Annotated in this window: 49 protein-coding genes (1 of these 49 running past the window's edge); 25 read left to right on the forward strand and 24 right to left on the reverse strand. The window is 63.7% G+C overall.

Going from position 1 to position 57,671, the window contains the following annotated elements; translation table 11 throughout:
• The 6 genes from R3217_01360 to R3217_01385 form a co-directional block, all read right to left on the reverse strand.
• Positions 1–221 (reverse strand): hypothetical protein (locus R3217_01360; GenBank protein ID MDX1454079.1); only part of this gene is annotated, 221 nt, incomplete at its 3' end.
• A 71-nt stretch (positions 222–292) separates the two neighbouring features.
• On the reverse strand, positions 293–2,155 hold the full coding sequence (locus R3217_01365) for a DegV family protein (GenBank protein ID MDX1454080.1): 1,863 nt from the start codon (positions 2,153–2,155) through the stop codon (positions 293–295).
• A 43-nt stretch (positions 2,156–2,198) separates the two neighbouring features.
• Positions 2,199–2,795, reverse strand: coding sequence for a general secretion pathway protein GspB (locus R3217_01370; protein ID MDX1454081.1), 597 nt, complete (start codon positions 2,793–2,795; stop codon positions 2,199–2,201).
• Complete coding sequence (locus tag R3217_01375) at positions 2,796–4,391, reverse strand: AAA family ATPase (protein MDX1454082.1); 1,596 nt, start codon at positions 4,389–4,391, stop codon at positions 2,796–2,798. It lies immediately after the preceding gene.
• 67 nt (positions 4,392–4,458) lie between these two features.
• Entirely contained in the window at positions 4,459–5,622 is a 1,164-nt protein-coding gene (locus R3217_01380) for a DNA polymerase IV (protein MDX1454083.1), read from the reverse strand.
• A 13-nt stretch (positions 5,623–5,635) separates the two neighbouring features.
• Positions 5,636–6,181, reverse strand: coding sequence for a DUF4136 domain-containing protein (locus R3217_01385; GenBank protein MDX1454084.1), 546 nt, complete (start codon positions 6,179–6,181; stop codon positions 5,636–5,638).
• Between the two features lie 136 nt (positions 6,182–6,317).
• Here R3217_01385 and R3217_01390 point away from each other — a divergent pair, with 136 nt between their 5' ends.
• Together R3217_01390 and R3217_01395 are read left to right on the forward strand one after the other, a co-directional pair.
• A complete protein-coding gene (locus tag R3217_01390) occupies positions 6,318–8,174 on the forward strand; it encodes a diguanylate cyclase (protein ID MDX1454085.1) in 1,857 nt (618 codons plus the stop codon).
• Between the two features lie 69 nt (positions 8,175–8,243).
• Positions 8,244–9,503 carry an MFS transporter gene (locus R3217_01395; GenBank protein MDX1454086.1) on the forward strand — a complete coding sequence of 420 codons (1,260 nt, stop codon included), beginning with the start codon at positions 8,244–8,246 and terminating at the stop codon, positions 9,501–9,503.
• Positions 9,504–9,552: 49 nt separating this feature from the next.
• Here R3217_01395 and R3217_01400 read toward each other — a convergent pair whose 3' ends face one another.
• The gene (locus tag R3217_01400) at positions 9,553–9,906 is read right to left on the reverse strand and encodes a DUF4399 domain-containing protein (GenBank protein MDX1454087.1); all 354 of its coding nucleotides are present in this window, start codon (positions 9,904–9,906) and stop codon (positions 9,553–9,555) included.
• Positions 9,907–10,007: 101 nt separating this feature from the next.
• Entirely contained in the window at positions 10,008–11,501 is a 1,494-nt protein-coding gene (locus R3217_01405; GenBank protein MDX1454088.1) for a DUF4286 family protein, read from the reverse strand.
• 124 nt (positions 11,502–11,625) lie between these two features.
• Here R3217_01405 and R3217_01410 point away from each other — a divergent pair, with 124 nt between their 5' ends.
• Together R3217_01410 and R3217_01415 are read left to right on the forward strand one after the other, a co-directional pair.
• The gene (locus tag R3217_01410) at positions 11,626–12,810 is read left to right on the forward strand and encodes an FIST N-terminal domain-containing protein (protein ID MDX1454089.1); all 1,185 of its coding nucleotides are present in this window, start codon (positions 11,626–11,628) and stop codon (positions 12,808–12,810) included.
• Positions 12,807–14,708, forward strand: a complete 1,902-nt coding sequence (locus R3217_01415; protein ID MDX1454090.1) for an EAL domain-containing protein — start codon at positions 12,807–12,809, stop codon at positions 14,706–14,708. Before R3217_01410 ends, R3217_01415 begins: the two co-directional genes overlap by 4 nt.
• Positions 14,709–14,778: 70 nt before the next feature.
• Here the strand turns inward: R3217_01415 and R3217_01420 are convergent, their stop codons facing one another.
• From R3217_01420 to R3217_01455, 8 genes are all read right to left on the reverse strand, one after another.
• Positions 14,779–17,259, reverse strand: coding sequence for an acyl-CoA dehydrogenase (locus tag R3217_01420; GenBank protein ID MDX1454091.1), 2,481 nt, complete (start codon positions 17,257–17,259; stop codon positions 14,779–14,781).
• Between the two features lie 101 nt (positions 17,260–17,360).
• A complete protein-coding gene (locus R3217_01425) occupies positions 17,361–18,677 on the reverse strand; it encodes an ATP-binding protein (protein ID MDX1454092.1) in 1,317 nt (438 codons plus the stop codon).
• Entirely contained in the window at positions 18,674–20,032 is a 1,359-nt protein-coding gene (locus tag R3217_01430) for a sigma-54 dependent transcriptional regulator (GenBank protein MDX1454093.1), read from the reverse strand. The genes R3217_01425 and R3217_01430 overlap by 4 nt, the downstream gene beginning before the upstream one ends.
• A gap of 78 nt (positions 20,033–20,110) precedes the next feature.
• Positions 20,111–21,325, reverse strand: coding sequence for an FtsX-like permease family protein (locus R3217_01435; GenBank protein ID MDX1454094.1), 1,215 nt, complete (start codon positions 21,323–21,325; stop codon positions 20,111–20,113).
• A gap of 11 nt (positions 21,326–21,336) precedes the next feature.
• Positions 21,337–22,650: an ABC transporter permease gene (locus R3217_01440; GenBank protein MDX1454095.1), complete on the reverse strand. Its 1,314-nt coding sequence runs from the start codon at positions 22,648–22,650 to the stop codon at positions 21,337–21,339.
• Between the two features lie 9 nt (positions 22,651–22,659).
• Positions 22,660–23,391 (reverse strand): ABC transporter ATP-binding protein, encoded by a 732-nt coding sequence (locus R3217_01445; GenBank protein ID MDX1454096.1) that lies wholly within the window; start codon positions 23,389–23,391, stop codon positions 22,660–22,662.
• Positions 23,392–23,430: 39 nt separating this feature from the next.
• Positions 23,431–24,705, reverse strand: coding sequence for an efflux RND transporter periplasmic adaptor subunit (locus R3217_01450; protein ID MDX1454097.1), 1,275 nt, complete (start codon positions 24,703–24,705; stop codon positions 23,431–23,433).
• Between the two features lie 216 nt (positions 24,706–24,921).
• Positions 24,922–25,896, reverse strand: coding sequence for a malate dehydrogenase (locus tag R3217_01455; GenBank protein MDX1454098.1), 975 nt, complete (start codon positions 25,894–25,896; stop codon positions 24,922–24,924).
• 228 nt (positions 25,897–26,124) lie between these two features.
• Here R3217_01455 and R3217_01460 point away from each other — a divergent pair, with 228 nt between their 5' ends.
• Positions 26,125–26,907: an isoprenylcysteine carboxylmethyltransferase family protein gene (locus tag R3217_01460; protein ID MDX1454099.1), complete on the forward strand. Its 783-nt coding sequence runs from the start codon at positions 26,125–26,127 to the stop codon at positions 26,905–26,907.
• Between the two features lie 62 nt (positions 26,908–26,969).
• On the opposite strand, the gene R3217_01465 is transcribed toward R3217_01460, so the two are convergent.
• From R3217_01465 to R3217_01480, 4 genes are read right to left on the reverse strand one after another with little or no spacing between them, the layout of a single operon-like run.
• Complete coding sequence (locus tag R3217_01465; GenBank protein MDX1454100.1) at positions 26,970–28,028, reverse strand: saccharopine dehydrogenase NADP-binding domain-containing protein; 1,059 nt, start codon at positions 28,026–28,028, stop codon at positions 26,970–26,972.
• A 29-nt stretch (positions 28,029–28,057) separates the two neighbouring features.
• A complete protein-coding gene (locus R3217_01470) occupies positions 28,058–28,792 on the reverse strand; it encodes a hypothetical protein (protein MDX1454101.1) in 735 nt (244 codons plus the stop codon).
• A complete protein-coding gene (locus R3217_01475; protein MDX1454102.1) occupies positions 28,785–29,477 on the reverse strand; it encodes a sigma-70 family RNA polymerase sigma factor in 693 nt (230 codons plus the stop codon). The genes R3217_01470 and R3217_01475 overlap by 8 nt, the downstream gene beginning before the upstream one ends.
• Positions 29,455–31,221: a VWA domain-containing protein gene (locus R3217_01480; protein ID MDX1454103.1), complete on the reverse strand. Its 1,767-nt coding sequence runs from the start codon at positions 31,219–31,221 to the stop codon at positions 29,455–29,457. The genes R3217_01475 and R3217_01480 overlap by 23 nt, the downstream gene beginning before the upstream one ends.
• A 341-nt stretch (positions 31,222–31,562) precedes the next feature.
• Here R3217_01480 and R3217_01485 point away from each other — a divergent pair, with 341 nt between their 5' ends.
• The 6 genes from R3217_01485 (at position 31,563) to R3217_01510 (ending at position 36,543) form a co-directional block, all read left to right on the forward strand.
• Positions 31,563–32,021 (forward strand): hypothetical protein, encoded by a 459-nt coding sequence (locus R3217_01485; GenBank protein MDX1454104.1) that lies wholly within the window; start codon positions 31,563–31,565, stop codon positions 32,019–32,021.
• A 27-nt stretch (positions 32,022–32,048) separates the two neighbouring features.
• Complete coding sequence (locus tag R3217_01490) at positions 32,049–32,420, forward strand: GntR family transcriptional regulator (GenBank protein ID MDX1454105.1); 372 nt, start codon at positions 32,049–32,051, stop codon at positions 32,418–32,420.
• Positions 32,417–33,274, forward strand: a complete 858-nt coding sequence (locus R3217_01495; protein ID MDX1454106.1) for an ABC transporter ATP-binding protein — start codon at positions 32,417–32,419, stop codon at positions 33,272–33,274. The genes R3217_01490 and R3217_01495 overlap by 4 nt, the downstream gene beginning before the upstream one ends.
• Positions 33,271–34,185 carry an ABC-2 transporter permease gene (locus R3217_01500; GenBank protein MDX1454107.1) on the forward strand — a complete coding sequence of 305 codons (915 nt, stop codon included), beginning with the start codon at positions 33,271–33,273 and terminating at the stop codon, positions 34,183–34,185. The genes R3217_01495 and R3217_01500 overlap by 4 nt, the downstream gene beginning before the upstream one ends.
• 49 nt (positions 34,186–34,234) lie before the next feature.
• A complete protein-coding gene (locus R3217_01505) occupies positions 34,235–34,597 on the forward strand; it encodes a BON domain-containing protein (protein MDX1454108.1) in 363 nt (120 codons plus the stop codon).
• 68 nt (positions 34,598–34,665) lie between these two features.
• Complete coding sequence (locus R3217_01510; protein MDX1454109.1) at positions 34,666–36,543, forward strand: serine hydrolase domain-containing protein; 1,878 nt, start codon at positions 34,666–34,668, stop codon at positions 36,541–36,543.
• 9 nt (positions 36,544–36,552) lie between these two features.
• Here R3217_01510 and purT read toward each other — a convergent pair whose 3' ends face one another.
• Positions 36,553–37,734 carry a formate-dependent phosphoribosylglycinamide formyltransferase gene (gene purT, locus R3217_01515; protein MDX1454110.1) on the reverse strand — a complete coding sequence of 394 codons (1,182 nt, stop codon included), beginning with the start codon at positions 37,732–37,734 and terminating at the stop codon, positions 36,553–36,555.
• Between the two features lie 122 nt (positions 37,735–37,856).
• Here purT and R3217_01520 point away from each other — a divergent pair, with 122 nt between their 5' ends.
• Positions 37,857–38,408, forward strand: a complete 552-nt coding sequence (locus R3217_01520) for a DUF4136 domain-containing protein (GenBank protein ID MDX1454111.1) — start codon at positions 37,857–37,859, stop codon at positions 38,406–38,408.
• Positions 38,409–38,410: 2 nt separating this feature from the next.
• On the opposite strand, the gene R3217_01525 is transcribed toward R3217_01520, so the two are convergent.
• Positions 38,411–40,390, reverse strand: a complete 1,980-nt coding sequence (locus tag R3217_01525; GenBank protein MDX1454112.1) for a monovalent cation:proton antiporter-2 (CPA2) family protein — start codon at positions 40,388–40,390, stop codon at positions 38,411–38,413.
• A 194-nt stretch (positions 40,391–40,584) separates the two neighbouring features.
• Here R3217_01525 and R3217_01530 point away from each other — a divergent pair, with 194 nt between their 5' ends.
• The 6 genes from R3217_01530 to R3217_01555 all read left to right on the forward strand — a co-directional run bounded on the left by R3217_01530 (position 40,585) and on the right by R3217_01555 (position 45,350).
• A complete protein-coding gene (locus tag R3217_01530; GenBank protein ID MDX1454113.1) occupies positions 40,585–41,967 on the forward strand; it encodes an amidohydrolase in 1,383 nt (460 codons plus the stop codon).
• Entirely contained in the window at positions 41,964–43,265 is a 1,302-nt protein-coding gene (locus R3217_01535; GenBank protein MDX1454114.1) for an amidohydrolase family protein, read from the forward strand. The genes R3217_01530 and R3217_01535 overlap by 4 nt, the downstream gene beginning before the upstream one ends.
• A gap of 114 nt (positions 43,266–43,379) precedes the next feature.
• Positions 43,380–43,874, forward strand: coding sequence for a GNAT family N-acetyltransferase (locus R3217_01540; protein MDX1454115.1), 495 nt, complete (start codon positions 43,380–43,382; stop codon positions 43,872–43,874).
• A complete protein-coding gene (locus R3217_01545) occupies positions 43,871–44,059 on the forward strand; it encodes a PLD nuclease N-terminal domain-containing protein (protein ID MDX1454116.1) in 189 nt (62 codons plus the stop codon). Before R3217_01540 ends, R3217_01545 begins: the two co-directional genes overlap by 4 nt.
• 13 nt (positions 44,060–44,072) lie before the next feature.
• Complete coding sequence (rlmJ, locus tag R3217_01550) at positions 44,073–44,903, forward strand: 23S rRNA (adenine(2030)-N(6))-methyltransferase RlmJ (protein ID MDX1454117.1); 831 nt, start codon at positions 44,073–44,075, stop codon at positions 44,901–44,903.
• A gap of 153 nt (positions 44,904–45,056) precedes the next feature.
• The gene (locus R3217_01555) at positions 45,057–45,350 is read left to right on the forward strand and encodes a hypothetical protein (GenBank protein ID MDX1454118.1); all 294 of its coding nucleotides are present in this window, start codon (positions 45,057–45,059) and stop codon (positions 45,348–45,350) included.
• Positions 45,351–45,413: 63 nt separating this feature from the next.
• Here the strand turns inward: R3217_01555 and pepQ are convergent, their stop codons facing one another.
• Positions 45,414–46,757, reverse strand: coding sequence for a Xaa-Pro dipeptidase (gene pepQ / locus R3217_01560; GenBank protein MDX1454119.1), 1,344 nt, complete (start codon positions 46,755–46,757; stop codon positions 45,414–45,416).
• 259 nt (positions 46,758–47,016) lie between these two features.
• Here pepQ and R3217_01565 point away from each other — a divergent pair, with 259 nt between their 5' ends.
• Genes R3217_01565 through R3217_01590 form a run of 6 tightly spaced genes read left to right on the forward strand, consistent with a single transcriptional unit; the run spans position 47,017 to position 55,914 of the window.
• The gene (locus R3217_01565; GenBank protein MDX1454120.1) at positions 47,017–49,440 is read left to right on the forward strand and encodes a protein kinase; all 2,424 of its coding nucleotides are present in this window, start codon (positions 47,017–47,019) and stop codon (positions 49,438–49,440) included.
• Entirely contained in the window at positions 49,437–50,255 is an 819-nt protein-coding gene (gene murI / locus R3217_01570; protein ID MDX1454121.1) for a glutamate racemase, read from the forward strand. The genes R3217_01565 and murI overlap by 4 nt, the downstream gene beginning before the upstream one ends.
• 36 nt (positions 50,256–50,291) lie before the next feature.
• Positions 50,292–51,296, forward strand: a complete 1,005-nt coding sequence (gene ltaE, locus R3217_01575; protein ID MDX1454122.1) for a low-specificity L-threonine aldolase — start codon at positions 50,292–50,294, stop codon at positions 51,294–51,296.
• 38 nt (positions 51,297–51,334) lie between these two features.
• On the forward strand, positions 51,335–52,657 hold the full coding sequence (locus R3217_01580; protein ID MDX1454123.1) for a TlpA disulfide reductase family protein: 1,323 nt from the start codon (positions 51,335–51,337) through the stop codon (positions 52,655–52,657).
• 4 nt (positions 52,658–52,661) lie between these two features.
• Positions 52,662–55,373, forward strand: coding sequence for a phosphoenolpyruvate carboxylase (gene ppc, locus R3217_01585; protein MDX1454124.1), 2,712 nt, complete (start codon positions 52,662–52,664; stop codon positions 55,371–55,373).
• Between the two features lie 7 nt (positions 55,374–55,380).
• Positions 55,381–55,914, forward strand: coding sequence for a GNAT family N-acetyltransferase (locus R3217_01590; protein MDX1454125.1), 534 nt, complete (start codon positions 55,381–55,383; stop codon positions 55,912–55,914).
• A 7-nt stretch (positions 55,915–55,921) separates the two neighbouring features.
• Here the strand turns inward: R3217_01590 and R3217_01595 are convergent, their stop codons facing one another.
• Complete coding sequence (locus tag R3217_01595) at positions 55,922–57,160, reverse strand: amidohydrolase (protein ID MDX1454126.1); 1,239 nt, start codon at positions 57,158–57,160, stop codon at positions 55,922–55,924.
• 104 nt (positions 57,161–57,264) lie between these two features.
• Between R3217_01595 and R3217_01600 the strand changes: the two genes are divergently transcribed.
• Positions 57,265–57,671, forward strand: the 5' portion of a protein-coding gene (locus R3217_01600) for a D-2-hydroxyacid dehydrogenase (protein MDX1454127.1). Its footprint extends 547 nt past the window's final position; only the first 407 of its 954 coding nucleotides appear in the window; the start codon lies at positions 57,265–57,267; the stop codon falls past the right edge of the window.

Genomic DNA, 57,671 nt, shown 5'->3' on the forward strand with positions numbered 1-57,671 from the left:
CCATCCAGCAGGATGCTGCCGTGCAGGAAGGCCTCGACGGCCAGCGGGTCGTCGCTGACGAAATGGTGGGGCAGGCTGTCGGCGAAGCAGGCCTCGACGTCGAGTCGGGTCAGCGATTCATTCACGGTGACCCGGTAGAGATGCACGGACGGATCTGCGGCCTGCGCTGCCGGCGAAAGCAGGATTGCTGCCAGCAGGCAGGCGAGCCAGCAATTTCGCAACGAGCGCCTGTGTTCCGGACATGTCATGCGGTATTGGACGGCGCGGCGACAGGCGGGGTTCCCGCCCGCGCTCAATCCTCGCCGGAATAATCCTTCGGTGCCGGCGCCTCGTATTCCTGCACACCGACCACCAGCGAGCCGGGCCCGGCATGCACGCCAAGCGCGGAACCGGTGTCCATCAACCAGCTGCTTTCCACCTTCGGAATCGACTTGCACAGCAGGTCCAGCATCTGCTGGCCTTCCTTCGGCGTGTTGCAGTGGCTGACGAACACCCGCCAGGTCTTGCTGCGGTCGATGCGCTTGGAAATGAAGCGATGGAATTTCTCGACAAAGGGTTCGCGCCCGAAGAACACGCCGCCGGATTTCACCGCGCCATCCGGCTTGGCGGTCAGCACGGGGGTGATGTTCAGCAGGTCGGCGACTTTCTTCTTGCCGGCCGACACGCGGCCACCGCGCACGGCATAACTGAGGTCGCGCAAGGCGCCCCAGGTATGCGTCTTGCCGCGCATGAGCAGCGTCGCGTCGACGATGTCCTGGGCGGAGTAGCCCGCTTTCGCGCATTCGGCCGCATAGGCAACGAGCAGGCCCTGGCCGACCGAGACATTGTAGGAATCAAGCACCTCGACTGCCGCGCCATCGGCGCGTTGCGAGGCGGTTTCGGCGGCCTGCCAGGTGCCCGAGGCCTTGGCCGTCAGGTTGATCGACACGACGGCATCGTAATGGCTGCCGAGGAACTGGAACTGGCGGCGGAAATCGCCCGGTGGCGGTTGCGATGTCTTGGGATGGACCGGGTTGGATTCCAGCTCGGCGTAAAGTTCCTCGGCGGTCATGGAGACCTTGTCGAGGTAGCTCTTTTCACCGAAGTGGATGCGTACCGGCACCATGTGGATGTTCAGTTCGTCCATCAGCTGCTCGGGAATGTCGGCACCCGAGTCGGTGATGATGGCAACGCCACGCTCGCCTACCTTCGAGGCCTCTCGTGATTGCTGCAGCATGTCGTCGGCCTTCTGGCCGGAGACATTGCCGTAGCTCTCGGCCAGCTTGAAGACTTCGCGAGGCTCGTTGACGTGGATGTGGACCTTGGCCTTGCGCTTGCTGCCGGCCAGCACCAGGCTGGAGCCAAGTGCCGCCAGTTCTTCGCGCAGCTTGCGGCGATCGATGTCCTCGCCGGTGATCATGCACTCGGTGCAGTAGCGGTGGGTCAGGTCTTCGCCGTCATGGCTGAAGTCGTCTTCCTCTTCTTCGCTCGGCGCGATGGTTTCGAGCATTTCTTCCAGCTGCTTCATCGAGCCGTCACTGACGAACTCGTGGATGCCACGCAGCATGTCGACAAAACCCTCGGCGCCCGCGTCGACCACGCCGGCCTTCTTCAGCACCGGCAGCAGGTTCGGCGTATTGGCCAGCGATGCCTCGGCTGCCAGCAGGCCATGGTCGAGCATGTCCATCAGGTCGATGTTGTCGTGATCGTCGGAGTATTCCTCCAGCGCATTCGCGAAGTCGGTCAGCACGGTGATCATGGTGCCTTCGCGCGGTTCCGAGAGTGCCTCGCGGGCATACAGGGCGCCTTCCTTGACGGCCCCGATGAACTGCCGCGGGGTCATCATGCGATAGCTGGCGGCGGCATCGGAAAAACCCTGGAAGAATTGCGCAAAGATGGCGCCGGAGTTGCCGCGCGCGCCATCCAGTGCGGAATCGGCCACCACGGCCAGCAGCCGGCCGACGTGGCGCTCCATGGTATTCGACAGGCCATGCAGGATGGCAGTCAGGGTGAAGGCGATATTGGTGCCGGTATCACCGTCCGGGACCGGGAAGACATTGATCTTGTTCAGGTGTTCCTGGCGCGAAATGACACGATGGATGCCGGCCTGCAGCGCGCGCCGCAAGCGCGCGCCATCCAGGTAGGTAACGCTGGCTGACAAGCTCGCATTCGACATTGTTGTGCTCCTGCTTGTTGTGTCCGCCCTGCCTGTTGTTCCTTCAGGGCGACGCAATGGCAAATCGCTGACCGCGATACTCGAGGACGATCGAGCCCTGCTCGATACGCAACAAGGTGGGACCTTCTCGCAGTTGCTCACCCTCGGCGTAACGACGGAAATTGACCAGGACGAAGCGGTCCTCGGGTGCGGGCGCCCAGGCCAGCGCATTGATATCCAGTGCCGGCAGCGCCTCGCGGAATTCAGAGGATAGGCTATCAAGCCACGGCGCTGCCAGCGAGTCGCGTACCACGACGGCGGGCGGCGCGGGACTGGCTGTTGCCTGGTTGCGGCCGTCGGCAGCCTGGCGGGCGGCAGCGGGTGGCGGTTCGGGGCGTGTTTCGCGGGCGATGTCCGCGAGTGGCCGGACAGTTGCCGCGGCAGCGGGCTCGATCGGCGTGGTGGCCTCCTGCGGCAGCGCTTTTGCATCCAACAGGCCGCGGATGGCGAGCAGCATGACGGCCAAGGTGGCAAGCGCCAGCAGCGCCCACAGCCAGGCTGGCGGCCCAGGGCGCGCCACCGGCCCGGGCGCGAGGCGCTCTTCGGAACGTCCCGGTCGGGCTGCATCGGATTTTCGCAGGGCGTCGAGAATGATGGACATTCAGGGTCTCCGGTCGGCCAGGGTGTTGCTGGCGGCGGCCGCGTCGAGACGCGGGATCGGGCCGGTCGCCGTCGCTGACAGGCTGTTCAGGCGAATGATGCTGCGCGCCCCGGCAATGCCGTCAACCACCAGTCGCTGGTCGCGCTGGAATCGACGCAGTGCATCGCCCAGCTCCGCGTCGAAACGTTGCGGCTCGCTGTTGCTGTCGACCGGCAGGTAGCCAAGTTGCTCCAGCCGGGTCCTGAGCCAGCGCACTTCCTCGCCCTGGGCGCCCTCGCTGACAATGCGCCCGGCGGCCATGCCAGGTGGCGGACGCCACAGCGCGAGCATTTCGCCCAGCCACACCGACGCCAGTGCCTGCTGGCTGACGCGGTGTTCGGTTCCGCCAGCAGCAATTCGCCAGTTGCTCGAATCCTCGCCACCGCTGCGGCCGAGCAGCACGACCTGGTAGTCATTGCCGTCGGCATCACGCAACGCCAGGATGCTTGGCCGGTCGAGGCTGACCAGGTCGGCCCAGCCGGTGCGCTCGAACAGGCAGGCAAGGCCGGCATCCTGCGCCTGGGGGCAGGCGGGCTCGGTGCCATCGAAGTCCAGCTGCCAGCGTGCGAACAGCACGTCCAGCGCCTGCTCGCTGCCGGTCAGGTGGCGATGCTCTGCCAGCCATTGTTCGATGCCGGGTGCGGCCGGTGTTGCCGGGAACCAGTGCGCCTTGCCCAGCCACAACGCGCTCGTGGCCAGGCCGGCGGCGAGTGCCCCGGCCAGCAACCAGCGGCCGAGGCCGCTGGCGGGTGCGTGCCCGAGTGCTTCGCGGGCCGCGATGCGGACCATGCGCGCGTCGACCTGGCGCCGGTCGCGGCTGTAGGCGGCCAGCAGTGCGCGATCACAGAGGATGTTCACCAGCCGGGGAATGCCACGGCTGGCTTGCCACAGATTGCGCAGCGCGCCGTTGGTAAAGATGCGTCCCGTTGCGCCGGCGACGTCGAGGCGATGCACGATGTATTTTTCCAGCTCCTGGCGGTCCAGTGGTTCGAGGTGGTAGCGCGCGGTGATTCGTTGTGCCAGCTGCCGGAGGTCCGAGCGGGCGAGGGTGGCGCGCAGCTCCGGCTGGCCGATCAGCAGGATCTGCAGCAGCTTGTCCCGCGTGGTCTCGAGGTTGGTCAGCAGCCGTACCTGCTCCAGCAGGTCGCGTGGCAGGTTCTGGGCTTCGTCGATGATCAGCACGGTGCGGCGCCCCGCCGCATGGCTGGCCAGCAAGTGCTGGTTGAGGGCATCGATCATCGCCTGGTTGCCGGCATCGGCCGCCACCTCGACATCCAGTTCGCGACAGATGTTGCGCAGGAATTCGTCGACCGCCTGCACCGGGTTGAGCACCAGGGCGACGTCGATGTGCTCGGGAAGTTCTTCCAGCAGGCTGCGAGTCAGCGTGGTCTTGCCGGTGCCGACTTCGCCGGTCAGCTGGATGAAGCCATTGCCTTCACGAATCCCGAACAACAGGTGCGCGAGCGCTTCCGAGTGCCGCGACCCGAGGAACAGGTAGCGCGGATCGGGCGTGATGGAGAACGGGTTTTCGTCCAGGCCGAAATAGGCGGCGTACATCGCTCAGCTCTCCGGATGCTGCGCAGCAAGCGAAACCCCATGATGCCACAGGCCGGCGGGCATGATGTCAGTCGTCGCCGAGCAAGCGACCGCGCGTCACGGCAGCATCGCCAAAGCGTTCGCGCAGGCTGTCCACCACCTGGTCCAGGCGCGAGTCGCGACCGGCTTCCGCATCGGCGAACAGGTTCAACTGCGAGGCCGGCTCGAACTGCGAACATCCCAGGCCGATCAAGCGGATACGGGCCCCGTTGCGGGCCTGCCACCACTCTGCCAGCAAGGCCTGTGCCCGGGCGGCGAGGGCGCGGGTGTCCTGGGTCGCCGGGTGGAGGCTGACGGCCCGGGTATGCGTGCGAAAGTCATGTTCGCGGATCTTTACCTGCACGGTGCGGGCAGCGAGACCCTTGGCACGCAGCCGCGTGGCGACCTTGTCGGCCATGTCCAGCAACTCCCGTTCGAGCTCGGCCAGCGTGGCCAGGTCGGTCGCATAGGTCTGCTCGTGGGAGATGGACTTGTCGCTGCGCATGGCGACGACCGGGCGATCATCCCGGCCGGCCGCCAGTTGCCGGTAGCGCTCGGCCTGCTTGCCGAGAATGCCCTCGAGCACCCCGGCGGGCGACTCGCGCAGCTGGCGAAAGGTGTGCAGCCCGGCGCGCTCGAGGCGCGGCAGGGTTTTCGGCCCCAGCCCCCAGAGTCGCTTGACCGGCAATGGATCGAGGAAGGCCTGCAACTCGTCCCGGCCCACAATCACGAAGCCGGCGGGCTTTTCTATATCGGAGGCGATTTTCGCGACGAACTTGTTGGGCGCGATGCCGATGGAGACCACCAGGCCGGTGCGCTCCCGGACGGCATCCCGGAGCTGCTCGCCAATGGCACGGACCGAGCCGTACTGCCGGAGACTGCCGGTGATGTCGAGAAAGGCTTCATCCAGGGACAGGCCTTCGACCTCCGGCGTGATGTCACGCATGGCAGCAAATACCTGCGCTGACACCTCGGCGTAACGGGCCATGCGCGGCTTGACGAAAATCCCGTCCGGGCAGCGCCGCCGGGCTTCGCGCCCGGGCATGGCGGAGCGCACGCCGAATTGCCGTGCCTCGTAACTGGCCGCTGCCACCACACCGCGCGCCGAGGCACCGCCGACGATGACGGGCTTGCCACGCAGTTCGGGATGGTCGTGCTGCTCGACCGATGCGTAGAAGGCATCCATGTCGGCGTGCAGGATGACGCGTTCCATCGGTGGCAGGTACTCAGCCGCGTTCCGGCGGGTAGCTCGACAGGATGATGCGGACGATCTCGTTGATCCCGGCTTGCTGGAAGCTGGCCTGGTTCAGGCTGGCACCGCGCCAGCCGCGCCAGACCAGCTGGCCGTTGCGGGCATCGACCAGGTCGATGATGAGCAGTCCTTCTTCGTAATGGCGATCGCCACCGTAAACGGCATAGCCAACCGTGGTTCGGCGATTCCAGGGGCCGGTCCCGAATCCCAGCACGAAACTGCCAGGACGGGAACGTTGCTTGTCGGCCGTGTGGTAGGTGACCAGCAGGTCGGCTTGCCCCTCCGCGACGAAATCCAGGCCACGCTGTTGCAGGGCGTCGATGACAGCCTGGCGGACCTTGGCGTCGAGCAGTGGACTGTCGAGAATCGGGTCATCGACCGCGTCGTGGGCGGGTGCCTGCCAGCTGAAACTGCGGTACTGGCTGAAGTCTGCTGCCGGGTCGAACTCGACCAGCGGTCGGGCCGCACAGGCACTCAGCAGAAACAGCGTAAACAGGCTATAAATTAAGGGTTTATGCATGATCTCACCTCTCGCCGCAGTCTAGCATGCAGCTTGCCGGACGAACGGTAGGCAGGGCGGGACCAGGCGCACATTCCGGCATTGATTCACCCCTGTGCCGGGCTTAGGGTTATTTGACAATAACTAGAGGCTAGGCGTGTTGAGAACGGGACTGAAAATATTGCTGCCCTACAGTATCGGGCTAGCCGCGTTCGGCTGGTCGGTTCTGCTGTGGCTGTCGTATTCGCAGTCGGCCTGGCCGCTGCCCAGCGGCGAACTGTTGCTGTTCGTCGGCCTGTCCCTGTTCTTCATTTCCGGTGGCTTCTCGGGTCCGCATGTTGGCCATACCTCGCTGGACCGCCTGGCCCAGGTCGGCGCGGTACTGGTGCTCGGCACGCTGAGTGCCGGCTGGGTTGCGGCGATCACCGGCTTGCTGTGGCCGCTGCTCGACCGTCGCCACAACCGTGGTGATTTCCAGTTCCTGTTGATGCGCTCGCTGCATTCCAGCGGTATGTTCACTCTGATCGTGCTGGGTGGTGGCTACGCCTTCGAGGCATTGGGTGGCGCGACGCCGCTGGCCAGCCTGACGGCTGGCAGCGCGCTGTTGTTGCTGCTGATGGCGGCGGTCATGCAACTCATCAACGAAGCCCTGATGGCGGTCTATGCACAGTTCAACGAGGGCGACTGGCGCAAGTGGTTCTCGGGTTTCGCGACCCTGCTGGAGATCGGCACCGTGCCGCTCGGCGTGTTCTCGGCCATCGTCTACAACACGGCGAGCACCGAGATCATCCTGCTCTATGGCCTGTTGCTGGTGATGTTCATGGTCATCCTGCGCCGCTTTGCCAAGAATCACTGGGAACTGGCCGAGCGGGTCAATGCACTGACCGGCATCAACCAGGTCGGCCGTGCCATCAGCACCTCATTGATCATCGATGACCTGGCCGAGCTCGTGTTCCAGCAGTGCCGCAAGCTGATCGATTTCACGGCCTTTTTCCTCGTGCTGTACGACGAAGAGTCGGACGAGCTCGATTTCCGCCTGCACCACAACGACCTCGGCCGCCAGCCGCGCAAGCGCAAGAAGCGTGGCGAGGGCGCGATTGGCTGGATCATCCAGAACAACCGCGGGTTCCTGGTGCGCAACTGGGACGAGTCGGAGCACGAGGCCAAGCAGGCCGCGGTCATTGTCGGCCGTACCCCGGGCTCGGTGATCGGCGTGCCGGTTTCCTATGACGGCAAGGTGCTCGGTGCCATCAGCGTGCAGAGTTTCAAGGCCAACGTGTTCGACGAATCGGATTTCCACCTGTTGATGACGCTGTCCGACCAGGTGGCGATCGCCATGGCCAATGCCCGCATGTTCACGGAGCTGGATTCCTATCGCTACGAGCTCGAGGACCGGGTCGAACAACGGACCCGGGAAATCGAGGCGCAGAAGCAGGAGCTGGTGGAGCTCAGCGAATCGCTGCGCGAAACCAACGCGCAGAAGGAGAACCTGTTGCAGGAGCTCCGGCGCAAGACCGCCGAGCTGGACAGGCAGAGCAAGGAAGACAGCCTTACCGGGCTTTACAACCGCCGCTTCATGGACCAGCGCCTGGCCGAGGAATTCAAGCGCGCCGAGCGTTTCGGTCATGCCATGTCGGTGGCCGTGCTCGATGTCGATTCCTTCAAGCAGATCAACGATGGTTTCTCGCACGTGCTGGCCGATGACGTGTTGCGGAAGTTTGCCGACATCATTCGCGAGCAATGTCGCGCCATCGACATCATCTCTCGCTACGGTGGCGACGAATTCCTGCTTTGCCTGCCGGAGACGGATGTCGAGAGTGCCGCCGTGGTCTGCGAGAAGATCCGCAAGGCGGTCTGCGATTTCGACTGGCACGATCTCGATCCCGGCCTGGTCGTCACGACGTCGATCGGTGTGGCGTCCTACGATGGCAAGGATCTCAAGCAGGCCCTGCTGGCTGCCGATGCGAAGCTTTACGAAGCCAAGCGCGGTGGCCGCAACCGCGTCTGTGCCTGACACGGACTGCTGCGCATTCCCGCGCATGTTACAGTTCGCGGCTGAATTCGATCCGAAGGCACGCTACTGATGCGACGCACACTGTTGTCTCTTGCCGCATTGTTTCTCGCGATGGGAACGACCATGGCCGGCTTCGGCCACATCGGCACCTTCCTGTCGTTGCGCATGGGTGTCGAGGGATTTGCCGAATGGACCATCGGGCCGGTCATGTCCGGCTATTACGTCGGCCTGGTGATCGGCGCGACGCTCTGCCAGCGCATCGTGCAGCGGGTCGGGCACATCCGTGCTTTCAGCGTCTTTGCGGCCAGCAATTGTGCAGCCGTGCTCTTCATGCCCTTGTGGTCGGAGCCTGTCGTCTGGCTGCTGCTGCGAGTGGTCATGGGCGTGTCGGCCATGGGCATGATGATGATTGTCGAGAGCTGGCTGAACGAGCGCGCGCCGGCCGAGATTCGAGGCCGGGTGTTCTCCTTTTACATGGTGGTCAGTTTTCTCGGACTGGGTAGTGGTCAGTACCTGCTGAACATTGCCCCGATCGAGGCGGCCAATCATTTCCTGGTCATGGGCATCCTGTTCACGCTGTGCGTCCTGCCGGTGGCACTGACCTCGGCAGTGCTCCCGCAGCCGGTAGGCAACATCTCCATCAACTGGTCGCGAATCTGGAAGACAGCACCTTTCGGACTGGCCGGTGCGCTGGTCGCCGGCTCGCTGAACGGCGCGTTCTATTCCATGGCCCCGCTCTACGTGAAAGGCCTGGGTGCGGATGTTTCGCAGATTGCCAACTTCATGGCGATCAGCCTGCTGGGCGGCCTGGTGTTGCAGTTGCCGGTGGGCTTGGTATCCGATCGCTTCGATCGGCGCACGGTGCTGGCAACGCTGGCCCTGCTGCTGTCGCTGTCGTCGCTCGGCATGCTGTTCATTCCGGCCGGTCAGTTCTGGCTGTTGTACCTCGCCATCGGTGCATTCGGCGGCCTGCTGTTCACGCTCTATCCTGTCGCAGTCGCGCACACTCACGACCACTTCGATTCCAACCAGGTGGTGGTGTTGTCGGCAGCCCTGATCATCAGCTACGGGCTGGGTGCGGTGATCGGTCCGCTGCTGGTGTCGTTGCTCAACATGGTCATCGGCGCCCAGGCCTTGTTCACGACCATTGCCGTCACCTGCCTGCTGTTCGGCACCACCATCTACCTGCGGCGAGGATTCGAGACGGTCGACATCGAGGACCAGGAGCCGTTCGTGCCGGTGGCCAGCTCGACACCGGTCATCAATACGCTCGACCCGCGTGCCGATGAAGACCAGGTCACCGAAATGGAAGACGAGTACCCGGAATGAAAAAAGCCTGCCCCGAAGGGCAGGCTCTTGCGGAACGGGTCCTGTTGAATCATTCCACGGTGATGGTGATCTGCTCCGATACTACCGGTGGATCATGCGGTACATGGTTGTGATCGCCCAGCAGCAACTGCAGGGTATGGGTGCCTTTTTCCAGTTCCAGCACGACCTCTGTCTGGCCACCACCGAAATGGCGATGCTGTGCATCGCTCGGGATCGGCTGGTCCAGCGGTGGCAGGCCGGTATCGATCAACAGGTGGTGATGCCCGGTGTTGTCGCGAGCCACGCCGGCCGGCGCGACGCCCATGCCCCGCAGCCCGAAGATCACCTTCACCGGTCCGCTCACCACGGCGCCGTCCGCCGGCGACACGAAGTAGAGCTCGGTCTCGTGATCGTCGGCCGCCATTGCCGCCGGCAGCAGCAGGGCGGCAAGGCCCAGCGTGACAGCCGCGGCGAAGTGGCGCAGTGCCTGCATTCTGTTTGTCATGTCATACCTCCTCGGGTCGATCAGGTTGATTGGCGCAGCAGCGTCAGTACGGCGGTCAGTGCCAGTGTCAGCCCGGCTGCCACCACGTAGGCCAGGAACAACAGGAAGAATTTCCCGCTGGTCATCAGACGCCCCTGGCCGTAGACCACGCGCAGCGAGCGGAACAGGTAGATCGGCAGGTAGATGCCGAGAATGGTGTCCACCCAGCCACTGACCGAGCGCCAGCTTTCATAGGCATCCTCCAGCTCGCCGTTGGCGATCAGCAGGAGAATGAGCATGAAGGCGGCTGCATGGAAATGCAGGGTGAATATGAGGTGCTCGACGTAATAACGCCCGGTGAAGAAATACAGGACCTTGAGCACGAGTGCGATCAGCGGCAGGAAAATGAACATGGCCACCGGAATGTCGTCGAGCATGGCCTTGGCAAAGGCGCCCGGGTCTTCCTTGAAGGCTTCGGCACCGCGCTCGAGTCGTGCGTCGATCTCCGGAATGCCGAAACCCTGGACATGGACACCCTTGCTGCTGACCTGGACGCCGGGTCCCTGGGTCTGCGTGCCTGCTGCGTCGGAATCTTCCTGGCTGCCATCTTTGGCGGGCGGCTCGGCCGCTTCGGCCAGTTGCCGTTCTGCATAGCGTTCGCGAACGCCCGCCAGCACGTCTTCCTCGCTGGGCAGGAACGGCTCCGCCGCCTGCAGGGCGCCGCGGGTTTCGAGTGATGCTCGTTGCGATTCCAGCGCGCCGAGCGCACGCGCCTCGGCTTCTTCCAGTGTCTGCGGTTCGCTGTCGTCGTCCAGCTTGAAGTCGCCCACGTCGGCCAGCACCGTGGCAACGAAAAAGAACACGATGCTGATGAAAATGTAGAGGCGCACGGGCGGGAAGTAGGTCTGCCGGCGGCCACGGATGTACTCGGCCGTGAGGTAGCCGGGGCGGAACAGCAGCGGCACCATGGTCTTGAAAAAGCGCGAGTCGAAATTGATCAGGTCGCCAAAGAAGTCGCTGAGCAGTTCGCGCAGTGACAGCAGGTAGGTGCGATCTTCCTGGCCGCATTGGGCGCAAAAGCGTCCGGGCACCGGTTCCAGGCAGTTGCCGCAGACCGGCAGGCCGCCGGAGATGTCATCGGTCGACTGCAGCAAGGTCATGTCCGGGTCGGGCTGGTAGTCCTGGTCAGGCACGATGCGACGGCTCGCGCTCATGATCTTGCCGAAGCGGGCCATGCCCTCGGCGCGCATGCGCTTGGCATGGGTGTGCAGGTAGCTGTCCAGCTCGCGGCGGCTGCGTACCCGGTAGGCGACGGTCCGGAGCATCCGCCCTTGTTCGTCGGCGCTGCGGCCCGCATGGATGTCGGCGGCCTGGAAACCGGGGAAGGCCAGCATCTCCCGCGCATGCTGTGGCAGCCATTCATCCAGTTCGTCGATGCGTTCGGGGTCGATGGCCAGCGTCACTTCGTACACCACCGGCCGTCGACTGCCGGCAAGCCCGAACGACAATCGCCGCATGCCGTCCTGGAGACTCATTTTTCTCAATATCGGTAAGGCCATCTCATCCTCCCCAGCGTCCTCAGCATGGTAATCTTTGCGAGGGGGAATTGCATGGGCCGGGATTTGCATCGGCCACTCTTTCGAATCGGGGACTTCATTGATGATCGGTATCGGTGTTTCGCAGCTTGCTGCCACGGAAGATGCAGTCGAGGAAGTGGTTCGCGAGGCGTCCAAGCCGGTTGCCGAACCTGGCTGGGCCATTCTCGTGGTGGCGGGGCGACATGCGCCGGACAAGGTGCTTGCTGACGTCCGGGCACGCCTGAACGGCATCCCGGTCTACGGCGGTGCGGTCGTCGGGGCCATCAGTCGCCAGCACATCGGATACTCCGGTCATGAAATCGGCCTGCTGGTCTTCGACCGCAGCCACGGCCTGCCGCAGGCGCGCTGCGTCGGACCGCTGGGCGGCCGCGAAGTTGGCGTCGGCGAAGAGCTGGGTCGCTGGTTGCAGCAATCTGCCGATAGCCAGCCGGGCCAGCCTGCCGCCTTCCTTTTCTATGATGTCGTCAGATCGGACGGACTGAATCACGGCAGCCTGTTGCTGGACGGCATCTATCGCCATCTCGAAGAACATGCCATGCCGATTTTCGGCGCGGGCATGATCGCTGACTTCCAGGTGACGTCCGGCTTTGTCTTTGATGGCGAGGCGGTCGTGCGCGAGCATGCGCTGGCACTGGTTTTGCCGCCGGGTCTCGAAGTCGACGGACGGGTGATGCATGGCTGCACGCCGGTCAGTCGCCTGCTGACCATCACGCGTGCCACGGGACCCAAGCTCTACGAGCTCGATGGCAAGCCGGCGGCAGAGACCCTGCAGGACCTCGCGGGTGGCAAGGGCGTGGCCCTGTCGTTCTCGGTGCTGCTTGGCCGCCGCATGGGTGATCCGATGGCGCCCTTCAAGGAGACCGAGTTCGTCAACCGACTGATCATCGATGTCAACGAAGATGATGGCAGCGTCTCCTTGTTCGAAACCGACTTCGAGGCAGGCGACAAGGTCCAGGTAATGTTCCGCAACAACGATTTCCTGATGGATTCCGTGGATGCCGGCGTGGCGGCCATGGTGGCCGAGGATGCACCGCCGCTGCTTGCGATGTACATCGACTGCGCCGGACGCGCTTCGATATTTACCGGCTCCGAGGGCGAGGAAGCCGATCGCCTGCGCAGCGCGCTCGGCAGGACACCGCTGTTCGGCTTCTACGCAGGCCGGGAGATCGCCCCGTATGGCGGTCGCAGCCGGCCACTCGACTGGACTGGCGTGCTGGTTGTTCTCAAGGAGGGCGAGCAGGCTTGACTGACGACATCCAGAAAGAACGCGATTACTACCGCAGCCTGAGTGACGATCTCGGCGGCCAGTTGCTGCGCGTGCGCGACGAGCATACGCGCGCCATGAACATCGCGCGCCGCTCGCGCTCGACGGCGACATTGATTCGCAAGCTGTATCGCATGGATCACATGAGTCTCGATCTCGACAGCCTGTCGCGCATGTTCCTCGAGACCGCGACGGAGGCGCTCACGGTCGAGGGGGGCGTGCTGTTCAGGATCGCCGACAAGGGTACCGAGCTCCAGGTCAGCGCCGCGCTGGACTGCGAGCTCTCCGAGGATGTCGACCTGCACGAAGCGGAAGTGCCGCATGGCTTTCATTTCCGCAATTCCTCCGGCGAGCCGACGCCGTTCGATCGCAAGCTGGCGCGTCTCACCGGCATGCCCTATTTCGTCTGGGCTTACGACTCCGGTTCGGGTCACGCGGTCCTGCTCGGCAATCGCCGCGAGGACCTGCAGCTGCGACAACGATTCACTGCCGAAGATCGCGAGATCATGGAGGCTGCGCTCGACGTGTTCGTCAACATTGCCGAGCGGAAGCGAGTCGAGCGCCAGCTCGTGCACGATGCCTTTCATGACGTCCTCACCGGCCTGCCGAACCGCTCCCTGTTCATCGAGCATCTCGACCAGGCCATGCGCCGGGCGCAGCGTGCCGATTCGATCTTTTCGGTGCTGTTCCTGGACCTCGATCGCTTCAAGGTGATCAATGACAGCCTGGGTCATGCGGTCGGCGACGAGCTGCTGAAGGGAATTGCCGAGCGCATCCAGAGCTCGCTGCGTCCGGGTGACGTGGTGGCACGGCTGGGCGGCGACGAGTTCGCCGTGCTGGCCGACGGCCTGTCGGAAGCGGGCGAAGCAGTACAGGTTGCCGAGCGCATCCACGATGCCCTGCAGGAACCGTTCGACCTCCATGGGCAGTCGGTGTTCACCTCGGCCAGCATCGGCATTGCCAAATCGGCCGAGCGTTATGCCGATGGCGACGAACTGCTGCGCGATGCGGATATCGCGATGTACAGTGCCAAGGAACTCGGTGGCGCCGCCCACAAGCTGTTCGACTCCGACATGCATGTCGGCCTGGTATCGCGCCTGAAGCTGGAAACCGACCTGCGACACGCGCTGGAGCGCGAGGAGATGCGTGTCTCCTACCAGCCCATCATCGACCTGCAGGCCGACTCGATGGTCGGTTTCGAGGCCCTGTTGCGCTGGAAGCATCCGGTCAAGGGACTGATCCGGCCGAAGGAATTCATCACCATGGCCGAGGAGACCGGCATGATCCTGCCGATCGGCCGCTGGTTGCTGGATCAGGTCCTGCGTCAGCACAAGCAATGGCGTGCCGTGCACGAGCAGGACTTTTTCATCAGCGTGAACCTGTCGGATCGCGAATTCCTGCAGCCCGAGTTCACCAGCCTGCTGGAAGACTTGCTGGCGAAATACGACACGCCGTCCGGGGCTCTGGAAATCGAGCTGACCGAGCGCATGCTGATGCACTATGCCAAGCTGCAGAACGATACCTTGCCGTACCTGCGTGACAAGGGCATTTCCATCGCCATCGATGACTTCGGCACGGGCTATTCCTCGTTGAGCCGCCTGCAACGCCTGCCGATCGACAAACTGAAGATCGACATGTCCTTCATTCGTGGCATGGAGCGGTCTTTGGAAAACCTGGAGATCGTGCGCACCATCCTGGCCATGGGCCACAACCTCGGCATGCAATGCGTGGCAGAGGGTATCGAGGAGAAGTCCCAGGCACGGCAGTTGCGCAAGCTCGGCTGCGACCATGGCCAGGGTTTCCTGTTCGCCAAGCCCGAGCGGGCGCCGCACTGCGAAGAAGCCTTTGGCAAGCGCCGCTGGTTGCCGTTCTTCAAGTGACGGCGTTTCTGCCGCGCAGGAAAAAAGGCAGCCAGTGGCTGCCTTTTTTCATCGTGCGCCCGTTGCGCGGTCAGTCACGTACCGCCTTGGTCTGCTCCAGCGTGACGTCCAGCGGATCGGTACCGAGCTCGCTCGGCAGGAAGTCGTCCACCGAGATGATCTTCAGCGTCTGCTCGCGCAGCATGCGCAGGAGCTCCGCATCGTCCTTGTCGATCACCTCGCGCGCCAGCGCCACGTCGATGATGTCCTCGCGGGCATCGTCGGGCAGTACGCCTTCCTTCTGGGCTTCGCGAATGCGCTTCTCCAGCGGTTCGGCCTGGATGGCCAGGCGCATCGTGGCGTCCATGATGCCGATGTTGTCGTTCTGGTCGCCGGTGTAGACGCCACTGGTCAGGCGATCCCGGCTGGACGAGGGATTGATCAGCAATTCATTGATGCGGTTGCCGAGCCGGTCCGATGGCGCCGAGTAGTTGCGGCCCGTCGGGAACACCAGCATGCGCAGCAGCACCGCGACGAAGCGGTTCGGGAAGTTGCGCAGCACGCCGTGCAACTGCTCCTGCAGCTGGTAGATCAGGTCTCGACAGACCCACTCGACGAGGGGCAGGTCGTCGCTCGGCCGGCCCTGGTCTTCGAAGTGCTTCAGGGTGCAGGAGGCGAGATACATGTAGCTCAGCATGTCGCCGAGGCGCGCCGAGATCTTCTCCTTGCGCTTCAGGGTACCGCCCATGGTCAGCATGGCGGCATCGGCAACCAGTGCGAAGGCCGCGCTGTAGCGATTGATGTGCTGGTAGTAGCGGCGCGTTCCACCCTTGGTCGGCACGCCGGTATAGCGCGCGTGCGTGGCGGCCATGATGAAAGCGCGCACGGCATTCGAGAAGGCGAAGCCGATGTGGCCCCACAGGGCCTTGTCGAATTCCACCAGCCGCTGCTTCTCGTCTTCCAGCATGCCGGCCTTCATCTCGTGCAGCACGTAGGGATGCGAGCGAATCGCGCCCTGGCCGAAGATCATCAGGGAGCGGGTGAGGATGTTGGCGCCCTCGACCGTAATGGCGATTGGCACCGACTGGTAGCCACGGCCGATGTAGTTCAGCGGGCCCAGGCAGATGGCCTTGCCGCCATGCACGTCCATGGCATCGTCGGAAACCTTCCGCGCCATTTCGGTGACATGGTACTTGACGATGGCCGACGGCACGGCCGGTACTTCGCCCTGGTCGACGGCGGCCGCCGTTACCAGGCGTGCGGCATTCATGGCATAGAGACGGCCACCCATGCGGGCAATCGCTTCACCAACACCTTCGAAGCGGCCGATCGGCATGTTGAACTGCTTGCGAATGCGGGCATAGGCACCGGTCGAGAACACACCGAGCTGCGCACCGCCGGTAGTGTTCGACGGCAGCGAGATCGAACGGCCTTCCGACAGGCATTCGACCAGCATGCGCCAGCCCTGGCCGGCCATCTCGGGACCACCGATGATGGTGTCCAGCGGCACGAAGATGTCCTTGCCTTCGATCGGTCCGTTCTGGAACGGAATGTTCAGCGGGAAATGCCGGCGACCGATCTTCAGGCCTTCCGTATCACGCGGAATCAACGCACAGGTGATGCCGTAGTCGACCTTGTCCTTGTCGCCCAGCAGGCCGTCGGGGTCGTACAGCTTGAATGCCAGGCCGATGACCGAGGCAATCGGTGCGAGCGTGATGTAGCGCTTGGAGAAGGTCAGCTTCAAGCCGACCACGTCCTTGCCGTCGACCTTCTGCTTGCAGACCACGCCGGTGTCCGGGATGGAGCCGGCATCGGAACCGGCCCACGGGCCGGTCAGGGCGAAGCAGGGCACTTCCCTGCCATCAGCCAGGCGCGGCAGGTAATGGTTCTTCTGTTCTTCCGTGCCATATTTCAGCAGCAGCTCGGCGGGGCCAAGGGAGTTCGGCACGGCAACGATCGATGCGGCCGTCGGCGAACGCGAGGCAATCTTCACCAGCACTTCGGAATTGCCGACCGCGGAAAACTGGCGGCCGCCGAATTCCTTCGGAATGATCATGGCGAAGAAGCCCTTCTGCTTCAGGTAATCCCACACTTCCGGCGGCAGGTCGCCCCACTCGTGGGTGATCTTCCATTCGTCCAGCATGCCGCACAGCTCTTCGACCTCGTTCGCCAGGAACTGCTTTTCCTCGTCCGACAGGCCGGCCTTCGGATACTGCAGGAACTTGTCCCAGTCCGGTGCGCCGGTAAACAGGTCGCCATCCCACCAGACCGTGCCTGCTTCCAGGGCTTCCTGCTCGGTCGCCGACATTTCCGGCATGATCTTGCGATAGATCTTCAGTACCGGTCGGGTCAGCAGGTTGCGCCGCAGCGGCGTCACGTTGAGGAACGCGGCAATCGTGCCGAACACGCCCCACAGGATGACAAGCCAGAAGTGGCCTGGATCACCTTGCCAGGTGTACAGCGCCAGGGTGGCGGCAATGAGGACAGTTGCTGGCAGGAGTCGGGTCCGCTTGTAGAAAACGGCAAGAACGACACCCAGGACCAGCAGGAACCAGAAGAGGGACAACCACATGGTAGTGCTCCTAGCTGCGAGGGATGGTCGGCGCATTCAAACGCCCGTTGGACCATCCACTATAACGGTCGAGCAGGGGAGATTGAAGGGCGGGCCGCGCCTCAGCGCGGGGCCGGTTGTGGCAGCCAGAAAGAGGCTTCCAGGCCACCCTGCTTGCGGTTTCTCAGCGCGAGCCGACCGCCGTGGGCCTCGATGATCTCGCGGCATAACGGCAGGCCGAGGCCGGAGCCGGCCTTCTTGGTGGAATAGAACGGCACCAGCGCGTGACGCAGCACGTTCTCCGACATGCCGTCGCCCTGGTCCATGACACGGATCAGCAGCCGCGGGCCTTCGAACTGGACGGCCAGGTGGATGTGCTCCGGCGCGCTGCCGGACTCGCTGGCGTTCTTCAGCAGGTTCAGCATCACCTGCTGCAGCTGGGCGGCATCGAACCAGGCTGTACGCTCTGGCAGGTCGCCGTCGAGGGTGAAGCTGTACATCGCTGCCAGCTGCTCGACAAACGCCTCGAGATCGACCTCGACCACTTCCGGTGTCGGCAGCTTGGCAAATTTTGCATAGCCTTCGATGAAGCCCTTCAACTGCTGCGAGCGTTCTTCGATGCTGCGGAAGACGCTCGCCAGTCTTTCGCTGTCATTGCGGCGGTTCAGTTCCTGGCCGCTGTGCGCCAGCGACGAGATCGGCGCCAGCGAATTGTTCAGTTCGTGCGATATCACCCGGATGACCTTCTTCCAGGTCGAGACTTCCTGTCGGTTGATTTCATGGGTCATGGCCTTGAACAGCACCAGGTGGTGGCGTCGGCCGTTGAGGCTGAACTGGCCGTGCGAGACATGGTAGATGTCTTCCTCGCGCGCGGTTTCGACGGTAAACAGCCCTTCCTGGACTTCGCTGACGGCAAGCGCCAGCTCCGGTCGCTTGTCAGCGACCATCGCCTGCATGCCCATGCCTTCGAGTCGATGCCCGTCGTTGAAGAACTGCCTTGCCGCCGGATTGGAATACACGATGCGATCATGTGGATCGGCCAGCAGCATTGCCACCGGTGACGCCTGGATGACGGAATCGAGCAACAGTTCGCGCTGGAACAGGTTCTGCCGTTCGCGACGCAGTACATTGCCGACCTCGTTGTAGGCCGCCACCAGGTCGCCGAGTTCATCCTGGCGGTCAGTGCCCAGGCTGACACTGAAGTCGCCGTCCTTGAAGGAGGCGACACCATCGGCAAGCGCCTGCAGGATGCGGGTGACGGGCTTCGTGAAGCCACGGCCGACGAACAGCGCTGCCAGGATGCCGACCAGGCCGCCGAGCGCGAGGCCAAGCCAGAGATTCTCGAGCAGCCAGGTTGCCAGCGCACCGCAGAGAATGCCGATCGCGGTGGTGCCGACCAGGAAGAAGACGAAGCGGCCTTCCAGCGACAGCGTTTTCACGAAGTTTCCGAGGAGACGTTGCCGTTATCGCCATCCGTCGCCGTGATGTCGAATTTCTCCATGCGACGGTAGAAGGCCTGGCGACTCATGCCCAGTGCCTTTGCCGCGCGGGCGACCACGCCATCGGCTTCGGCCAGTGCGGCACGGATGTCATCGGCATCCGGTTCGCCGCTGGCTGGCTGGTGCGGCAGGTTGAAGTCACCGGCTTCGAGTAGCTTGCCGCTGGCAAGCACCGCAGCGCGCTGCAACTGGTTGCCCAGTTCGCGCACGTTGCCCGGCCAGTCGTAATCGTGCAGTGCCTTGCGAGCCGCCTCGCTCAGTGACACGCCCTCGGGCAGCAGCGATTCGGCAATCGGCAGGATGTCCTCGCGGCGGGCCTTCAGTTCCGGCAGCTTCAGCTCGATGACATTGAGGCGATAGTAGAGGTCCTCGCGAAATTCACCCTGGCGGATCATCTTCGTCAGGTCGGCATTGGTCGCGCTGATGATTCGCACCGACACCTTGCGTGTCTTCGTGCTGCCCAGCCGCTCGAACTCGCCGGTCTGCAGCACGCGCAGCAGTTTCATCTGGCCGTCCAGTGGCAGGTTGCCGATCTCGTCCAGGAACAGGGTGCCACCGTCGGCCGCCTCGAAGCGGCCTTCGCGCGCCTTGTTGGCGCCGGTATACGCGCCGGCCTCGGCGCCAAACAGCTCGGCTTCCATCAGGTCGGCGGGCAGGGCACCGACGTTCACCTTTATATAGGGACCGTCGCGAACCGCCGAATTCAGCTGCACGATATCGGCCAGCTTTTCCTTGCCGGCGCCGTTCGGACCGCTGATCAGGACCGGCAGTTCGGAGCGCGCCACGCGGGTCGCCACCGACACCAGTTCGTGCATGGCTGCCGAGGCATAGATGATGCCTCCAAGGTCGAATTCTTCCGCCAGCGTCTGCTGGCGCGTACTCATTGATTCGCTCAATTCACGATGGGCACGCGACAGCTTGCCAAGGTGCAGAAGATTGCGCAGCGTGGCCACCAGCTTGCGGTCGTCCCAGGGCTTGCCGAGGTAATCGGCAGCACCGGCCTTGACGAGATCGACCGCCTGGTCGAGATGCGTCCAGGCCGTCAGCAGGATGATCGGCATGTCGGGCCGCTGCTCGCGGATCTTCCGGAACAGCTCGACACCTTCCTCGCCAGAGGTGGTGTCGGTGGAAAAATTCATGTCCTGGATGACCAGGTCGTAGTCGTGCGTCGCGAGTCGTGCCAGGCCGCGGGCCGGCGTCTCCGCCCAGGCCGTGTCGATGTCTTCCAGCGACAGCAACACCTCGAGTGCTTCGTACACCGCTTCGTTGTCGTCAATGACCAGCACGGTCGGCATGAATTTTCCCCCCGTAAAAAGGGCGGGTCATCCGACCCGCCCGTTGATTCTAACCGAAGCTTGCAACGTCGTCCGGCTTCACACGCTGCGAGTCGCCATGGCCGGCGGGACACGGGTGGCGCGTTGCGCGGGACCCAGCACGGCCAGCACCGCAAGCAGCAGCAAGCCAATGACAATCGGCAGCAACTGGTACCACTCGATGCGCGGCACGCCGAAGTTGGTGCCGAGCAGCCAGCTCAGTCCCATCGACAGCACCGTGCCCAGGGCGACACCCAGCAGCGCGATCAGGCCACCTTCCAGCAGGAAGTAACGCAGGATGTCGGCCTTGGTGGCGCCGAGGGCGCGACGCGTGCCGATCTGCTTGCGACGCTGGTTGACGTTGAAGGCAGCAAGGCCCAGCGTGCCGAGCGCCGTGATGCCGATAAGCAACCAGCTGACGATCGACAGCAGGCCGACCATCGCCGTGTTCTCGGCATAACTGCGCATCTTGTAGTCCTGCAGCGTCCGCACGGTGGTCACCACGCGCTCGCGGTTCGACTGCTGCAGCGCCGTTTCGATTTCCGGCATCAGCTTGTCGGCCATGCCAGGCTCGGTATGGATCATGAAGCCGAGGGCATTCTGCGCGCTGATGCGTCCGTAGATCATGACGTGGTCGACGTTGTTCCAGGACAGCCACGGGCCCTGCATGTGCTTGATGATGCCGACGACACGGCGCGGCTGGTCAAGCCCGTTGTAGACCATGCTTTCCAGGGCATTGCCTTCCGGGAACAGCTTGTCGGCAACAGTGCGGGTGATGACGACGGCCGGCGTGATCTCGTCCAGGTCGTCCTCGCCCTGGTAGTAGACCTCTTCCGGCAGGAACCAGCGGCCTTCGTCGAGTTCCAGTCCCAGTGCATCCTGCAGGTATTGGTCACCGTTGTAGTAGGCGATGCCCTCGCTGATGACACCTTCGCCCTCGCCGGGCTGGTTCTTGAAGGTGCTCGAGCTGCCACCACCGCTCAGCGGGGCCCGGTTCATGTAACCGACATGGGTCACGCCGGGAATCGCCAGCAGCGTGTCGCGATCCTCGTTCCAGGTCCGGAGCTGGTCGTAGGTTTCGGTGAAACCGATCGAGCTGGCAAAGACGATGTTGCCTTCATCCATGCCGGTCGGTCGCGCCATGATGTCCTCGCGCTCGTTGATGATCTGCATCGAGTTCGCGATCAGCGCCATGGTGATGGCGATCTGCAAGGCGATCAGGATGGGTCCGGTCTTGTTCCGCAGCATGGCGGAGAGAATGGGTCTGATTTCCATGATGTTTCTCCTTACTGCGTCTTCAGGTAGCCGGCAGGCGGCACGCGACAGATCTGGAACGAGGGCCACAGGCCGGCGGCCAGGCTGGCCAGGATCGATACGCCGATCGCGATCGAGATCAGTTCGACATCCATGTCCACCGGCCCGTCGTACTTCATCAGGATCTTGATCAGTTGCAGGCCGGCGGCCGTCACGCCGATGCCGAGCAGGCCACCGACCACGCCGATGAAGCCGCACTCCGCCATCTGCTGGCGGAAGATGGCCCAGCGCGAGGCACCCAGTGCCCGGCGCACGCTGATCTCTCCCGTCCGGCCCATGAACTTGGCCAGCAGCAGCCCGACCGTGTTCAGCAGGCAGACCACCAGGAACAGCGCCGACAGCGCGACGAGCACGCGCACGTCATCCGGCATGACCTGGTTGACGCGCATCCACTCTTCCGGGTTCCAGATGGTGGTGTTCTCCGGGCGCGTCACGCGACCGATTTCCTGCTGCTCGGCAACATAGCCGGCGAGGTAGTCACGGTAGTCCTGTTGCTGGCTCGGTGTATCGAGTTGCACCCAGTACTGCAGCCAGACACAGGCACCCGCGAGGAAGTCCTGGTAGGTTTCCAGGCGCTCGTTCTTCCAGCAGTTGGTGTTGCCCCAGCGATCCGGCTCGATCGTGTGCTGCAGCTCGAAGGGCAGGTAGAACGCTTCGCTGGGGTTCATCGAGCCATTCGTCAGGTCGTAATATTTCGGACGGGGCTCCCAGTCATCCAGCACGCCGACGACGGTGTATTCGTAATCGTCCATCCTGATGGTACGACCGACGCTGTTCTCGCCGCCGAAGACCTTGTCGTTCATTTTCTTCGACAGCACGGTGACGAAATCGCCGCTTTCGTCGGTGGCTTCGTTCCAGGCGCTGCCATAAAGGAAGGGCACGTCGAACATCTCGAAGAAGTCGTTCTTGGTCATGCGGCCGCCGTCGAGATAAGGCGCGACTTCCAGGTTCTCCGGCTGCACGACCACGCCCATCTTGAACATCGGCGTGGAGTAGCTCGGAATGTCGGATTGCTCCAGCGCCATGGCGTCCATGTAGGTCAGCTGTTCCGGTGCCAGTTCGGTACGACCGGAATCCCGCGGCCGCTCCGGATTCCAGGTGTCGAGATGCACGGTGTAGAGCTGGTCGTTCTTGTACCAGATGGGGTTGCCACCCATGATGTGCATCACCGAGTAGGTGGTCATGAAGGCACCGATGCCGACGGCAATTGCCAGCATCATCAGGCCACTGAGAATCGGATTGCGCTTGATGCTCAGTGCCGCCAGTTTTGCGTAATAGGTCAACATGGCATCACCTCAGTCGTTGGTGCCGGTGGCTTCGACCAGCTCTTCGGTTCGGTGTGCGTGGGCCTGCTCGAACTCGGTGAAATCCGTCACCTGGCCATCCATCACATGCACGTTGCGCTGGGCGCGTCGCGCCAGTTCAGGATCATGCGTGACCATAACGATGGTCGTGCCCTGCGCATTGATATCTTCCAGCAGCTCCAGCACCTGGCGCGCCATCAGCGAATCGAGGTTGCCGGTCGGTTCGTCGGCCAGGATGATGCGCGGCTCGCCAGCCAGTGCTCGGGCAATGGCCACGCGCTGCTGCTGGCCGCCTGAAAGCTGCGAAGGCAGGTGCTTCATGCGTGATGCCAGGCCGACACGTTCCAGCGACTGCTCGATACGCTGCTTGCGCTCGCTGGCGGAAAAGCCGCGATAGCGCAGTGGCACGTCGACGTTGTCGAACAGGTTCAGGTCGGGAATCAGGTTGAAGCCCTGGAAGATGAAGCCGATCTTCTGGTTGCGGATCTTCGAGCGCTGCGTGTCACTGAGTTTCGACACGTCTTCGTTGTCCAGCAGGTAGGTGCCGGCTTCGAAGCTCTCCAGCAGGCCGGCGATGTTCAGGAAGGTTGTCTTGCCGGAGCCCGACGGGCCGGTCACGGCAACAAACTCGCCTTCCTTCACTTCCAGGCTGAACTCGCGCAGCGCATGCGTCTCCACCAGGTCGGTCCGGTAGACTTTCTTGATCTCGTTCATCTTCAACATGTTGTTTCCCCTTTTAAAGGTGCGTCTTGTTTCGTTTGTTCAATTCGTCAGGTAGACAGTGTCGGCGCTCTCGAACTGGTCATAGCTTGAGATGACAATCCGGTCTCCCGGGTTTAGACCCTCGGCAATTTCGACATTGCGAATGCTGGTGGAACCGATGCGGATCGGCGTGCGCACGGCGAGATCACCGCGGATGACGTAGGCCATCAGTCCGGAGCCGGATTCCACGAACGGACCGCGTTGCACCGTGATGATGTCTTCCTTGGTCTCCATCACCACTCGCGCGGAAACGCGCTGGTTCTGTCGCAGGTCGCCAGGCGCTTCATCGGCAAAACGAATGCGGGCAGTGACCTGGGCGTTCTGCACCTCAGGTGACACGGCAGTCAGGATGCCGTCGTAGGTCGAGGTGCCGTAGGTGATCTCGGCCGGCATGCCGAGGCCCAGCGCATCGGCGTAGATCTCGGGAATCTGTGCTTCGATTTCCAGTGCCGTCAGGTCGACGACGGTCAGCAATGGCGTGTTCGGCGGGACGGAAGCACGCTGCTCGACAGCAACGTTGCCAACCATGCCGGTCACCGGCGAGGTGATGCTGAGATCATCCACGCGACGCTGCAGGTTGTTGACCACCATCTGCTGCTGGTCGACGTCCAGGCGCGTCGTGCGCAATTCGAAATCCAGCGAGTCCTTCGACAATGCGGCGTTTTCGATCGCGTGCTGGTACTCGACTTCGGCAGTGGCCAGCGTGTCGTCCGTCTTTTCCTTCTCCTGCTGGCTCATGATGCCTTCCTGGAAGGACAGCGCGGCGCGCGCGGCTTCGCGACGGGCGGCATCCAGCTTCACCTTGGCCAGGTCGACGGCCTGTTTTTCACGCAGTTCGCCGGCGCGGGTCTCGATCTTCTTGCGCTCCCAGGCCAGCGTCAGGCTTTCCAGCAGCGACTCGGCGCGCTCCAGGTCGCTGATGATTTCCGGACTGTCGATGATGGCGAGCACCTGGCCGGCCTCGACGGTGTCGCCGGCCTTGACCTGCAGTTCGACCATGCCCTGGGCGGGTGAATAAAGCGTTGGTGCAACGGCAGCGACCACCTTGCCTGGCACGCCGACATCGCGAACGAAGTCGCTGCGCTCGACGGTCGCGATGCGCAGCCTTTCCAGCGGCACGGTGATCTCGGCCGAGGCCCAGCGGTTGTAGGCCGGCAGGGCAATGGCCAGCACGATGATCAGCGCGGCAATGCCGATCCCGGCATTGATCAGGCGGCGTTTCTTCTGCGGGCCTGGGTCGATCACCACGTCCTGGGCGGAGGTGTCACGAATCATGGGGTTCCTTCCTGAGTTCGGTTTCGTTGCCAAATACGATGCAATTCACGTGCCAAAGGTTGGGATGGGCCGGAAGGCGGCCAACGACGGGGTTTCGGGCGGCGCCGCCAGGAGGGTGTCCGCTTGTCCGCTGGCGGCTGCGGGTGTCCGCGGCTGTCCGCCGGACACAAAAAAACCCCGCCGGGGCGGGGTTTTCGGTGCTGCGGAGTGGCGGGATCAGAGCAGCGCGCTGACTGCCTCGCGCTCTTCGCGCAGTTCCTTGTCCGTGGCGTCCATCTTCTCGCGGGAGAAGTCGTTGATGTCCAGGCCATCAACAATCTGGTAATCGCCGTCCTTGCAGATGCAGGGGAAGGAATAGATCACGCCTTCGGCGATGCCGTAGGAACCATCCGACGGCACGCCCATGGAAACGATCTCGCCGTTCGAGCCCAGTGCCCAGTCACGGATGTGATCGATGGCGGCGGAGGCAGCCGAGGCAGCGGAAGACGCACCGCGTGCCTTGATGATGGCTGCGCCGCGCTGCTGCACGGTCGGGATGAAGGTGTCCTTGTACCAGGCATCATCCAGCAGTTCGGCGGCCGGCTTGCCGTCGATGGTGCAGTGGGCGATGTCCGGGTACTGGGTGGAGCTGTGGTTGCCCCAGATGATCATGCCCTTGATGTCATTGACGTGCTTGCCGGTCTTCTCGGCCAGCTGCGCCATGGCACGGTTGTGGTCGAGGCGGGTCATGGCGGTGAAGTTGCGCGGGTTCGCACCCTTGGCATTGGCCTGCGCGATCAGCGCATTGGTGTTCGCCGGGTTGCCGACGACCAGCACCTTGATGTCCTTCGAGGCGTGCGCCGCAATGGCTTCGCCCTGCGGGCCGAAGATCTTGCCATTGGCTTCCAGCAGGTCCTTGCGCTCCATGCCGGGGCCACGCGGACGCGCGCCGACCAGCAGGGCGTAATCGGAATCCTTGAACGCGACATTGGCGTCGTCGGTGGCGACCACGTCGGCCAGCAGCGGGAAGGCGCAATCGTTGAGCTCCATGACCACACCCTTGAGGGCATCCAGGGCCGGGGTGATTTCCAGCAGCTGCAGGATGACCGGCTGGTCCTTGCCCAGCATGTCGCCGGAAGCAATGCGGAAGGCCAGCGCGTAGCCGATCTGGCCGGCGGCGCCGGTAATCGTGACGCGTACGGGTTGTTTCATGGTGGACTCCAGTTTTCGGGTTGATTCGGACTCTGGCGGCGGCTCCGGGCGTTCTTCGGGCCGCGAAAGGCGCGCATTTTACCACCAGCGGTCGCTTAAATCAGGCGAGAGTGAGCCCATTTCCATCGGAATTCGCATGCTAGGACAAGGCTTGCTGGAAAAGCTCTGGGGACTCCGGAAAAGCCAATTCAAACAATGCGTTACGAACGCGCGTAAGGGGAAGACACCATGAAACGCACCTTGATCCTGTTATTCGGCATTGCCTGCTATGTCAGCTTCCTGCCGGTATTCCTTTATTTATATGCCTTCCTGGCCAACCTGCAGATGACGGGCCTGGCCGAGCAGTGGCCGATCCTGAAGACCCTGGTACCGTATTCCATCGATTACGGTCGCGAGATGGGCAATCCGGTTGCGGCCGTGCTGATCAATCTTGGATTGATCGCCCTGTTCGGCATCCAGCACTCGGTGATGGCGCGCCAGGGCTTCAAGCGCGCATGGACCAGGATCGTGCCGCCAGCGGCCGAGCGGCCGATGTATGTCCTGGTGACCAGCCTGGTGCTGGTCGTCATGTACTGGCAGTGGCGTCCGATCGATCACTTGCTCTGGAATGCCGAATCGAGTGTCGGTATCGGCCTCGGCTACGGCATCCTGTTGCTTGGCCTCGCGCTGGTGCTGCTGAGCACGTTCCTGATCAACCACTTCCACCTGTTCGGCCTGCAGCAGGTCGTCTGGAATTTCCTGGGCAAGGTCGTGCCGGCGGCGAAGTTCCGTACGCCGTTCCTCTACAGGATCGTTCGCCACCCGCTTTATACCGGCCTGTTTCTCAGCTTCTGGGCCACGCCGGCGATGAGTTGTGGCCACCTGCTGTTTGCACTCGGCATGAGTGCCTACCTGTTCATTGGCATTCGCTACGAGGAGAAGGACCTCAAGGAGTTCCATCCCGAGTACGAGAAGTATGCCGAGCAGGTGCCGATGCTGGCACCAGTGCCTGGCAGGTCTTACAAGGGTTGAGAGATCCCGGAAGTGAGAAAGCCCCGCAAAAGCGGGGCTTTTTCATTGCTGGGCAGGAGATGTCAGTCGAGATCTTCGCGCTTGGCGCCCAGCTCGAGAATGTAGTCCGCGCCGAAGGCGCGCGAGGGCGTCTGGAAACCGGCCGACACCGTGCCGGTCAGCATTCGTCGTGCCGATTCGACAGCCGCGGTTGCGGTCAGGCTGTAGCCGTTGTCGCCGACCAGGCGTGCGCTGGCGACCTGTCCGCCGGCATTCCGGGCCTCGCCCCAGACAAAGGTCTGCGATCCGGCCCGCGTGTCGTCAGAAGGACCGCTTTTGCCTGCCTTGATGCGCTTGCGTGCCAGGTTGCGGATGAACTCGCGTCGCAGCAACCAGCCGAACCAGCGCGAGCGCTTCAGCTTGCGAATGCTGGAAGGTGGCACGGCGGTGTAGGTGAGGATGTTCGGGATGCCGGTGGAATGAAAGGCGGTGGACACATCGCCCCAGGGAATGCTCATGCAGCTCCAGGATGGCCTGCCCGACTCGCTGCCGAAGTCCACATCGATGACATCGAAGGCCGGCGGCACGGGAACGATCCTGCCGTTCTCCCGCATGGCACCGGGTTCGCCCAGACCATCGATCATGGTCAGCAGGGTGCCGCGCGACATGCCACCGCCGCCCATGAAGGCGAGCTTCAGGTCGGAGGCATCAGGCAGCTTTTCCTTGAGATGGGCGGCCAGGCAGTCGGTCGGCACGACATCGAAACCGACACCGGGCAGGAGGGTGATGCCGGCACGCTGCGCTTCACCATTGGCAGCAGCCAGTCGTTCGAACACGGCGATCTCGCCGGTGATGTCGAGGTAATGGGTTTTCGTGGCGAGGCAGGCGCCGAGCATGGCATCGACGGTGCGATGAAACGGGCCGGCGCAATGCAGCACGGCATCGGCCGGGAGCAACAGCTTCTGCAAGCCGTCTGTATCGTCAATGTCACAAGCCTGCCAGGGCAGGTCGAACTGTTCGGCCAGTGCCCGCAGCTTGTCGGCATTGCGACCGGCAAGCATCGGCTTCATTCCTTGCCTGACGGCCTCCGCGACAATCAGTTTGCCGGTGTAGCCGTAAGCACCGTAGATGACGAGTGACATGACTCTCTCCCTTGCGCCTGGACCGGCACTCAGTCAGCCGTGCCGACCAGCTCGTCCAGTGAAATGTCCGCGGGCAGCTCGAAGCGCTCGCGGTAATCCTCGAACAAGGCTTCTGCCTTCTGGCGTTCACCATGCTCCCGCAACTCTACCAGTGCCAGTCGCCATTCCCGCTCGCTGGCGTCGGCAAGCTCGGACCGCAGGGCCTCGAGGTCCATGTCGGCGAGTGCGGTCTTGCTGGCGAGCAGGGAGTCGGTGGCTGCAAAGTCCAACATGCGGGCTTCTTGTTGCCGCTCGCTGCTCGCCACCTCGGCCTGGTCGCTGACGGGCGCTGCGGCGCGCGCAGCGGAGCGCTCGGCGGTCTGCCTGGCCGCAGTTTGCTCCACGGCCAGCGCCTGTTCTTCCAGCGCGCCATTGCTGGCGCTTTCGGATCGCGACAGTTCGCTGCGCTGTCCTGCCCCTGCGGGTGGTGCCGCGGGGGCCTTTGCGACGGCTTGCTCGACTTCGCGTTGTGCGGCGAGCTCGAGTGCGGGGTCCGGCGCGCTGTCGAACAGCGCTGGCAACAACACGACGGCCAGGCCGATCGATGCCGCAGCGGCCACCAGTCCGCCCCAGGCCAGCATGCGCCGGGCGGGTGTGCGACGGGCGTCACGGCGAATGCGTGCATCGACCAGTTCACCCGGCTCGACAGAGCGCCAGCTGAGGTAACTGCGTCGCAGTGCCTCGATTTCCTGTTGTTCCTGCGGGCTCAGGTCCGAATCATTCATGGTCGAACTCCTCAAGCGCGCTGCGCATTCGTGCCATGGCATAGCGCAAGCGGCTTTTGATCGTCTCGCGACCGGTGTCGAGCACGGTGGCAATCTCCTCCAGCGACATGTCGCTCTCCATCTTCAGCAGCAGGACTTCGCGCTGTTCTGCCGGCAGGGCGGTCAGTGCGGCCTGCCAGGCGGCTTCGATATCGCGACTGGCCGCCAGTCGCTCGGGTCGGGCAAGACCATCGCTGCTGGCACCCTGCATGGCGATGTCGTCGGACACGTGCACGCTGGCGACAGTACCGAGGTGGCGCCAGCGGTCGACCAGGGTATTGCGCGCGATGGTATACAGCCAGGGCGCAAACTTCTGGCCTGCCCGGAACTGGCTGCGATAACGCACCAGCTTGATCCAGCTCTCCTGGAACACGTCTTCGACTTCTGTTGCGGGTCGGCGCGACTGGTTGACGAGGAAGCCGAACAGGGGGCGGCGGTAGCGTTCGTAAAGCGCATCGAATGCCGCAGCATCGCCGTCGCAATAGCGCGCCATCAGTGTTTCGTCGCTGTCGTCGATGCCGGTATCCATGCAGCGCAGGGTAGCGCGCTGCCCGGGCGCCGTCACCGGCAACGTGAATGCCGCGGCCATGGCACGCGCCATGGCCGCGGTCGGAGCCGCTGCCTCACCGGCGGGTGAGTGCATCATCGCTTGCTGCAACATTGTCGGCATGCCGGCCTGCAAGGCTGGCTGCCGTGCTGACCAGTCCCAGGAATTCGCCGCGGTAGCCGAAGGGATCCTGGCCACGGGAACCTGCGGCCAGCGCGCGGATGTCCTCGAACTCGAGCTCGGCATGATCGCTGCCGCGGAGTTTCTGGCCGAACGCGGCAACAGCAACTGCGAAGCGGAAGTCGTCATCGACACGGTCGAAGTCGACGATGTCATCCTGCTCGATGACAGCCTGCAACAGCTTGCTGGTGGACTCGCCTGGCAGCTTGTAACGCAATTTCAGGTAGGCCAGTTCCTGGCTGCGCGGCAGCTCGATGCCGCCCTTGCCATAGTCCGGGCCGGTGCTTGCGGTGTAGCGCAGCGGGTCGACCTGGCGGGCGTCGCTGCCGACCAGGGTCAGTTCGTACAGTGCGGTCACGGTGTGGCCGGCACCGATGTCGCCAGCGTCGACCTTGTCGTTGTTGAAGTCCTCGCGGTCGAGCACGCGGTTCTCGTAGCCGATCAGGCGGTACTCGGCGACCACCGCCGGGTTGAACTCGACCTGTGCCTTCACGTCAGCCGCGATGACCATCAGCGTCGAACTCATTTCTTCCACCAGCACCTTGTTGGCCTCGCGCATGGTGTCGATGTAGGCGTGGTTGCCATTGCCCTTGTTGGCCAGCTGCTCCATCAGGTGGTCGTTGTAGTTGCCCTGGCCGAAGCCCAGCGTGGTCAGCGTGATGCCGGAGGCGCGTTCCCGCTCGACCATGTCGATCAGCTGCTCGAAGTTCACCGTGCCGACATTGAAGTCGCCATCGGTGGCCAGGACGACGCGATTGATACCGTCCTTGATGAAGCCCTGCCGCGCCATGTCATAGGCGAGCTGGATGCCGGAGGCGCCGTTGGTCGAGCCGCCGGCGGTGAGCTGGTTCAGGGCATTGCGGATGGTGGCCACGCGGTTGCCGGGTGTCGGTTCCAGCACCACGCCCGACGTACCGGCGTAGACGACCAGCGAGACGCGATCACGGGCGGTCAGCTTCCCGGCCATGGCGCCCAGCGACTTCTTCAGCAATTCCAGCTTGTCCGGCGAGTGCATGGAGCCGGAGACATCGACCAGGAATACCAGGTTGGCATCGGGCCGCTCGCCGGTCTCGATCTCGTAGCCTTTCAGGCCGATGCGCAGCAGGTGTCGCTGTGGATTCCAGGGAGCGACCGTCAGCGCCGTGCTGAAGCCGAAGGGCTGCGTGCGGCTCCGCGGGGTGTCATAGCCGTAATCGAAGTAATTGATCATTTCCTCGATACGCACGGCATCTTCCGGCGGCAGCACGCCCTGGTTCAGGAAACGGCGGAGGTTGGCGTAGCTGCCGGTGTCGACATCGACGCTGAAGGTCGACACCGGGTTTTCGGCAGCCACCATGACGCCGTTTTCGTCCAGGTGCGCGTAGTTCTCGGTGTTTTGCAGCATCGGTTGCGGTGGCATGACCAGGCCGGGGCTGTGTGCGGCCAGCGCCTGCTTGCTGTCGGCGACTGCCGTCCGTGCTGCAGCCTGTTCGGGGCTGGCGACTTCGCGGATGACGTCCTGCCGGGCAACAACTGCCTGGCCTTCGCCAGCCTGCTCGCGCTGGCTGATCTCCTCGTCGCGGGTGCTGTTGGGTGCACAGGCCACGATGGCCAGGTGCAGCAAGGCGATGGTGGCAAGATTGCGACCGCCCTTCAGAAGGGTGGAACGGTTGGGTGTGTTCATGGGGACTCTCCCTTTGGTGTCGATATGGTCCGGGCGCCGTGGCGCGTTCAGGAAGCATTACGAACGGGCGTGCAGGAAGGGGTTAAAAGGGCGGCAGCGAGGTGAGGGTGTTGCAGGAGAAGCGCGCCAGCCGGCGTGCAGCAGCCCGTGAGACCGGCATGCAGGGCCCGGGAGGCCACTCAAGGGAGAATATAAGTTGTTGATTTAAAAGGAACTAAAAAGAAAGTGAGAAAAAACTCAACAGCAGGCTTGCAGTGTTGGGATTTAGTGTTATAGTTAGCTACAACACCAACGCGGCAATTGTTGCCCGTAGTACGGCAAGCACCGCCAGGAGTCGCAACATGAAAACACATGACAACAGGACAGCACGTTGGCTTTCCAGCCTGGTTCTCGCCAGCGGCCTGGCGTTCGCGCCGGCAGCCACGGCGGAGACCGGCAGCACGTCGGCCTACCTGGCGCGTGCCGTGACGCTTCTGCACCTCGAAGCGCAGGCGCAGATCCGGGCCGACATCAGCGCGACCTTGAAGGCCATGCCGCTGATTATCTACCAGCCCTATGTCACGACCGGCCCGGTGCGGCTGATCGCGGCTCGCGCCAAGACCAGCCAGGATGGCAACAAGGCCGTGGCCAGGGTGCAGAAGTCGGCAGCCAGTGACGACACGGCGGACAGCATGGATGACGTCCAGCGCGATCTGTTGCACAAGACCCTGGCAGCGCCGGGAGTATTCGGGATGTATCGCACGATGGTCCATACGTCGACCGGGTTTGCGCGCATCGTCGCCACGAAACAGACGGACTGAACAGGTCCGTTTTCAGGAGGCTCGGGTATGGATCCGAACTGGAATGACAACCAGCCGATTTATCGGCAGCTGAGAGACAAGGTCGTAGCCATGATTCTCGAGGGCGCCTTGAAAGATGGTGAAGCATTGCCATCTGTCCGCAGCGTGGCCGCTGATTACCAGCTGAACCCGTTGACGGTCATGAAGGGCTACCAGGAACTGGTGGATGAACATCTTGTGGAGAAGCGAAGGGGGCTAGGCATGTTCGTTATGGATGGCGCCGCGGACAAACTGCGGCACAGCGAGAAGGACAATTTTCTCAAGCACGAGTGGCCGCAGATTCTCGAGCGTATCGAGCGCCTTGGCCTCGATCCCGATGAACTGCTGACGGCCGCCAACGATTCGGGAGACAAGAAATGACTGCCCTGATCAAGGCGAACAACCTGACCAAGCGCTACGGCGACCAGCTGGCGCTGGATAACGTTTCCTTCGACGTCGAGGAGGGACGCATCGTCGGCCTGATCGGCCCGAACGGTGCCGGCAAGACCTCGGCGCTGAAGGCCATTCTCGGCCTGACCGATTACGACGGCGAGCTGGAAGTGCTGGGCATGAACCCCAAGCGCAACCGGGCGCGCATCATGCGTGACGTCTGCTTCATCGCCGATGTGGCCGTGTTGCCGCGCTGGCTGAAGGTGAAGGATGCGGTCGATTTCGTGAACCGGATCCACCCGAATTTCAGCGTGGAAAAGTGTCGCGACTTCCTGTCCCGCACCAACATCAAGGAATCGAGCCGCGTCGGCACGCTGTCCAAGGGCATGATCGTGCAGCTGCACCTGGCCCTGGTGATGGCTATCGATGCCAGGCTGCTGGTGCTCGACGAGCCGACGCTGGGTCTCGACATCCTGTATCGCAAGGACTTCTACAGCTCGCTGCTGTCGGAGTACTTCGATGACAGCAAGACCATTCTCGTGACCACGCACCAGGTCGAGGAAATCGAAAAGATCCTGACCGACCTGCTGTTCATCAAGAACGGCCGCATCGTGCTCGACAAGAGCATGGAAACGGTGAGCCAGGACTATACCGAGGTGCTGGTGTCCAGGGAGATGGCCGACGATGCGCGTGGCATGAACCCCATCCACGAACGCGAAGTGTTCGGCAAGCAGCTGTTCCTGTTCGAAGGGGTGGATCGCGATCGCTTGCAGGAATTCGGCGAACTGCATACGCCCAGCGTGGCAGATCTGTTCGTCGCCAAGATGAGAGGAGTCCAGGCATGAATACCATGATTGCATTGCTGAAACGGGAAGTCTGGGAGCATCGCAGCTTCTGGATCGTGCCCTCTGTCATCAGTGCCTTGTTCATCTTCGGCCTTGGCATGGTGTTCTTCTGGGTGATCCCTACCAAGGGCAGCTTTGCAAAGCTGGCCCACAAGCTGATGGATCACAACGAGGAAGCCCTGGCGCACATCGGCCAGGCGGCCATCCCGGGCATCGCCGTCGCCTTCTTCATTGTCGGCGCCGTGCTGGTGACTTTCTACGTGCTGGATTCGCTGTACTCGGAACGTCGTGACCGTTCCATCCTGTTCTGGAAGTCGCTGCCGGTTACCGACCTGCAGACGGTCATGTCCAAGTGGATTGCCGGCTTCGTGGTGCTGCCTGTGTTCCTGATTGCAGCGGCAGTGGTGACCACCATCGTGGTGAACATCCTGTTCAGCTTTGCCCTGCTGATTGGCGGTGGCAATCCCTGGACGTTGGTCTGGTCACATTTCTCGCTGTTCGGTGGCACCTTCGCGGTCGTCGTCGGCTACCTGGTCGAGGCGCTCTGGTACCTGCCGTGGTTTGCCTGGCTGATGCTGGCTTCCGCCTGGGCGAAGAAGGGTCCGTTCCTGTGGGCCACGCTGCCGATCGGCGCCGTGTGGATCATGGAAGAGATCGTTTTTGGCACTAACCATGTCGTGCAGTTCCTCGGCGAGCGCCTGGTACCGTTTTCCTCCGACATCGCACAGGGATCGACCGAAACGGTTCGCCTGTTCGGTGGTCGCCTGAGCTACGACGGTGGACTGGGTGCGCAGCCCCTCAGCGTGCTGGGAGAGCTGCTGGTCACGCCAGGCTTCTGGGGCGGCTTGATCTTCGCTGCCGCGTGCACGGCTGGAGCCGTGATGTTGCGCCGCTACCGGGACGAGTCCTGAAGACATGCTGGCGCGTTTCAAACAATTTCTGACCAGAGGAGTATGGGTGATGTTGTGTCGCAAGAGCATGTTCTGGCGCGCTGCAGGCGTAAGCCTGGTCGCCGCGTCGATGTCCGGCTGCGTGGTCGTGATCGGTACGGATTCCGAGCACGACGGTGTCTACTGGGCGAATGATTACGAAAAGGGCATTCGTGATGACGAGTCGGCCCTTGCCCGCAGCGTTGCCCAGCGCCTGTCGGCCGTGGAGCAATTGAACGAACAACGCATTCACGTCACTGCCAAGGGTTCCAGCGTCGTGCTGGATGGCAGGGTGAAATCCAGGGACGAGCTCATGCAGGTCATCGACCTGGCCAGCGAGACCCCGGGCGTGCGCAAGGTCATTACCCATATCGCCGTCGGCAACGACGGTTGATCGCGACTGCCGCGCCGACCGGCGCGGCAGTACCCGTTGCTTGAAGGGTCGGGCAGGACAGGGATGTCTTGCCAACCCGCTCCAAGGCCGCCACCATGCGGAACATGCCTGCCACCACCGCCATTCGACCGCACCGGTCAACCTCCACCATTCGCACGCTCACGGCTTTGTTGCTGCTGGCCTGCCTTGCCGGCATGCCGCTTGTCGTGACGGCGGCCGACCAGCCTGTCTGTGCCGACACCCGGCTTGAATCGGAGATTGCCGCCTGGCGGGAGGCGCATGGCGTTCGCGGCGTGGTGGTCGCGTGTTTCGATGCCGACACGGCAGGCTTCCTCGCGGTCGGCACGCGCGACGGGCAGCAGCCACTCGCTCCGGACCACGTGTTCCAGGGTGGCCAGCTGGCCAACCTGCTGACCGCCCTGGCGGTGCATTCCCTGATCGACGAGGCCACGCTGCAGTCGGCACAGAACGTGCACGACCTGGCCCGCGAGCTGGATTTCCAGAACCCCTGGGAAGACGAACGACCGATCCTGGTCGAGCACCTGCTTGCTCACGAGTCCGGCCTGCCTGCACTGCATTTCAAGGACCTGTTTTTCGAAGAGGCGGGCCAGACCCTGCTGGCCGACCTGAACCGGGCGTTGCGCGACATGGAGCTCGTGTTCCCGCCCGGTCAGCAACAGCGCTTCTCGCAAGCCGGTTATGGCATCGCCGCCTACCTGGTGGATCGCAGTCCCGACCTTTCCTACGAGGATGCGCTCGAATTGCTGTTCGCCGCGCTCGACCTGGCGCCTGCGGCGACCGCGAGCGCGGCCGCGACCGATGGTTCCGGCAGTGCGAACGCGGGCGAGACACAGACCGCGGTCCTCGGTTCGGCGGCCAACCTTGCCGTTACGCCGGAGGCACTCGCCCGGCTGGGCCAGGTGCTGCTGCGCGAGGGTGACTGGCAGGGACGGCAACTGATCGATCGCGATGTCATCGCGCGCCTGGAAGCGCGCCGCCAGGATTACATTCCTTCCTATACGGCCGGCGCCCGGCTGGAGGCAGGCGAGGGATTTCCCTTTCATGTGGTGAGCGGCGCCTACCCCGGCTACGCGGCGAGACTGGCCTGGAGCCGGGAGCTGGGGCGGGGCTACTTGTTGCTGGCCAACAGTCGCCTGGATCCGGCGGCGCTGGGGACCCTCGACCAGCAACTGAAGTTTGCCGTCATCGGTACCGACCGCCAGGACGCGCGCCCGGCGTTCCAGGCAGTCGATTCGGCGGCCCGGGAGGTGCTGCGCTGGCAGGCAGTGGCGCTCAATCCGGTGGACCGTTTCCTGCGCGGCTGGGCAGATGTCGCAACCCTGTCTTTCGGCAGCGAGGACCGAGCCACCTGGTCGCCGTTGCTCGGCCGGCCGGCGACCTGGCGACTGCTCGAAGGTGAACTGTTGCGTGTCGAAGGCGACTGGTGGCCGTCGCGCCAGCTGATCGAGAACCGCCAGCTGCTGGTCGCTGCCGACGAGCGCTGGACCCGCCTGGGCCGCCTGGAATTCCTGGCCTATCCGGTGATCGGCCTGCTCGCCTTGCTGGCCATCGTGTTCACTGCCGGACACGCGCCTTTCTGGCTGTACTTCCTGTTGAACCACCAGCTGAATGGCTACCACCAGTGGTTGCCACGACTCGTGCCGGTGGTGGGTGCCTTGCTGGCGCTGGGCTTGCTGTTGCTGTTGTCGACGGCCAGCGTTGGTGCGCTGGGCCAGCTGAGCACTCGCACCGTCGGCATCACCGTGCTGACCATGCTGTTACCCCTGGCCGCCGTGCTGTCGGTGGCGGCCACCGTGGCCGGCCTCCAGTGGCGCATCAGCCGACGCGCCAGCGCACGCAACGTCATTGCCACGCTGGCCTTGCTGGTCGCCTCCGGCTGGCTGATCGAGTGCGGCCTTTTCGCCTGGCAATCCTGGAACTACTGAGGTTCCGAATCAGAGCTTGGGGTTGACCTGTGCGGCCGCGTCGCGCGCCTTGCGTCGTGCGTCCTCGATGTCATCGCCCACCGCGAGGGTCACGCCCATCCGGCGACGCCCGCTGACAACCGGCTTGCCGAACAGGCGGATCTGCGTGTCCGGCTCGGCCAGTGCCCGTTCGATGCCGGCAAAACTGACATCCTCCGATTCACCCTCCACCAGCAGGGCGCAGGAAGCAGCGGGACCGTGCTGCCGAATGGCCGGGACGGGCAGTTTCATGATGGCGCGCAGGTGCAGCGCGAATTCCGACAGGTCCTGCGAGACCAGCGTCACCATGCCCGTGTCGTGCGGCCGCGGTGATACTTCGCTGAACCATACCTCGTCACCTTTCACGAACAGCTCGACGCCGAACAGGCCGTAGCCGCCGAGATTGTTGGTGATCGCGCCGGCAACCTGCTCGGCCTTCTGCAGCGCGGTGTCCGACATCGGATGTGGCTGCCAGGATTCACGGTAATCGCCGTCCACCTGGGTGTGGCCGATGGGTGCGCAGAAACTGGTGCCATCGACATGCCGGACAGTCAGCAACGTGATTTCGTAGTCGAAGTCGATGAAACCTTCGACAATCACGCGACCGGCACCGGCCCGTCCGCCCGCCTGGGCATGTTCCCAGGATGCCTCGATGTCGCCCTCTGACCTGATGACCGACTGACCCTTGCCGGAAGAGCTCATGACCGGTTTCACCACGCAGGGCATTCCGACCGCCTCGACGGCCGCACGGAAATCCTCGGCATTGTCGGCAAAGCGATAGGGCGAAGTCGGCAGGTTGAGGTCTTCGGCTGCCAGCCGCCGGATGCCTTCGCGGTCCATAGTCAGGCGGGCAGCGCGTGCTGTCGGGATGATGCGATGGCCTTCCGCTTCCAGTTCGAGCAGGGTTTCCGTCGCGATGGCCTCGATCTCGGGCACCACCAGGTCCGGGTCTTCCTGCTCGATCAGTTCGCGAATGGCCGCACCGTCCAGCATGTCGATCACATGCGAGCGATGCGAGACCTGCATGGCCGGCGCATTGGCGTAGCGATCGACAGCGATCACTTCGATGCCCAGGCGTTGCGCCTCGATGGCGACTTCCTTGCCGAGCTCGCCGCTGCCAAGCAACAGCAGGCGCGTGGCGGACGAGCCTAGCGGTGTGCCCAGGGTAGTCATCAGGTGCTCCGTTCAGGTTCTGCTCATGGAATGCGCAGTCTAGGTGAGAGCAGGAGTGCATGCCAAGCAAGCGCAGGTACCTCTGCTACCTTTTAGGAAAGGACCGGCAGGAGGAGCAGTTCATGAGAGTAGGGAAGATGTTCTGCCCGTTGATGCTTCTGGCCCTGGGGCTGACGGCAGCCTGTTCCCAGGGTGTCCGCTACGAGGCGCATCGCAGCGCCGAGGTCGAGTTCTCGACCTTTTCCACGTTCAGGCTGATCGAGCACACCGAGGACGAAACCATGCGTCCGGTCTATGACCTTGCCCAGCAGGAGGTGCAGCGGCAGTTGCGGGCGGTATTGACCGACAAGGGTTACCGGGAAGTGGACAGCGCGGCGGATTTCACCGTCGACTACCTGTTGATGTCCACCGCCCGGTTCCAGCAGGGCGGGCATGATCGTTACTTCATGAAGGATCGCGTGCAGCTTGCCAGCGGTACCGAGTCCACCATGGCAAACCCGATTGTCGAGGGCAGCCTGCACGTGCATTTCCTGGAGGGCGACAATGGCAGGGCGATTGCCGACCTGACCGCCAGCAAGCTGGTCGATTCGGGCAATGTCGACCTGGACGAAATCGCTGGCATCGTACGACGCATGCTGCGCGATGTTCCGGCCGCTGCCAGCAAGGCTGACTGAGTTCAGCCTTTCAGGATGCGTTCTTCGGCACGCTCGAGATCCTCGGGCGTGCCGAACATCACCAGCACGTCATGCTCCCGCAGCACGGTCGAGCCATCCGGCTGGCGGCCGAGAATCCCGTCGCGGCGAATGGCCGTGACCACCACGCCATAGTTCTCCAGGTGCAGGTCGGCGATCACCTTGCCGACGGCGTGATCGTCGCTGCCGAGTTCATAGGTGCCCAGCTGCTCGCGCAGGGAATGGGTCTGCTCGATGCGCCTTGCCTGCTTGCCACGGAACACCGAGCGCAGGAGCTCGTAGCGATGCGCACGCACGTCCTGGATGTCACGGATGATGCGTTTCACCGGTACGCCCAGTGATTGCAGCAGATGCGCAATGATCATCAACGACGCTTCGAAGGTCTCGGGCACGACCTCCGTAGCGCCGGCCTCCTGCAACTGGTCGAGGTAGTTGTCATCGCGGGTGCGCACGATGATCGGCAGTTCCTTGTGCGTCTTGCGGACCTGCTCGAGAATCTTCATCGAAACGTCGATGCCGTAGTAGGACTGCACCAGTGCCTTGGCGCGATCCAGTCCCGCCGCGTGCAGCACGTCGAGGTGGGTCGCATCCCCGAAGTACACCGGGTCACCTGCCGCACGTGCCGCGCGTACGCGGTAGGGGTCGAGATCGAGCGCGACGTAATCGATGTTCTCGTTTTCCAGCACGCGCGCGATGTTCTGCCCCACACGGCCGAAGCCGCAGATGATCACGTGATCATCGGCAATGATGTGGTGCGCCGAGACGTCGTGCTCCAGCATGTCGCGCTCGGTAGTCTCGGTATCGGCAAACAGCTGCCGACTGATGCGCAGGTTGTAGCGGATCAACAGCGGACTGACCGCCATGCTCAACATCACGCTGCCCAGCGCGATCTGTGCCAGTGATTCGTTCAACAGGCCGCCGGCAATGGCCAGCGTGAACAGCGCAAAGCTGAATTCGCCGCCATGCGCGAGCACCAGGCCGGCACGGAAGGCCGTGTTCCATTCGCTGGTGATCAGGCGTGCCAGCAGCATGATGGTCATCAGCTTGAATGCAACCAGCACCAGGCCGCCGAGCACCACCCAGTACCAGACCGGCTGGATCGCAGCCGGGTTGACCAGCATGCCGATGGTGATGAAGAACAGGCCGAGCAGCATGTCGCGGAACGGCCGGATGTCGGCCTCCACCTGGTGACGGAATTCGGTCTCGCCGAGCATCATGCCGGCGAGGAAAGCGCCCAGTGCCAGTGACAGGCCTGCGCCATGCGTGAGGAAAGCGGCGGCCAGCGTGAACAGCAGCACCGCCAGGGTGAACAGCTCCGCCGAACGGGCCTTGGCGATCTCGTGAAAGATCGGCCGCAGCATCCAGCGACCGATCAGCCAGACCAGGCTCAGCACGGCAGCGGCCTTCAGCAGCGCCAGGCCCAGGTTGTTCCACAGGGAGGTCGTCTGCCCGTCACTCAGGGAGGCGATCAGGATGATGAAGGGAACGACAGCAATGTCCTGGAACAGCAGCGTGCCGATGGCCAGGCGGCCATGCGGCTGGTGCAGTTCGACCTGTTCTTTCAGTTGCTTGGCGACAATCGCGGTCGACGACATGGCGAAGGCACCACCGATGACCACGGCCACCGGGGTGGAAATGCCGAACGCCGCCGATACCAGCACCACGGTCAGCGTGGTGATCACGACCTGCAGGCCGCCAAGCACCAGCACTTCCTTTTTCATGGCCAGCAGGCGGGCCAGCGAGAATTCGAGCCCGAGGGTGAACAGCAGGAAGACCACGCCGAATTCCGCCAGCTGGCGGGTGTCGGCGGAATTCGGCAGCCAGCCGAGACCGTAGGGGCCGACCACCAGGCCGGTAATCAGGTAGCCGAGGATCGGCGGCAGGCGCAGGCGCATCAGCAGCGTGACGGCCAGCACCGTCATGCCAAGCAGGATCAGGATGGTATCGAGATTGCCGCCTTCCAAATGCCTGTCCCCCCGTCATTCCATGAGCATTCCATAATGCACCATACCGCAGCGCCACGGCCAAGTGTTGCAGTGCATTTTGTTTTGCTCCGCGAGGTGTGCTTAATTGAGCGCTCGCCACGTGGCACTGGCAGCTTGGCTGCAAGGCCATTTCATTCTCGGAGGTTTACATGAAGCTCAATGCTGATCGTGCACTGCGACCGGTCCTGCTGGGCATGGCACTTGTCGGACTCGCCGCCTGCGGTGGCGGTGCCGAGGAAGCGCCTGCCAGCGAACCCTTGCACAGCACTACCGTGACGCCGTTCCCGTCGACTTACCAGCCGATGCCGAGCGAGCCCACGCTGATTCGCAATGCCACCTTGCTGATCGGCAATGGCGAGCGCCTGGACGGCGGGGACATCCTGCTCTCCGATGGCAGGATCGCCGCAGTCGGCAAGAATATCGAAGCACCTGCAGGTGCCGTGATCATGGACGCCGATGGCGCATTCGTGACGCCGGGCATCATCGATGTGCATTCGCACCTGGGTGATTACGCGTCGCCAGGTGTCGATGCGCATTCCGATGGCAACGAAATGACCTCGCCGAACACGGCCGAAGTCTGGGCCGAGCATTCGGTCTGGCCGCAGGACCCGGGTTTCAACACGGCGCTGGCCGGTGGCGTGACCTCGCTGCAGGTCCTGCCGGGATCGGCCAACCTGTTCGGTGGCCGCGGCGTGACGCTCAAGAACGTTCGTGGTCGCTCGGTCATGGACATGAAATTCCCCGGCGCTCCCCATGGCTTGAAGATGGCCTGTGGCGAGAACCCGAAGCGCGTCTATGGCGGCAAGGGCACGGCGCCATCGACCCGCATGGGCAACGTCGCGGGTTATCGCGCGGCCTGGATCGAAGCCGAGCAGTACCTGGCCGAAATCGAAGCGGCCGAGCGCGGTGAAGGCGACATGCCGGATCGCGATCTCAAGCTGGAGACGCTCGCCGGTGTCCTGAAGGGCGAGATCATCATCCACAACCACTGCTACCGTGCCGACGAAATGCTGGTGATGCTCGATATCGCCAGGGAATTCGGTTACCAGGTCGGCACCTTCCACCATGCGGTCGAGGCTTACAAGATCGGCGACAAGCTCGCCGAGGCCGGTACCTGTGCAGCGATGTGGGCCGACTGGTGGGGCTTCAAGATGGAAGCCTTCGATGGCGTGCGCGAGAACCTGCCGCTGGTCGATGCGGCCGGTGCCTGTGCCATCGTGCACTCGGATTCGGCCATCGGCATCCAGCGCCTGAACCAGGAAGCGGCCAAGGCCATGGCCGCGGCCAACAAGGCGGGCATGAGTGTCACGCCGGAACAGGCCATGCGCTGGCTCACCCTGAACCCGGCGAAGTCACTGGGTGTGGCCGAGCAGACGGGTTCGCTGGAGGCGGGCAAGATGGCCGACGTGGTGATCTGGCAGGGCAATCCATTCAGCGTCTATGCCAAAGCCGAGAAGGTCTATATCGACGGTGCGCTCGCCTGGGACCTTGACGACCCGGCCCACCAGCCGGTGTCCGACTTCAAGCTGGGCGCTGACGCGGGAGGTGCGAAATGAACCGCTTCATGAAGAAACACCTGCCCTTGCTGCTGGCGCTGCTGGCCATGCCAGCAGGCGCGGGCGACATTGCCATCATCAACGGCACTGTCCATACCGTGTCGGATGCCGGCGTGATCGAAAAGGGCACCGTCCTGATTCGTGACGACCGGATCATCGCCGTCGGTGCCGATGTGGCGGTGCCGGACGATGCCGTGGTGATCGACGCCAATGGCCGTATCGTCACGCCGGGCCTGGTCGAGCCGGCCAGCCAGCTCGGCCTGACCGAGGTCGGCGCTGTCGATGGCACCAATGATTGGACCTCGCTGGACGATCGCTTTACCGCCTCGCATGCCGTGGCGGATGCCATCAATCCCCGTTCCAGCCTGATTCCCATCCAGCGCATGGAAGGCGTGACCCGCGCTGTCAGCGTGCCGGCTGTCAGCTACGACGGTGGCCAGCTGATCTCGGGACGCAGCGCCGCCATTTCGCTGGGCAGCGTGAGTGACTTCATTGTGCGCGAGCATGCCGGCATGCACGCCGCCTTTGGCGAAACCGCTGCGCAGCTTGCCGGTGGCAGCCGTGGTGTGGCCATGCTGAAGCTGCGCGAAGCGCTGGACGATGCCCGTGACTTTGCTCGCAATCGCGACGCCTTCATGGCAGCCGATCGTTACGCTTACGCCCTGTCGCGTCTCGACCTCGAGGCCTTGCAGCCGGTGCTGGCGGGCGACATGCCCTTCGTGGTCGGTGTCGAGCGTGCCAGTGACATCGAGGCCATCCTGCGCCTGGCCGCGGACTACCAGCTCAAGCTGGTGATCAGCGGTGGCAGCGAGGCCTGGATGGTCGCTGACCAGCTGGCCGCTGCCAATGTGCCGGTGATTGTCGATGCCTACCAGAACCTGCCGTCGAGCTTCGAATCACTGGGCTCCACGCTGGAAAACGCGGCCCGTTTGCACGCCGCGGGCGTCACGGTGGTGTTCTCGGCCGGTGCCGGTACGGGCCCCAGCGGTACTCACAATGCTCGCAACATCACCCAGTACGCCGGCAATGCCGTGGCCCATGGCCTCGACTACGATGCGGCCCTGGCTGCCATCACGGCCAACCCGGCGGCGATCTATGGCCTGTCGGATGTCGGTCGACTGGCCGCGGGATACCGCGCGGATGTGGTTATCTGGGATGGCGACCCGCTGGAGGTCACCAGCTTCCCGGATGCCGTGCTGATCGATGGTGAAATGATGCCGATGACGTCGCGCCAGCAGCTGCTGCGCGATCGTTACCGCGACGACGAGGACTGGCCCCAGGCTTACGACAAGCCCTGACAGTGATTGACCTCAAGCCCGGCACCGCCGGGCTTGTTTTTTATGCGCCCCGGGCACCAGATTTGAACGGGTTTCCTGATATGCTTTGGGCAGAAAAAGAGGGAGCGGGGATACATGGAATCGGAACGCCTGACACTCAAACCCATCGATGAGTCGGATATCGATGCCTTGCTCGTGCTCTGGAACGAGCCGGACCTGCGGCGCCAGTTCTGGGGGGCCGAGGAGCTTTCGCGCCAGGATGTCGCCATGCTGGTCACCGAGAGCAAGGCACTGGCCGCCGAGGGCAAGGGCGGCCTGCACCGGGTCAGCGACAAGGGCGAGCCGGATACGGTCGTCGGCTTCGGCGGATACTGGCAATTCGAGGGCGACGAGCTGCCGCAGATCATTTTCGGCCTGGCACCCGACCACTGGGGCATGGGCCTGGCCACCGAGCTGGCGCGCCTGCTGATTGCTCATGGCCTGGACTCGCTGGAACTGCCGGTGGTGCGCGGCGGTACCGATGCCGCCAACGTGTCCTCGCAGCGCGTCATGGAAAAGGCCGGCATGAATTTTGTCGAGCGCGTGCGTGCTGGCGGCAAGGACATCCGTTACTACGAGGCCCGCAAATGACGTCTCCCATTGGTGCCTTGTTCTGGCTGGCGGTCGTGGCCGCCGATGTCTATGCCATCCTGAATATCGTCCAGGCTCGGCGCGAGAACGGCACCAAGCTGCTATGGATACTGCTGGTGGCCTTCCTGCCGATCGTGGGTGCCGCCGTCTGGTTCGTGGCGGGGCCGCGCGGCCGCAGCGCCTGAATCTCCCCCGCGAATGCTGAGTTATCGCCATGCCTTCCATGCAGGCAACCGTGCCGATTGTCACAAGCATGCGCAGCTTCACCATGTCCTGACCCGCCTGGCGGAAAAACCCAGGCCGATGTCCTTGATGGACGCCTTTGCCGGGGCCGGCGAGTATGCGCTGGAGTCCGAGGAGGCGCTGAAAACCGGCGAAGCCGCCAGCGGCATACGGGAACTGGCGGCTCGTGACGAAGCCGATGCCGCGCTCGCTCCCTACCTCGATGCGGTTCGACCCTGGCTGGCGCGGTCGGCGTACCCGGGTTCGCCGATGATCATGGCAAACGCCCTGCGCGAAGGCGACGAGCTGCAGCTGCTGGAACTGCATCCGCGTGATGTCGAACACTTGCGCCGATGCGCGCGCCAGCATCCGGCCGTGCATGTCCACCAGCGCGATGCCCGCGAGGGTGTGAAGGGCCTGCTGCCCATGCAGCATCGTCGCGGCCTGGTCTTGCTGGATCCGCCGTATGAACGCCTCGACGAATACCAGGAGGTGGTCGCGCTGCTGGAGGCCGTCGAGGCACGTTGGCCACAGGCCGTGCTGGGACTCTGGTATCCTCTGCTGGCCGATCCGGCCCGGGACCGTGCTCGCCAGGCCATGCTGGACGGTATCGCGGCATCCGGGCTGCGCCGGGTCTACCGCCAGGAGCTGGTATTCGACCCGGATGCGCATGGACTGAGGGGCAGTGGCATGCTCTGGCTGCGGCCGCCCTGGCAGGCCGAGCAGGCCTTTGCGGCGATCGGCGCGGGCTTGCTGGCGGTCTTCGGTGGCCAGCGCGGGGCAGAAGGCTGGCTGGTCGAGGAATGATGGACGGTCGCCAGTCCGGATAATGGCCGCATTGGTCGGGATTTGCCCGATGAAACATGAAAAGATGGCGGTCTTGAACAATGCTTGGGGGGCGGCAACGCTGCTGCGCCAGAGGACGGGAACGGTCATGACGACCGTGGCAGGAAACAGGGGATGACCAACTACATCTACAACGAAGACGGCGATGCAGTCGGCTTCTGGGAAGATCACCTGATCTTTTCCATGCAGGGCACGCCGGTGGGCCAGCTCAACGGCCCGAGCGTGCATCGCCTGACGGGCGAATACGTGGGCGAGCTTTACGAGGACATGGTGGTGGATCGCTATTTCGAGGACATCGAGCGCATCCCGCCGACCATGGTGCGCCGGGCCGACCCGGCCAGCAATCCGGGCAACCGGGGCCAGCAATCCTATGGTTACCCGGACGTGTTTGAAGAATTGCTGACCTGATCGCCGGACCATGCATGAAAAAAGCCGGGCATCGCCCGGCTTTTTTGTCGGTTGCTTTGCTTGTCAGCGACCTTCGGCGTTGAAGGCTTCGCGGGTCAGGTTGTCATGACCGTCCGCCGTGACATGGATGTTGTCCTCGATGCGAATGCCACCAAAGGGCATGAAGGCGCGAACCCGGTCCCAGTTGACCAGCTTGCCGCCGCTGCCGCTCTTCAGGTCGTCGAGCAGCGACGGGATGAAGTACAGGCCCGGTTCGATGGTGAACACCTGGTCGACATCGATATCACGGGTCAGGCGCAGGAACGGATGGTCGGCCGGGCGATCAATGGTGCCGCCACTGGCGCTGGCCTGGAGGCCACCCACGTCATGCACCTGCAGGCCGAGGAAGTGCCCGAGGCCGTGCGGGAAAAAGGCCCGCGTGACGCCGTCAGCCAGCAAGGCTTCGCTGCTGCCCTCGGCAAGGCCGAACTCGTTCAGCACGTCGGCCAGCTTGCGGTGGGTTCCGACATGCAGCTCGGCGTAGTCGAGTCCCGGTGCGATCTCGTCACAGATCGCTTTTTGCAGCACATGCATGCGATCGATCAGCTCGGCAAATTCGTTCTTGCCGCTGGCATAGGTGCGAGTGATGTCCGAGTTGTAACCGTTGTGCACGCAGCCGGCATCGATCAGGAAGGACCGGTGTTCGCTGGGCGCTTCGCGTGACTGGTACTGGTAATGCAGGATCGCGGCATGTTCATTCAGCGCAACGATGTTGCCGTAGGGAAGCTGGTGCTCGTTGTGCTCGCCACCTTCCAGGTAGGCCATGTGGATGTCGAATTCCGATGCGCCGTTGCGGAAGGCCGCTTCGGCGGCCATGTGGGCGCGTGCGGCAACCCGGTTGGCCTGGCGCAGGCATTCGATCTCGTAGCCGGTCTTCCAGGCGCGCTGGTAATGAAGGTGGTTGATCAGGCCCTCGGGATTGACCGATCCGACGCCCCATTCCTCGGTCAGCGGGTGCGGTTCGCCCAGCCAGGCAGTGCGCGACAGGTCGGCGGGCAGTAACGATACCGCCTCATCCAGCTTGGCGACCGGGTGGATGTCGAAGTGGTCCGTCCAGAAGTCTTCCGGCACCGGGTGGGTCTTGTGCCAGAAATCCACCGGCGAGTAGAACGCCAGCTTCGGCTTTTCGCCCGGCGTGATCACCAGCAGGCTGTTCGGGTTGTTCGTGACCGGCACCCAGTACTTGAACAGCGGGTTCACCACGAAGGGGTAGGTGTAGTCGTCCAGGAAGGCAACGTGCAGGCTGCCGCTGGGTATCAGCAAGTGATCGATATCCGCCGCCTCCATGGCGTCGCGGTGGCGCGACTGCAGCGTGCGGAAGTGTTCGGCGTAGGGTGACTGCATATCGTGGCTGATGTCGTGGCTCATGATCGTTCCGTTCGAAAGGGGCTGTAGGGCGGTGGCAGAGCATAACCTGCCGGCCCGCACTCCGCCAAAGCCCGGGGCAAGCGGGCATGGCCCACAGTTTGGGCTCGCAGTGCTTGAAATGCGCAGGCCGCCCGCCGAATATGGTCGGCCACAGGGGGGCTGTCCTTGCCAATGCGCGATGCGGCCGGTTCAGTACATGCAAAGGCAGTAATATAACGTGTCCGACTTCGGTAATCCGACCCAACCATTCTGGCGTCGCATGAGCCTGCGCAGTCTGCTGCCGGTGTTCTTGCTGGCCCTTGCCGGCCTGCTGGAGTTTTCCGGCATCACCCCGGCTGCCGAGCGCAGCGCCTACGCAACCGGCATGCAGATTTCCGCCAATCGCCGCCCCTCCGAGCGGCTGGTCATCCTGAAGAGCGACCTGCCGGCGGCGGCGGGGCCGGAATTCCTGTCCTTGTTGCGGGCACTGCGGCACTCGGGTCCCGACCAGATTGCCGTGATTCCCGAATCATTCGATGCGGTCGACAGTGAAATCCTGGCGGCCCTTGATGCAGAGGCTGGCAAGGACTCGGTATCCGATCTGCGCCTCTGGCTCGACCCGGCAGCACGACGCTATGCCATGACCGGCACGGCGATGATCGTCGGCCTGCAGCATGCGGGCGAGTTCGACGCCGCCCCGCCGGAGCAGGTCGACAACCTGGTTCGCTGGGAACTGCGCAAGCCGCTCGACAGCCGTCCTGGCTGGTTGCCGTCGACGTTCCGCCAGCCGCGCAGCATGCCGGGCGTGCCCTTGCTGGACTGGCTCGGCGGCCCCCAGCCGCCGGTGGTCAAACCGGCGGCCGTGCACCCGGCCTGGCTGGACCAGGTGGCTGGCGTGGCGATGTTGCCACCGGAAACGAACCCGGTGACCCAGCCCCTGGTGGTGTCGGTGGAAGGCCATTGGCTGCCAACCCTGCCGTTGTGGCTGGCGGCCGCGGTCGGCAACGTGCCGCTGGAACGCATCACCATCAGCGACTCCGGCGAGTTGCTGCTGGGTGAGCAGGCGCTGCCGGTCGATGCGGCCTTGCGCGCCTGGCCGTATTTCTACGCCGATGGCGTGACCGAGGTGTCGGCCGCGGACGTGCGCTCCGGCAACGCCGACCTGCGTGGCAAGATCGTGCTGGTGTCGCTGGACGACAGGCTCAGCATCGAAACGCCGCTCGGACCCATGTCCTTGCCGCAGGTCATCATGCAGACGGCAGCCAGCCTGCGCGCGGGCGACCTCTATCGCCGGCCGGCCGGTTCGCCAGCGTGGTCGATACTGGCCTGGTTGCTGGTATTTGCCTGGCTGGCCTTCATCGTGCCGCGCATCGACATGCGACTGGCCGCCGTCGGCACGCTGGTCATGCTGCTGCTGGGCCTGAACATCGAATTCATCCTGCTGATTTCGCAATCGCTCTGGGTGCCACTGGCCGGCGCCTTGTTGTACCTGATGTCCGGCCATGCGCTGGCGATTGCGGTGATGGGCTGGCAGCAGCAGCTGCGGGCTCGCGGGCGCGAGCTGGAGGAGACCCGGCTGGCGCTGGCGGTATCCAAGCGTGAGCAGGGCCACCTGGAAGCCGCGTTCGAGACATTGCAGCATTGTGGACGGTCCCGGCAGGTCATGCGCGAACTGCATGCACTGGGGCTGGATTACGAGCGCAAGCGGCATGTCGCGCGGGCGCTGGCCGTGTTCCGTCACCTGGCAGTCCTGTCTGGTGGATCGCCGGACATCGACAAGCGGATTGCGCGTCTCGAGGAAGCCGAGGCGCAGCGCCTCGGGTCGCGCAACAGCAGTCCGCTGGCCACCGTGCCGACCGATGGCAGTGCGGTCAAACCCCGTATCGGTCGCTTCGATATCGAGAAGGAGCTGGGTCGCGGCGCAGCCGGTGTTGTCTACCTCGGCCGTGACGCCCGCATCGGTCGACGGGTCGCGGTCAAGACCCTAGCCCTGCACGAGGAGTACAGCGGCAGCGAACTGATCGATGCCAAGCGCCGGTTTTTCCGCGAGGCGGAAGCCGCCGGCCGCCTGAGCCATCCCAGCATCGTCACCATTTACGATGTCGGCGAGGAGGAAGACCTGGCCTACATCGCCATGGATTACATGCGCGGCGAGCCGCTGTCCACGCATACCCGTGAAGGCAAGTTGCTGCCGGTCGAGGAGGTCATCGATATCGGCATCAATGTGGCCGATGCCCTGCATTACGCGCATGACGAAGGCGTGGTGCATCGCGATGTGAAGCCGGCGAACATTGTCTTCACCGGCGAGGGCCGCGAGCTCAAGGTGACCGATTTCGGCGTTGCCCACCTGGTCGATGCCAGCAGCACCAAGACGGGCACCATTCTCGGCAGCCCTTCCTTCATGTCTCCCGAGCAGGTCTCCGGGCACCGCGTCGACGGCCGTTCCGACCTCTGGTCACTGGGCGTGACGCTTTACCAGTTGCTCAGCGGGCACCTGCCGTTCACCGGCGAACCGATGGCGACGTTGATGTTCCGCATTGCCAACGAGGAGCCGAATGACATTCGTGGCTGGCGTCCGGAGCTCGCTGCCGACATCGTGGCCGTGCTCGAGAAAGCCTTGCAGAAAAAACCGGGCGACCGCTTCCAGTCGGGTCGGGAAATGGCCGAAGCACTGCGGGCCTGCAAGCAGGAACCCGCCGCGTGAGTTCGAAAGCTGCCAGCGACAGGCTGCCGATCGGCCTGTTCGATTCCGGCGTGGGCGGGTTGACCGTGCTCAAGGCCTTGCAGGCCGAACTGCCTGGCGAGTCCTATCTCTATCTCGGCGATACCGCCCGCGTGCCGTACGGCACGCGTTCGCCCGAAACGGTCAGTCGCTACGCGGTGCAGGCCACCGAGCTGTTGATTGAACGCGGCATCAAGGCGCTGGTCGTGGCCTGCAACACGGCGTCGGCTTTTGCGCTGGAGGCCATCCGCGACGCGCATCCCGAGTTGCCGGTGTTCGGTGTCATCCAGCCAGGGGCACAGGCCGCCGTTGCCGCCAGCGAGCGCGGTCACATCGCAGTCATCGCCACCGAGGGCACGGTGCGCGGTGGTGCCTACCAGTCGGCCATCCACGCGCTGGCGCCCGACACCGAGGTCAGCGCGCTGGCCTGTCCCATGCTGGTCGCGCTGGCCGAGGAGGGCTGGACCGATGGCGATATCGTCACGGCCATCCTGCGCCGTTACCTCGACCCGCTGTTCGCGGCCCCCGCTGCCGATACCCTGGTGCTCGGTTGCACGCATTTCCCGGTACTCGGAGACAGCATTCGCGCCGTCGTGCCCGACAACGTGAAACTGGTCGATTCAGCCGCAACCACAGCCAGCGTGGTCGCCGCGGCCCTGCGGCAACGCGCTGTGGAGGAAAGCGCCGGGCAGCACTTCCTGGTTACCGACAATGTCGAACGGTTTCGCCAGAGTGCCTTGCAATTCCTCGGCCGCGAGCTGGCGCCGGAGTCGATAGAACTGGTCGATATCCGGTAAGCTGGCTGTCCCTGGCCACCAAGGATTCCCGTTTCGATGCCGGACGCAATCGATCTACGCAGCGACACTGTCACCCGACCCACTGCCGCCATGAAGCAGGCCATGCTGGAGGCCGAGCTGGGTGATGACGTGTTCGGTGACGACCCCACCGTGAACGCCCTGGAGGCGAAAGCCGCGGCGCTCGCCGGCAAGGCTGCGGGCCTGTTCCTGCCCACCGGCACGCAATCGAACCTGGTCGGCCTGCTCGCGCATTGCCAGCGCGGTGACGAATACATTGTCGGCCAGCAGGCGCATGCGTACTGCTGGGAAGGCGGTGGCGCTGCCGTGCTGGGCGGCATCCAGCCACAGCCGCTGGAACAGGATGCGCGTGGCTGCATGTCACTGGCGGCCATTGCCGCGGCCGTGAAACCGGATGATTCACATTTTGCGCGCACCCGGCTGCTGGCGCTGGAAAACACCTGGGGTGGCCGCGCGCTGGATGCCCGATACCTTGACGATGCGACGAGCGTCGCCCGCCAGCATGGCCTCGCCACGCACCTCGACGGTGCGCGCGTGTTCAACGCCGTCATTGCCACCGGCCAGTCGCTGGCCGACATGGCAAGGGATTTCGACACGGTATCGATCTGCCTGTCCAAGGGCCTGGGTGCGCCGGCCGGCTCCGTGCTGGTCGGTTCGCAAGACCTGGTCGACAGCGCGCGTCGCTGGCGCAAGGTGACCGGTGGCGGCATGCGCCAGTCCGGCATGCTGGCCGCTGCAGGCATCCATGCGCTGGACAACCACGTGGACCGCCTGGCCGAGGATCATGCCCGCGCCGAGAAGCTTGCCACCGGCTTGCGCGGACTCGGTTATGACGTCGACGGCCCGGAAACCAACATGGTGTTCGTGACGCCCGGTGCGGCCGGCGACAGGTTGAAGACACTGGCAGAGGAACGCGGTATCCGCCTGCCGGCTGGCGAGCACATCCGCCTGGTGCTGCACCTTGATATCGATGATGCCGCGCTGGAGCAGGTGCTCGACCTGTTTGCCGCAGCGCGCGCCTGACCCTGCACGACCGATACGAGACCAAACTGGAGAACGCCATGCGCTGGATGTGCCTTTCACTGTTCCTGACCCTGCTGGTCGCTTGCTCGCCGGAGCCCGAACAGGCTGCTGCCGCGCAGGATGCAAGCAAGCTGGAAGCCACTGCGCCCGATGCATCCGTCGCGCCGCAAGATACCGTGCTGGCCAGCGGCAACTGGCGCATGGTCATCCAGCTGCCCGCTGCCGAACTGCCCGTGCAGATGGAGGTCATGCCGGGCACTGGCGACACGCCGCGGGTGTATTTCATCAATGGCGACGAGCGCGTGCAGGTCGAGGAAGTGCTGATCGATGGCCAGCAGGTGGAGCTGCGCATGAACTCCTTCAATACCTGGTACCGCGGCGAAGTCACGGATGGTGTCTACAGTGGCACCCTGTACAAGGTGAAGCTGGGTGCCACGCAGGAAATGCCGTTCACCGCATCCCACGGCGAGCGGCATCGGTTCTTCGAAACCTTCACCCGCCCGGAGATCGATGTCAGCGGTCGCTGGGAAGTGCGCTTCCATGGCGATGATGCCGACGAGGAAGACGACTTCACGGCCGTCGGCCTGTTCGAGCAGAACGGCTCCAGCCTGTCCGGCACGTTCCTGACCACGACCAGCGACTATCGTTTCCTGTCCGGCGCGGTGCGTGGCAACAAGCTCTACCTCTCGGCCTATGACGGTGCGCACGTGTTCTATTTCGATGCCGAGATGCAGGCAGACGGAACCCTGGCCGGCCGTTTCCTGTCCGGCACCGGCTGGAACGAAAAGTGGACGGCCTTTCGCAATCCGGACGCCAGCCTCCCTGACATGGATACGCTGACCTACCTGAAGGAAGGTTACGATCGCTTCGATTTCAGTTTCCCGAACCTTGATGGCGAGATGGTGTCGCTGGATGATCCGCGTTTCCAGGACAAGGTTGTCGTGGTGCAGCTGGCCGGCACCTGGTGCCCGAACTGCGCGGACGAGACGCGCTTCCTGGCGCCCTGGTACAAGGAAAACCGTGATCGCGGTGTCGAAGTGGTCGGCCTGCTGTTCGAGCATTTCGAGGAATTCGAGCAGGCCGCCGCACAGGTGCGCACCTGGCGCGAGCGCTGGGACGTCGACTACCCGACCCTGGTCGCCGGCGTGTCCGACAAGTCGCAGGCCAGCGATGCCCTGCCGATGCTGAATGCCGTGCTGGCCTACCCGACGACGATTTTCATCGGCCGTGACGGCGAAGTGGCACGCATTCACAACGGCTTCAACGGCCCGGCCACCGGCGAGCTTTACCAGGAAGAAATCCGCACGTTCAATGCCACGGTCGACGAACTCCTGCAGGACGCCAAGGAAGAAAAGGACTGACATCATGCTGGATCGCGAAGCCATACAATTCGATGCCAAGGACGAACCGCTGCGTGATGACGTACGGCTGCTGGGCGAGCTGGTCGGTGATGTCATTCGCGAGCAGGGCGGCGAGGCGCTGTTCGAGCGCGTGGAAAAAGCGCGCCAGCTGGCCATTGCCAGGCGCCAGGGCGAGGACGATGCCGCCGCCGGCCTGGCCGAGCTGCTGACCTCGCTGGATCCTTTCGATGCCCGCGAAGTCGTGCGCGCCTTCTCGACCTATTTCCAGATGGTCAACCTGGCCGAACGCGTGCATCGCATTCGCCGCCGCCGTGCATACGAAAACGATCCGGACAAGATCCAGCCGGAAGGCCTGCAGGATGCCCTGCTGAAGCTCCGCGAGGCGGGTGTCGACGACGAACTCATCCGCGCCCGGCTTGCGGCCATGACCATCGAGCCGGTGTTCACCGCGCATCCCACCGAAGCGATGCGCCGCACCCTGCTGGGCAAGCAGCAACAGATCTCCCGCAGCCTGATCAAGCGATTTATCGAAAAGCGCACGCCGCGCGAAGAGCAGGCAGCGCTCGCCGGCCTGCGACGCGAGATCACCACGACCTGGCAGACCGAGGAGCATCCCTCGACGCGCCTCACTGTCGCCAACGAGCGGGAGAACATCCTGTTCTACCTGGGTGACGTGATCTACCGGATTGCCCCGGTGTACCTGGAGACTGTCGAGCAGGCGCTGGGTACGACCGCCGTCGGTACCCACTCCCTGCCGGGCCAGCTGCTGCACTTCGGTTCCTGGGTGGGTGGCGACATGGACGGCAACCCGAACGTCACGGCCGACACGGTTCGCGATTCGCTGACGGATCACCGTGCGCTGATCATCCATCGCTACAAGCGCGAACTGGGTGAGCTGTATCGCGTGCTGTCGCAATCGGTGTCGCGGGTCGGCGTCGATCCGGAAATTCACTCCCGCATTCGCGAATATGCCGCCGACTTCCCGGTCGAGTACGAAAGCCTGAACCACCGGCATCGCAACATGCCTTACCGCGTCTTGATCCGCCTGATGAGTGCGCGCCTGCGCGCCACGGGCAGTGACCGTGCCGGTCGATACGCGAAAGCAGCCGATCTCGAGGCGGATCTCGCCCTGATCATTCGCAGCCTGGAAGCGCATCGTGGCGAACGCGCCGGCGTCTTCCAGGTGCGCCGCCTGCTGAGGCGCGTGCAGATTTTCGGCTTTCACCTGGCCGCGCTGGATGTTCGCCAGGACAGCCTGGTGTTTCGCCGCGCCGTGGGTTCCCTGCTCAACGAACCGGAGTGGCTGGAGCTGTCGCGCGAGGTGCGGCTGAAACGCCTGCAGGAAGCGTGGCGAGACGGTGGCGCTGCGGTGGTCGATGCCGAGGACGAGGCGGCGGAGACGCTGCGCGTGTTCCGCACCATCGCCGACTGTCGCGAGCGTTTCGGCAAGGCGGCGATGGGCGATGTGATCATCAGCATGGCGGAAGGTGCGGACGATGTCCTGAGCATCCTGCAGCTGTCGCGCTGGGCGGGCTGTGCCAACGAGCAGGGCGAGGTGGAGCTTGATGTCGTGCCGCTGTTCGAGACGGTGGATGACCTGGAGCGCGCGCCGAAAGTCATGCGCGAACTGTTTGCCGATCCGATCTATTCGGAGCACCTGGCCAGGCGCGGTGAGCAGCGCGTCATGCTGGGCTACTCGGATTCCAGCAAGGACAGCGGGATTGCATCGTCGCGCTGGGCGCTGCAGACCGCGCAATCACAGCTGGCGGAAATTGCCCGTGATGCCGGCATTCGCCTCACGTTCTTCCACGGGCGTGGCGGTACCGTGAGCCGGGGTGGTGGCCGTGTGCATCGCGCCGTGCTGGCAGCGCCGCCGGGTACCATCAATGGTCGCCTGCGCATTACCGAGCAGGGCGAGATCATCAACGCCAAGTACGGCCTCCGCGGCATCGCCATGCGCACCCTGGAGCAGATGCTCGGTGCGTCGCTGCTGGCCGAGCTGGATCCGCAGCGTTCCCACGAGCAGGAACCTGACTGGGCGGACGCCATGGCCAGGCTGGCTGCCGATTCACGCCGGGTATTCCGCGGACTGGTGCATGAGAACGAGCAGTTCTATGACTTCTTCCGCAAGGTCACGCCGATCGATGTCATCGAAAAGATGAAAATCGGTTCGCGACCGGCGGCGCGCCGCAAGGGCAAGGGTATCGTCGACCTTCGTGCCATTCCCTGGGTGTTTTCCTGGACCCAGAACCGCTGCCTGCTGCCAGGCTGGTTCGGCATTGGCACGGGCCTGGAACAGCTGATCGAGGAGCGCGGTATCGACTTCGTTCGCCAGATGGCGCGCGAGTGGCGTTTCTTCTCCAACCTGCTGGACGATGCCGAGATGGTGCTGGCGAAGACCGACATGGCCATTGCGCAGCGCTACTTCGATACCGCCCCGGAGCATGCCGACATCGCCAAGGTCATCACGGCAGAGTTCGAGCGCCTGTTGAGATTGCTGCGCGAGATCCAGGGTGAAGACGGCGAACTGCTGGCCGACGACCCGGCGCTGGAACGCAGCATCCGCCTGCGCAATCCCTATGTCGACCCGGTCAGCCTCTTGCAGCTCGACCTCTTGCAGCGCTGGCGCGAAGCGGGCAGCAAGGATGACGAATTGCTGAATGCCCTGTTCGCCACCATCAATGGCATCGCGGCCGGCCTGCAGAACACCGGTTAGCAACGCCATGAATACGGAAGACATCCAGGGCCTGGAGATTCGGCGTGCGACCGAAGCCGATGCCGCGAAGCTTGCCGCGCTGGGGCGCGAGGCCTTCAGTGAAACGTTCGGACACCTCTATCCGCCGGCAGACCTGGCGGAGTTTCTCGATACGGCGCATTCGGAATCGAACTGGCACGCCATGCTGGCCGATCCACGCCGGGCAACCTGGCTGGCATTGAAGGACGGGCAGGCGATTGCGTATCACATCGTCGGCGCCTGCAAGCTGCCCGTGGACGACCTGGAACCGACGGCCGGCGAGATCCAGCAGCTCTACGTGCTGGCCAGGCACCACAACCTCAAGCTGGGTACGCGCTTGATGGAACGTGGCCTGGCATGGCTGGAACAGGAAGGTTTTTCGCCCTTGTACATCGGCGTCTGGTCGGAAAACCTGGGGGCGCAGCGCTTCTACGGCCGCTACGGTTTCGAGAAATTCGGCGAGTACGGCTTCCCGGTCGGTGACACCGTTGACCGGGAATTCATCCTGAAGCGCAGCGCGTGAAGTCCGCTCATTCCACTTCGTGGCTGACCTCGGGCGGATTTGCCAGGTAGCTTTTCACCAGCGAGGTCATCGCGGCAATCCCCACCGGGATCGACGCATCATCGGCGCGCATGGTCGGCGTATGCAGGCCGCCCGAGCCCTTGCCGGGATCGACAACGCCGAGCCTGAAGAAAAAGCCCGGCAGGGCATTCGAAAAGTAGCCAAAGTCCTCGCCGCCCATGGTGGGAGGAATCTGTTCGACCGAGCTCACACCCCCGACACCCGGCAATACCCGGCTCGCCCAGGCCGACAGGGCACGATTGTTGTAGACCACCGGCGTGTTCTTGGCATAGACCAGGTCGTAGTCACCACCATGCGCCGAGGTGATGCCCTTCGAGAGGGCATGAATGCGTTCGATGATCATGTCCTGCACCTTCGGGTCATAGGTACGCACCGTGCCTTCCATGTGCACTTCTTCCGGAATGATGTTGAAACGCGAGCCGCCGTTCATGATGCCCACGGACAGCACGCCTGGATCGCTGGGATTCATGTTGCGCGAGCGAATGGTCTGCAGGGCGGATACCAGTTCCGCGCTCATCACGATCGGGTCGATGGACTGGTGCGGGCGCGAACCGTGCGACTGCTTGCCCTTCACCGTCAGCAGGAAATGGTCGGTTGCTGCAAAGGCCGGCCCCGGGGTGAAGCCGATTTCGCCGACATTCATGTCGGGGAAGCTGTGCAGGCCGAAGATCGCTTCCGGCTGCAAGTCATCGAACACGCCTTCGATCATCATCAGCTCGGCCCCGCCTTTCTTCGGCGGTGGAGTGCCTTCCTCGGCAGGCTGGAAGATGAACATCACCGTACCCGCCAGGTTTTCGCGCTCGGCCGCCAGGCTCATTGCCACGCCGAGGCCAACGCTCATGTGGATGTCATGACCACAGGCATGCGACAGGCCGTCGACCGTGGAGGCGAAGGGCAGGCCGGTTCGTTCCGGTACCGGCAGGGCATCCATGTCGGCACGTACCGCGATGACCGGCCCCGGTTTGCCGCCCTCGAGAATGCCGATGACGCCATGGCGGGCGTGGCCGGTCGTGACGTCGAAGCCGAGTGCCCGCAGTTCCTTTTCGATCCGCGCGGCCGTGTCGTTCTCTTCGTTGCTGAGTTCCGGGTTGGCATGGAACCAGTGCCGCAATTCCGTGGCTCTTTCAATGACCGCCGGGTCGACCGGCGTTGTGGCAAGCGTGGCAGCAAGGGCAAGACTCAGCATGGCGGGCTCCGTAAGCTCGTGACGGGTTGTGCAATGTCGGTTTTGTCATGATCGCGCGACTGGGCCATTATGCGTCACTCCATCTGCAGTAGCGAGTGAGTCTCATGCGCGGCGTATTTCTCGACTTTGCCACCGTCAGCAACAACGATGTTTCCGCAGCACCGCTGGAAAAGGTGCTGGATGCCGTCGAGCTGCGGGATGTCACGCCGCAGGACGAGATCGTTACCGTGATGCAGGATGCCGAGGTGCTGCTGACCAACAAGTGCCGGATCGATCGCGCCATCATCGAGGCACTGCCGCAATTGCAGTTCATCGGCCTGTCGGCGACCGGATTCAACAATGTCGATATCGAAGCGGCACGCGAGCACGGCATCGCCGTAGCGAACATCCGTGCCTATTGCACACCTTCCGTGGTGCAGCATGTCTTCACGCTGATGCTGTCCTTGAACCAGAAACTGGATGGCTATCGCGCCCTGCTGGCCCAAGGCGCCTGGAAGACCTCGCCACAGTT

The organism is Gammaproteobacteria bacterium (genome assembly GCA_033720895.1).
In the GTDB taxonomy this organism is placed as follows: domain Bacteria; phylum Pseudomonadota; class Gammaproteobacteria; order Natronospirales; family JAJUFS01; genus JAWWBS01.

Excerpts from the sequence above, each read along its gene's own strand:
- R3217_01365 (MDX1454080.1), bottom strand. The coding sequence starts at position 2,155 with ATGTCGAATGCGAGCTTGTCAGCCAGCGTTACCTACCTGGATGGCGCG.
- R3217_01370 (MDX1454081.1), bottom strand. The coding sequence starts at position 2,795 with ATGTCCATCATTCTCGACGCCCTGCGAAAATCCGATGCAGCCCGACCG.
- R3217_01375 (MDX1454082.1), bottom strand. The coding sequence starts at position 4,391 with ATGTACGCCGCCTATTTCGGCCTGGACGAAAACCCGTTCTCCATCACG.
- R3217_01380 (MDX1454083.1), bottom strand. The coding sequence starts at position 5,622 with ATGGAACGCGTCATCCTGCACGCCGACATGGATGCCTTCTACGCATCG.
- R3217_01385 (MDX1454084.1), bottom strand. The coding sequence starts at position 6,181 with ATGCATAAACCCTTAATTTATAGCCTGTTTACGCTGTTTCTGCTGAGT.
- R3217_01395 (MDX1454086.1), top strand. The coding sequence starts at position 8,244 with ATGCGACGCACACTGTTGTCTCTTGCCGCATTGTTTCTCGCGATGGGA.
- R3217_01400 (MDX1454087.1), bottom strand. The coding sequence starts at position 9,906 with ATGGCGGCCGACGATCACGAGACCGAGCTCTACTTCGTGTCGCCGGCG.
- R3217_01405 (MDX1454088.1), bottom strand. The coding sequence starts at position 11,501 with ATGAGTCTCCAGGACGGCATGCGGCGATTGTCGTTCGGGCTTGCCGGC.
- R3217_01410 (MDX1454089.1), top strand. The coding sequence starts at position 11,626 with ATGATCGGTATCGGTGTTTCGCAGCTTGCTGCCACGGAAGATGCAGTC.
- R3217_01420 (MDX1454091.1), bottom strand. The coding sequence starts at position 17,259 with ATGTGGTTGTCCCTCTTCTGGTTCCTGCTGGTCCTGGGTGTCGTTCTT.
- R3217_01430 (MDX1454093.1), bottom strand. The coding sequence starts at position 20,032 with ATGCCGACCGTGCTGGTCATTGACGACAACGAAGCGGTGTACGAAGCA.
- R3217_01435 (MDX1454094.1), bottom strand. The coding sequence starts at position 21,325 with ATGGAAATCAGACCCATTCTCTCCGCCATGCTGCGGAACAAGACCGGA.
- R3217_01440 (MDX1454095.1), bottom strand. The coding sequence starts at position 22,650 with ATGTTGACCTATTACGCAAAACTGGCGGCACTGAGCATCAAGCGCAAT.
- R3217_01445 (MDX1454096.1), bottom strand. The coding sequence starts at position 23,391 with ATGTTGAAGATGAACGAGATCAAGAAAGTCTACCGGACCGACCTGGTG.
- R3217_01450 (MDX1454097.1), bottom strand. The coding sequence starts at position 24,705 with ATGATTCGTGACACCTCCGCCCAGGACGTGGTGATCGACCCAGGCCCG.
- R3217_01455 (MDX1454098.1), bottom strand. The coding sequence starts at position 25,896 with ATGAAACAACCCGTACGCGTCACGATTACCGGCGCCGCCGGCCAGATC.
- R3217_01460 (MDX1454099.1), top strand. The coding sequence starts at position 26,125 with ATGAAACGCACCTTGATCCTGTTATTCGGCATTGCCTGCTATGTCAGC.
- R3217_01465 (MDX1454100.1), bottom strand. The coding sequence starts at position 28,028 with ATGTCACTCGTCATCTACGGTGCTTACGGCTACACCGGCAAACTGATT.
- R3217_01470 (MDX1454101.1), bottom strand. The coding sequence starts at position 28,792 with ATGAATGATTCGGACCTGAGCCCGCAGGAACAACAGGAAATCGAGGCA.
- R3217_01475 (MDX1454102.1), bottom strand. The coding sequence starts at position 29,477 with ATGATGCACTCACCCGCCGGTGAGGCAGCGGCTCCGACCGCGGCCATG.
- R3217_01480 (MDX1454103.1), bottom strand. The coding sequence starts at position 31,221 with ATGAACACACCCAACCGTTCCACCCTTCTGAAGGGCGGTCGCAATCTT.
- R3217_01485 (MDX1454104.1), top strand. The coding sequence starts at position 31,563 with ATGAAAACACATGACAACAGGACAGCACGTTGGCTTTCCAGCCTGGTT.
- R3217_01490 (MDX1454105.1), top strand. The coding sequence starts at position 32,049 with ATGGATCCGAACTGGAATGACAACCAGCCGATTTATCGGCAGCTGAGA.
- R3217_01495 (MDX1454106.1), top strand. The coding sequence starts at position 32,417 with ATGACTGCCCTGATCAAGGCGAACAACCTGACCAAGCGCTACGGCGAC.
- R3217_01500 (MDX1454107.1), top strand. The coding sequence starts at position 33,271 with ATGAATACCATGATTGCATTGCTGAAACGGGAAGTCTGGGAGCATCGC.
- R3217_01505 (MDX1454108.1), top strand. The coding sequence starts at position 34,235 with ATGTTGTGTCGCAAGAGCATGTTCTGGCGCGCTGCAGGCGTAAGCCTG.
- purT (MDX1454110.1), bottom strand. The coding sequence starts at position 37,734 with ATGACTACCCTGGGCACACCGCTAGGCTCGTCCGCCACGCGCCTGCTG.
- R3217_01520 (MDX1454111.1), top strand. The coding sequence starts at position 37,857 with ATGAGAGTAGGGAAGATGTTCTGCCCGTTGATGCTTCTGGCCCTGGGG.
- R3217_01535 (MDX1454114.1), top strand. The coding sequence starts at position 41,964 with ATGAACCGCTTCATGAAGAAACACCTGCCCTTGCTGCTGGCGCTGCTG.
- R3217_01540 (MDX1454115.1), top strand. The coding sequence starts at position 43,380 with ATGGAATCGGAACGCCTGACACTCAAACCCATCGATGAGTCGGATATC.
- R3217_01545 (MDX1454116.1), top strand. The coding sequence starts at position 43,871 with ATGACGTCTCCCATTGGTGCCTTGTTCTGGCTGGCGGTCGTGGCCGCC.
- rlmJ (MDX1454117.1), top strand. The coding sequence starts at position 44,073 with ATGCTGAGTTATCGCCATGCCTTCCATGCAGGCAACCGTGCCGATTGT.
- R3217_01555 (MDX1454118.1), top strand. The coding sequence starts at position 45,057 with ATGACCAACTACATCTACAACGAAGACGGCGATGCAGTCGGCTTCTGG.
- pepQ (MDX1454119.1), bottom strand. The coding sequence starts at position 46,757 with ATGAGCCACGACATCAGCCACGATATGCAGTCACCCTACGCCGAACAC.
- R3217_01565 (MDX1454120.1), top strand. The coding sequence starts at position 47,017 with ATGAGCCTGCGCAGTCTGCTGCCGGTGTTCTTGCTGGCCCTTGCCGGC.
- ltaE (MDX1454122.1), top strand. The coding sequence starts at position 50,292 with ATGCCGGACGCAATCGATCTACGCAGCGACACTGTCACCCGACCCACT.
- R3217_01580 (MDX1454123.1), top strand. The coding sequence starts at position 51,335 with ATGCGCTGGATGTGCCTTTCACTGTTCCTGACCCTGCTGGTCGCTTGC.
- ppc (MDX1454124.1), top strand. The coding sequence starts at position 52,662 with ATGCTGGATCGCGAAGCCATACAATTCGATGCCAAGGACGAACCGCTG.
- R3217_01590 (MDX1454125.1), top strand. The coding sequence starts at position 55,381 with ATGAATACGGAAGACATCCAGGGCCTGGAGATTCGGCGTGCGACCGAA.
- R3217_01595 (MDX1454126.1), bottom strand. The coding sequence starts at position 57,160 with ATGCTGAGTCTTGCCCTTGCTGCCACGCTTGCCACAACGCCGGTCGAC.